Origin of the sequence: Johnsonella ignava ATCC 51276 (genome assembly GCF_000235445.1) — a bacterium.
In the GTDB taxonomy this organism is placed as follows: domain Bacteria; phylum Bacillota; class Clostridia; order Lachnospirales; family Lachnospiraceae; genus Johnsonella; species Johnsonella ignava.
Genome location: NZ_JH378829.1, coordinates 163,331 through 221,001, shown reverse-complemented (window position 1 = coordinate 221,001; position 57,671 = coordinate 163,331). Strand labels below are relative to the sequence as shown.

Genomic DNA, 57,671 nt, shown 5'->3' with positions numbered 1-57,671 from the left:
TGCTAACGCAGCTCATAGGTGCATTTTATCAGTGGTATGCTCTTAAATATGCTAAAAAACATGAACTTTATGATTATAGGAGTTTCAATGACAGCTTTTACAGATTTAATGATGTTTTTGGAAAAGAAGTTTCAGATATATTGCAGTTTATATTTTCAAACTTATACGAACTTGTATATATAGCTACCATATGTGTCGCACCTGCCGCAGCCTTTGCTACAGGAGTTGGTACTATGAAAAGTGCCTTTGGACTCAATTATTGGATTGGAACCGTATTTACAGGGCTGTTTATATTTACTGTAGCGGTTTATGGAACAAATGTAGTACGCAAGGTCGCATCTACATTGTCGGTTCTTATCGTTGCAGGGCTTATTATAGTATATATACCGAATATAATTGTACAGTGGAATGATATAATAAAAAATATTTCATCCGATGCCGCTTCTCCATCACCTGTGGGTATTTCAGTACTGAGCGGAGTTGTATATGCCGCATTCCAACTGGGTGCCATAGGACTGCTTGTACAACATGCAGGAGCATTTAAAGATGAAAATGATGCAAAGGTTTCAATGAAACAGGGTTTTGCTGTAAATACCGTAGTTTGTCTTATGGCAGTATTAGGTCTTATGGCGATTAGAAACGACCCGTCTTTTCCGAATGCGGATGTACCTCTTCTTATACTTGTAAACAGAGGAGTTGCGACAGCATTTTTAAGACCGGTTATATCTATCCTTATAGTTCTGGGTTCCATATCAACTGCTGTAAATATGATTGCCGGTATGTCAAACAGAGTATGTGTTTCTATTGATAAAAATTATAAGCCTGACGGTAAACCCGGTATTAAAATGATTGCAGTTACATTTGTATTTACGATTTTAGCTTTTGCAATAGCACAGTTTGGGCTTAATAAAATAGTTGCCGTAGGTTATAAATACCTTGGATATTTAACAATACCGGTCATAATGATACCATATGTACTGCATATGATATTAACCGGATTTGATAAACAATAAAAAGGAGGATTTTTATGAAACCATTAGAGGGGATAAGGGTCATAGAGCTTGCAACATTTATTGCGGCAGCTGCCGCAGGCAGGTTTATGGCAGATTTAGGAGCAGATGTTATCAAGATTGAAACAGCAAAGGGGGATCCGCTTAGGTATACAGCACCTTCTGAAGGAAGACCGCTTAATATGTATGAAAATACTACATGGGATCTTGAAAACGGAAACAAACGCTGCATATCAATCGACATAAGGAAACCCGGAGGCAGAGAAGCATTTTTTAAACTTCTTGATACGGCAGATGTCCTTATTACAAACTGGAGAGTTCAGGCACTTGAAAGGGCGGGACTTGACTATGAAACCTTAAAGAAGAAATATCCGAAGCTCGTGTATGCTATATGTACGGGTTACGGGCAGTATGGTCCTGATAAAGATCTTCCCGGTTTTGATTTTACAGCCTTTTTTGCAAGAGGAGGTTATCTTGATTCATTAAGGCAGAGGGGAAGTGTTCCTATGAATGTGGTTCCGGGCATAGGTGATCACAATGTAGGTATGAACCTTGCGGCTGGAATACTTGCGGCTTTATATCAGGCAAAAACAAAGGGAGTTGGTGAGAAAGTTGAAACATCTCTCTTTGAAAGTGCTATATATAATTTCGGTATGATGATACAGGCTGCAAACTATGACGGAATAGCAAAGAATTACCCTATAGATGTAAGAGAGAGTGCAAATCCGTTTAATGCAGCATGGAAGACGGCTGATGACAGATATATACAGACCTGTATGCCTGATTATAATACATATTACAAGAAGTTTATAACTGTAATAGGCAGAGAAGATATGGCAGAGGACGAGGATTACTTCCCGGTTCAGAATATGCAGAGCAATAAACTCGGACCGAAGCTTTATGATATAGTTATGGAAGCTATTGGAAAGAAAACGCTTGAAGAATGGAATAAGATATTCAGAGAAGCGGATATACCGTTTGCACCGGCTCAAAACTGGATGGAGATCATGCATGATCCTCAGGCTGAAGCAAATAACTGTTTTTATGACATGGATTACGGCAACGGCAGCGTAAAAAGACTTGTAAGACTTCCTGTTAAATTTGAAGAAATGGGAAATCCCGACTATAAAAAAGGACCTTTTATAGGTGAACAGGGAAAGGAAATTCTCAAGGAACTTGGATATGATGATACCGGTATAGATAAATTGCTTAATGAAGGCGATATATATATCTGGGAAAAGAAATAGTCTGCGATATGGTACTAAAATGGCGGATTAATCTTTATGGATGATTAAGCTTAAGGAAACGATGATTTGATCGTCGTTTCCTTGGATAGCCGAAAGTAATTGATATGATACTTAAGCTGATAACGGTTAATCCGATATAAATCAAGTAATAATATTTAAATTTTAAGGAGAATATGAGATGTTTAAAGTTAAATGTACATTTCCAGAGCAGCATGTAGAGAAGTTTGGCAAAAATAAACCTGAAGGCTTTGAGTTTGAATATGTTAAACTGCCATGCAGTGATGAGGAATTAATTGAAAAATTTAACGGAGCGGATATAATTTTTTGCGGACCGGTTGATTTTATAAGAAGGGATGTTATAAAAAGTCTTCCAAATCTTAAGCTGATACAGTCTTTAGGTGTGGGATATGACAAGATAGATCTTGAGGCGGCAAAGGAAAATTCAGTATATGTATGTAATAACAGGGCGGTAAATGCTGCTTCCGTTGCCGAGCATGCAGTGCTTCTTATGCTTGCCTGTCTTAAAAATCTCGCTTATGCCGATTCAGAGATAAAAAACGGAAAATTTAATGAAGTTTTTAAGGAGTTTCGTGTAAAAGGTCATACCGAACTTGGAGGAAAAACAGTAGGACTTGTAGGTGTCGGTGCAATAGGCAAGTCGGTGGTAAAATTCCTTAACGCTTTCGGCTGCAAGCTTATGTATACTGATGTAATACGTTGTGATAAAGAATTTGAAGAAAAATATAACCTTAAATATACAAATTATGATGAGCTTTACGAAAAATGTGATATTTTATCATATCATGTACCTGTACAGCCGGAAACAATAGGGTTGGTAAATAAAAATTCAATAGCTAAAATGAAAGATAATGTTATCATAATAAATGTTGCCAGGGGCGAGATAGTTAATAATGAGGACCTTGCAGAGGCTTTAAATTCAGGAAAGGTTATAGCAGGACTTGATGTTATAGCACCTGAACCGCCTGAAGCAGACCATCCTCTTTTCAGGCTTACTGAGGAAGGCAAAAAAAGACTTACCATGACACCCCATATGGCAGGAACCACAGATGATGCTTTTATGCGTATGTACAGCTGGTCATATGAAAATATGCGCAGGGTAAAAAACGGTGAAAAACCAAATAATATAGTAAACGGCTTATAATATATAAAAGGTCAGGAAAGAGGAATAAAATGGAAAATAGCAATAAATCTATTAAGGATATAATTATCGTAGGATTTGCACTTTTCGCTATTTTTTTCGGGGCGGGAAATCTTATATTTCCGCCACATATAGGGGTTATGGCAGGAAAAAGATGGTATGAGATAATGCTTGGCTTTATAATGAGCGATCCGCTGATTCCGGTGGTAGGTGTTATAGTAACTGCAAGTGTCGGAGGAAAAGCGGACGATCTGGGCAAGAGAGTAAGCCCGACTTTTTCAAAAATACTTGGGGCAGTTTCAATACTTATAATAGGACCCTTGTTTTCAGTCCCCAGAACTGCCGCTACAACTCATGAGGTAGCTGTAAGGCAGATACTTCCGAATGTTCCCATACAGGTAACTTCGATTGTAACTTCAGTTATATTTTTTGCTATAACACTTTTTCTGGTGCTTAATCCCGGAAAAGTTATAGATAAAATAGGAAAATATTTAACTCCCGGACTTCTTATAGTCTTGATTATTATAATAGTAACATCAATTATAAAACCTATGGGACAGATGCAGGATACACCTGTAAAACCGTTTTTCATGATTGGATTTACTGAAGGATACCAGACCATGGACGCTCTCGGCTCCGCACTTATGTCAGGTATTGTAATTACGGACTTGGTAAGGCGTGGATATACTGATAAAAAAGAGCAGTTTAGTGCCATGATAGGCGTAGGTATAGTAACCTTTATACTTTTAGCATTTGTATACGGAGGACTTACTTTTGTCGGAGCTACTGCAGGAGAATATTTTACAGAGGAGACTCCAAGGGTGGAACTTCTTGTAGGTATAGTTGATCGTATGTTTGGAAGTACAGGAAAGGTATGTGCAGGTCTTGTGGTTTCACTTGCATGCCTTACAACATCGGTCGGACTCACCGCTACCTGTGGCAATTTCTTTGAGAATATAACGGGCGGACAGTTAAAATATAAATATATAGTTATAGCTTCCGTAGTTGTAAGCTTTTTTATATCTTTAACACCAGTAGACAATATTATACAATATGCGGTTCCGGTACTTATGGCAATCTATCCGGTGGTTATAGCACTTGTCGTAATGACTGCTTTTGATAAATTTATAAAATATAATATGACCTATATAGGTGCCGTGATTGGTGCATTTATAGTAGGTCTTGCACAGAGTCTCAGTACATTCGTTAAATCATTTGAGTCGCTTAAAGAGATCATAAGCAAACTTCCTCTTGCGAACTTAGGCTTTGGATGGCTGAGCATTGCAGCAGCGTTTTCAATAGTATTTACAATTATTGCATTTATTACCGGTCAGGATGCGGGTAATAAGCAGAAAGTAAGCAATTCATAGTTTAGTTTCAGACATAGTCTTAATAACTAAAAATTAATAAATATTTCTAAGGAGGAATTTACTATGATTTCAAAAGAGATGGTGAGATTAGGAACTGCGAGGTCGGTTATAAGGGAAATTTTTGAGTTTGGAAAGGGCAGGGCAGCTGTTGTAGGAGAAGAAAATGTACTTGATTTCAGTCTTGGAAATCCAAGTGTACCTGCACCTGAAAAGGTACAGGAAACTATAAAAAATATGATCGACACACTGCCGCCAAAAGCTTATCACAGCTATACAAGCTCAGTGGGAGATAATAATACAAGAACTGCAATAGCTGAAAATTTAAACAGAAGATTCGGTACTAAATATACCATGAACAATGTATTTATGACTTGCGGTGCCGCAGCTTCACTCAATATAACCTTCCGTGCACTTATAGCATCACCGGAAGATGAGATTATGGTATGTGTTCCGTATTTCCCTGAATATAAGGTGTTTATAGAAGGACAGGGCGGAAAAGTTGTACTTGTACCACCTACAAAAGAGCTTCATATAGATGTAGCTGAACTTGAGAAGAAAGTTACTAAAAATACAAAGGCAATTGTAATCAATTCTCCGAATAATCCGTCAGGAGTTATTTATCCGGAATCAAACCTTAAGGAAGTATGCAGCGTATTAAAGAAAAAATCTGAAGAATACGGTTCACCGATTTATATAATAACAGATGAGCCTTACAGAGAGCTTGTTTATACAGATGTAAAACCTGCACATATACCCTTGCTGTATGATAACACTATAATAAATTATTCATGGTCAAAATCACTTTCACTTCCCGGTGAGAGGATCGGATACATACTTGTTCCAAGCAGTGTAGTAAATTATGATGAAGTATATGCAGCAGTAGGCGGTGCGGCAAGAACTCTCGGTTATGTATGTGCACCTTCAATGTTCCAGAGAGTAGTTGAAAAATGTATCGATGTTGAGATGGATATGTCGGTTTATAAGAAAAACAGAGAGATTCTCTATGAAAATCTTACAAAGCTGGGATATAATCTTGCAAAACCGGACGGCGCATTCTATATGTTTATAGAAACCCCTGAAAAAGACGGAGAAGCATTTTGTGAGAGAGCTAAAAAATATGACCTCTTGCTTGTTCCGGGTATAGGTTTCGGTACAAAAGAGTATGTACGCCTTGCGTATTGTGTTGATACCCAGAAGATTGAAAAATCAATAGAGGTATTTAAAAAACTGATTGAAGAAAAATAAAGTTTAATATAAATAAATCTGGTTAATTAAAAAATTATCGAATAATTTATTAAATACGGCAGCTATAATGTCGTCGGATTTATATAGCAGACAGTTCAAAATTTTGGAATAAACTTTAAAAAATATAAGCTTATCCCGGATATATATTTACATACATCCGGGATAAAAAAAGCTTTTAAGTTAAGTAATGACACAGATTATACAGGCTTATATATTATTTTAATGAATAAATATCTATGTAATTGGATTTTATTACTTTAATAATATTATTTTGATAATCCGTGTACATATAACCAAGTGATTAGTAAAGCGGAAAAGTTTTAATATAATATTGTATACAAGTATACATCAAGTATATATTATGGAATTATTATGGAACTTAGTAAAAAAAGAATTTTTGATCTATTAAAAGAACAGGTTAGGTTAAATCCCTGTGCCGGAGCTTTAGAAACTCAGGGCTTTGTATGCAGCTGGAAGGAACTTGATGATATATCCGATTTTCTTGCGGTGAGGATGCATAATGATTGTATTGTCAAAGGAATGCATGTAGGTATATGGTGTTGCAACAGCCCTAAATGGGTTTATACATTTCTTGCACTCATAAAACTGGGTGCAGTTCCGGTACTTATAAATACACATTATAAGCCGGATGAGCTAAGGGCTGTGCTTGACTATGCAGATGTAAGCGTGCTTTATTACGGCAGAGGATATAGAGAAGTTCTCTATGGCGATGTAGTGTCAAAAATTGAAAAATACCTCCCTAAGTTAAAAAGATATACAGATATGAATTATAATTCAAAAGGTAAATTTTTAAACTGTGAGGATTTTTCCAAGTCTGAAAAATCAGCTGCTGCTATGGAAATGCTTGAAAATATTAAAAAAGGCGTAAAATGCGATGATACGGCATGTATAATTTTTACATCAGGTACCACATCTGTCCCTAAAGGCGTGATGTTAAGTCATTATAATATTGTAAATAATTCTGCCGCTACGGTCAGACATATGGAGTGGTGCAGTAGCGATAAAATGTGTATTACCGTTCCGCTTTTTCATTGTTTTGGAGTAACATCGGGCATAGTTGCATGTATGATAAGTGGTGCCAGTGCATACTTGCTGCCTCATTTCAGTACTGAGGAGGTCTGGAAACTTGTAACTGAAGGCGGCTATACCATACTGAACGGTGTTCCAAGTATGTTTTTAGCGATGGTGCGAAAAGGAGAACACTATAAAGACAAAGCTGTGTCTTTAAAATCAGGCATAATAGCCGGTTCATCAATTATAAAAAGAGATTATTTTGAGATAATGAACAGATTTCCGGATATGAAGCTGCAGCCGTCGTATGGACAGACTGAAACATCTCCATGTGTAAGCATAGCAGATCCTGATGACTGCCTTTCTGATAAGGCAACAAGCTGTGGAAAAGTTATAGAAGATGTTGAGGTAAGAATAGCGGATACGCAGGTAATGTCATGTAACGGCAGGTTTAAAGAAGGAGAGATTCAGGTTAAGGGCTATAATGTAATGAAGGGCTATTATAAGCTTGAAAATGAAACTATGCACAGCTTTACCGAAGATGGATGGCTGAAAACAGGGGATATAGGATATTTTAATGAAGAGGGTAGACTATGTGTTACAGGCAGGATTAAGGATATTATAATTCGAGGCGGAGAAAATATATCTCCGGGTGAGATAGAGGAACTTGTAAGGAGATTTGACTGTATAAAAGAGGCAAAGGTCATAGGGATACCTGCCGGAGTAGTGCAGGAAGAACCTGTGATGTGCCTTGTTGTGGATAAAAAATCGGATTTAAGCGATGATACCATAAAACAGTATCTTTCAAGAAAGCTTGCTGATTATAAGGTTCCTTCACATATTATAAGATTTTTAAGATTTCCTGTAAAATCAAATGGAAAGCTTGATATTGTTAAATTAAAAAGTATGGTGCTAAATAAACTGGAATTGAATAATTTAAAGGAGGATGTAAATAATGTCTGAATGTTATTTCACACAAAAACATGATCTTATCAGAAAACTTACTAGAGATTTTGCACAGACTGAATTTACGAAAGAGTTTCTTGATGAAGTTGAAGAAAGCGGAAGTTTCTCACAGGAAATGCTTGATAAAATGGCTGCTGCGGGTTTTTTCGGAGTAAAGACTTCTAAAGATCTTGGAGGTCAGGGGGCTGATGCAAGGTCTTATGTAATTGTTATTGAGGAGATTGCAAGAGTTTCAGCAGTTGCAAGCATATATGTATCAAGTCCGAATTCGCTTTCAGGAGGACCTCTTATAATGGCAGGAAATCCTAAGCAGAAAGAAAAATATCTTACACCTGTTGTAAGAGGTGAAAAGAAAATGGTATTTGCACTTACTGAACCTGGAGCCGGTTCAGATGCCGGCGGTATGACATCTACTGCCAGAAAGGAAGGCGAATATTATATATTAAACGGGCGTAAATGTTTTATAACCATGGCACCGCTTTCAGACTATGCGGTAGTATTTGCAAAGACACAGCAAGGAATAGGAACTAAGGGAATAACTGCATTTGTGGTGGATTTGAAGCTGCCGGGTGTTTCATTCGGAAAAGCGGAAAATAAAATGGGAGTCATAGGTTGTGCTACAAGTGATATTATTTTTGAAAATGTAAGAGTTCATGAATCCGATAGACTTGGCATGGAGGGACAGGGCTTTAAAATAGCCATGGCTACACTTGATACGGGAAGGCTGGGTGTTGCCGCACAGTCGATAGGTGTGGCACAGGGATGTCTTGATGAGGCTGTAGAGTATCTGAAAGAAAGGAAACAGTTTGGCAAAAGGCTTGCCGATTTTCAGGCTTTAAGCTTTATGATTGCCGAGATGGCAACAAAGCTGGAGGCGGCAAAGCAGCTTACTTATAGAGCGGCATATATGATGGATACAAAACAGGATATCACGGTTGCGGCTTCAATGGCAAAATACTATGCTTCAGAGGTATGTAATGAGATAGCACAAAAGGCTTTACAGCTTCACGGAGGCTATGGCTTTATAAAAGATTATAAGATTGAAAGAATGTTCAGGGACTGCCGGGTATTTACAATTTATGAGGGTACGAGCCAGATACAGCTTATGGTGATCGGATCCAGACTTTTGAAAAAATAAGGGAGGAATTATTCTATGAAGATATGTGTATGTGCAAAGCAGGTACCGGACACAAATGAGGTAAAGATAGATCCTGTAAAGGGGACTCTTATACGAACCGGAGTACCGTCAATATTAAATCCTGATGATGCAAATGCGCTTGAAGCCGCACTTTGTCTAAAGGATAAATACCCTGATACAAAGGTATATGTAGTAAGCATGGGACCTGCACAGGCTGATTATATGCTTAGAGAATGTCTTGCAATGGGTGCTGATGAGGCGGTTTTATTGAGCGACAGAGCATTTGGAGGCGCAGATACTTGTGCAACTTCAGTTTCGATTGCTGCCGGTATTAAAAAAATAGGAGATTTTGATATAATATTCGGAGGTCGTCAGGCAATAGACGGAGATACTGCCCAGGTGGGACCTCAGGTTGCACACAGGCTTGGTATTCCGGTAATTACTTATGTTGAAGCAATAGAAGAAGTATCGGATAAAAAGATAAGGGTAAGGAGACAGCTTGAGGACGGATATGAGCTTATAGAAACAGCTCTGCCTTGCTTTCTTACCTGTGTAAAAGAACTTAATACTCCACGTTATATGAGCGTAGCAGGTATAATGGATGCCTATGAAAAAGAAATTACCGTATATGGCAGAGAGGATCTTGCACTTACTCCTGAAGAATGTGGTCTTAAGGCTTCTCCTACAAGAGTATTTAAGTCATTTACTCCGCCTCCAAAAGGTAAAGGAGAGATGCTTTCAGGTACAGTAAATGAGATGGCAGCCGAACTTACAGACAGGCTTAGAAAGGCACATCTTATTTAATTACTACTTAAATAAATCAGTATTAGTATATGATTATAAGCAGTTAATTTACAGTTTAAATTTATAAATGAAAAAGGAGGATCTGCTTATTTATTGTAAGCAGCATAAATATTATGGCAGAACTTAGAGATTTAAGTGCGTACCATGATGTGTGGGTTTTTGCCGAACAAAGAGAAAAAAAGCTTATGCCGGTAGGAATTGAGCTTTTAGGAGAGGGAAGAAAACTTGCCGATGCCGCAGGTTGCAGATTATGTGCAGTAATTTGCGGAAGTGATATTGACGATATTATAAATGAATTATTTGAATATGGTGCGGAGGTAGTATATTATGCACAGGATAAAAGGCTTGACCAGTATACTACGGACGGATATTCAAAGGTTATAGGCGATGCAATTGACAAGTATAAGCCTGAGATAGTTCTTTTAGGGGCAACACATATAGGCAGGGATTTAGGTCCGTGTCTTGCGGTAAACTGCAATACAGGTCTTACAGCCGATTGTACAAAGCTTGAGATTGATCCTGAAACAAAGCAGATTATGCAGACAAGACCTGCTTTTGGAGGGAACCTTATGGCTACAATCATATGCCCTGAACACAGACCACAGATGTCAACCGTACGCCCGGGAGTTATGGAAAAGCCGTCAAAACAGCCGGGACGAAAGGGCGATCTTATAAAGCTTGATATTAATCTTGCTGATTCTGATATAAGGACAAAAGTGCTTGAGGTTGTAAAAACTGCAAAAGAAGCGGTTTCACTGACAGATGCCGAAATTATAGTTTCAGGCGGCATGGGACTTGGCAATGCAGAGGGATTTAAACTGCTTAAGCAGCTTGCAGATAAACTTAATGCAACTGTAGCAGCTTCAAGGGCTGCAGTTGATGCAGGCTGGATAGACCATGCATATCAGGTTGGACAGACAGGAACCACCGTAAAGCCTAAAATTTATTTTGCATGCGGTATCTCAGGTGCGATACAGCATATAGCGGGAATGCAGAATTCCGGGCTTATAATTGCCATAAATACGAATGAAGATGCACCTATATTTGATATAGCGGATATAGGCATAACAGGCGATTTATATAAGGTAATTCCGGCTATTATTGAAGAACTTGGATAGTTTATTTCACAAAACGGGCAGTTTGTACGTTAAAGTATAAATACTTATACCTTTATAAATATGATGTAGGTGTTAAAAGATAATAAATTCTCTTGCAAGCAAGCTTGCATCGAATTTTTATACTTTTGATACTTGTATCAATATATAAAATGATATTAAAATGCTGCAGAGCGTAGCTATTATATAATAAATGAAGATACATTATATAAAAAATACCTGTATTATTTATAATTTAATAATAGAGAAAGCACTGCTTTATCTGTGAAGTACAGAGCATATTAATATAGAGTTGGGGATTATTTAGGGAAAAAAGATATGTTGGAATGTTATAAAAATCAATAAAGTATACCCGTAAACCGGACATGTGCATATAAGTACATGTCCGGTTTATGTTTCGGTTATATTTTTTATAAAATTTATATCAAAAAATGTATTTAAGCCAGGACTTTAGTTATACTTTTTATTATACTATTGAAATTTAAACATATATAATGTAAAATTTATATTAAACAAATTTTTGACAGGGAGGTTTCTATGAATATTGACAGAAATACAGCGGTTGATTTACTTAATAAATATGTTGTTACTGAACATATAAAAACACATTCTTTTGCGGTTGAGGCTGTTATGAGGGCACTTGCAAAGCGGCTTTCTCCTCAGGATGTGGATTTATGGGGTATTACCGGGCTTTTGCATGACCTTGATAATGATCTGGTGGATTGGAAAAGTGATATGAGTCTTCACGGAAAAAGGACTGTTAAAATACTCAAAGAATTGGAATTCGGAAATGAAGCTATGTATAATGCCATACTTGCACATAACCCGGCAACAGGCAAAAAAGTGGAAAATGTATTTGAAAATGCACTTTATTCAGGAGATCCTATAACAGGTTTTATAAATGCAATAACTCTTGTATATCCTGATAAAAAAATTGCAAGTGTGAAAGTAAAATCAATTGTTAAAAGAATGAAAGAAACAAGATTTGCTGCAGGTGCCAACCGTGAGGCAATGTGGGCAATAGAAAATACCGGAATTAAATTTGAAGAATTTGCACAGCTTTCTCTTGATGCAATGAAGGAAATTTCCGATGTGTTGGGTTTGTAGAAGGGCATATCAATAATTGCTGAGATTAAAAAACAATTTATATATTTTATGAATTGTTTTTTAGGCGAATGTTTTATGGAGGTGTACAAAAATGGCAGGAAAAACCAGGCTTGAGATAAAGGATATTTATAATATAAGATACGATCCTGCAAGTTTTTCTGAATATGACAGACAAACATCACCTATGCCTGAATGGTATGAAAAGGTAATTTATAAAACCATAGAAGAATTAACTGTATTTGATATATGGAGAATGTTTATGCAGGAGCGTTTTGTTGATACGGCAGTAAAAAGGGCTATAGTTTATTTAAAGGAAGATCCGTTTTGTAGTGAAATTATTGATGGGGATATAATGAAGCTTGTATCAGAGGTTGATATAGAACTTGTAAAGGATTTTAAGGAGGAACTTCTTGGGATAATAGCGAATGCCAGAAAGCTTAAGGATGAATATGACTGGATGACAGAAGACGATGAAATACGATATACTGCGGCAATTGACAAGTTTGAAAAAAAACTTTTGGATTTAAATAACTAAACTAAAACAATATAAATACGGCGAGTTAATATTTCAGAAAGGGATCTTGTGTGATTTTATATCAGTGCAGCTCTCTTTTGATAATAATTCTGAGTGCTTTAGATAAATCTTACAGATATTGTGATATATATAGAGAAAATATTTGAGCCTTATGGAGGTGTACAAAAATGGCAGGAAAAGCTAGGCTTGAGATAAAGGATATTTATAATATAATATATGATCCTGCAAGTGTTTCTGAATATGACAGACAAAGATCACCTATGCCTGAATGGTATGAAAAGCTAATCTATAAAACCATAGAAGAATTAACCGTATTTGATGTATGGAGGATGTTTATACAGGAGCTTTTTGTTGATACGGCAGTAAAAAGGGCGATAGTTTATTTAAAGGAAGATCCGTTTTGTACTGAAATTAATGACGGGGATATAATGAGGTACTTATCAAAGGTTGATATAGAACTTGTAAAGGATTTTAAAAAAGAGCTTCTTGAGATAATAGCGAATGCCAGAAAACTTAAGGGTGAATACGATTGGATATCAGAAGCCGATGAAATACAATATATTGCGGCAATTGACAGCCTTGAAAAAAAACTGTTGGATTTAGACAACAAAAGTAAAACAATATAAATACGGCGAGTTAATATTTCAGAAAGGGATCTTGTGTGATTTTATATCAGTGCAGCTCTCTTTTGATAATAATTCTGAGTGCTTTAGATAAATCTTACAGATATCGTGATATAATAGAGGAAATATTTGGACCTTATGGAGGTGTACAAAAATGGCTGGAAAAGCTAGGCTTGAGATAAAGGATATTTACAATATAACGTATGACCCCGAAAGTATTCCTGAGGAGCATAGATGGGCACCAATTCCTCAGTGGTATGAAAAGGTAATTTATAAAACCATAGAAGAATTAACCGTATTTGATATATGGAGAATGTTTATGCAGGAGCTTTTTGTTGATACGGCAGTAAAAAGGGCTATAGTTTATTTAAAGGAAGATCCGTTTTGTAGTGAAATTATTGATGGGGATATAATGAAGTTTGTATCAGAGGTCAATATAGAATTTGTAAAGGATTTTAAGGAGGAACTTCTTGGGATAATAGCGAATGCCAGAAAGCTTAAGGATGAATATGACTGTATGACAGAAGACGATAAAATACGATATACTGCGGTAATTGACAGCTTTGAAAAAAAACTGTTGGATTTAGACAACTAAAGTAAAACAATATAAATACGGCGAGTTAATATTTCAGAAAGGGATCTTGTATGATTTTATATCAGTGCAGGCTCCCTTTTAATATCATAAAGATATAATCAACACCGAAAAGAATTATTTATTTACATATTAATACTGTGAAAATCCTGTCAGTCTTATCATATAATCCGCTGGTCCCATCATAAAATATTTGACAAATATGCCTGTGAATGGTATCATAGCAAGGTATGCCGCATGGCGGGGCATTAAAGTTTTATAGGCACTGTGTATGGATTTGCTTATAAACGCCGAAGCCGGCGAGTAATTTAGAATAAGGAGGAGCCTTATATGTATGCAGTTATTGCTACAGGCGGTAAGCAGTACCGTGTAGAAGAAGGAGATGTAATCAAGGTTGAAAAGCTCGGACTTGAGGCAGGAGATTCATATACTTTTGATAAAGTACTTGCAATAAATGATGACGGGCTTAAAGTCGGAGCACCATTTGTTAAGGGTGCGAGTGTATCAGCTACCGTTGTTTGTGAAGGAAAAGCTAAAAAGATCATTGTATATAAATATAAGAGAAAAACCGGTTATCACAAGAAAAACGGTCATAGGCAGCAGTTTACACAGCTTAAGATTGACAGTATAAAATCCGCAGTTTAATATCTGTAAGAGTGCTTTGCGGTATTTAATATATGTTAATAAAATTTATACTTACAAAAACGGTATTTTAAAGTACCAGTATGATAAAAATAAAGGTATTTAAAAACAAATGCGGTAAGTACATAGGATTTCATTCATCGGGACATGCACTTTATGCCGATTACGGAAATGATATAGTATGTGCCTCGGTTTCGGTGCTTATGATTAATCTTATAAATTCGATAGAAGTGCTTACTGAGGACAGGTTTAAACTTGAGATACATGAAGAAGGCGGAGATTTAAAACTTATGCTTAATAACGGATGCAGCGGAAAAAGTTTGCTTTTGCTTGACTCATGTATGCTCGGAATCCGGTCCGTAGCAGACGAATATGGGGATAAGTACATTAAGATAATTACTAAGGAGGTGGAATAATATGTTAAAGATGAACCTTCAGTTTTTTGCACATAAAAAAGGAGTAGGTTCCACTAAAAACGGACGAGACTCAAAGTCAAAAAGACTTGGTGCGAAAAGGGCTGACGGCCAGTTTGTTTTAGCCGGCAACATTCTTTACAGACAGAGGGGAACCAAGATACATCCGGGTAACAATGTAGGAAGGGGCGGTGATGACACCCTTTTTGCTACAGTTGACGGAGTGGTTCGCTTTGAGAGAAAAGGAAGGGATAGGAAGCAGGTTTCCGTATATCCGAGAGCAATTAACGAATAGTTTATAAATAGTTTATATTAACGGATAAAAGCTTCATACTTTTTGTATGAAGCTTTTATTTAATAAGCAGAGGTATATTTTATGTTTTCAGACAGTGCAAAGATTTTTATAAAATCAGGAAATGGCGGAGACGGTCATGTAAGCTTCAGGCGGGAACTTTATGTTGCGGCAGGAGGACCTGACGGCGGAGACGGCGGCAGGGGAGGCAGTATAATATTTGAAGTTGATAAAGGTTTAAATACGCTTGCTGAATTCAGGCATGTGAGAAAATATGCCGCAAAAAACGGTGAACCCGGAGGTAAGAGAAAATGCCATGGTAAGGATGCGCCTGATCTTATTATAAAGGTTCCTGAGGGTACTGTTATAAAGGATTTTGACTCAGGTAAAGTCATATCGGATATGTCGGGTGAAAACCGCAGAGAGGTGATATTAAGAGGCGGTAGAGGAGGACTTGGAAATATGAATTTTGCTACCGCTACTATGCAGGTACCTAAATTTGCAAAGCCCGGGCAGCCGGGAAAGGAGCTTTATGTAAAGCTGGAGCTTAAGGTCATTGCTGATGTAGGGCTTGTAGGTTTTCCAAATGCGGGAAAGTCAACGCTTCTTTCAAGGGTAAGCAATGCAAAGCCTAAGATAGCGGATTATCATTTTACAACATTAAATCCATATCTTGGAGTTGTAGATGTTGCAGACGGCAAGGGTTTTGTAATGGCGGATATACCCGGGCTTATAGAGGGAGCTTCAAAAGGAGCGGGACTTGGGCATGATTTTTTAAGGCATATAGAAAGGACCAAGATTTTGGTGCATGTGGTTGATGCGGCATCAATAGAGGGTAGAGATCCTGTTGAGGCTATAAAAATTATGCAGAAGGAACTTTCGGATTATAGCCATGAGCTTACTAAAAAACCTTGTATAATAGCTGCAAATAAGATAGATTTAAATTATGGCGATGACAGTGTTATAAAAAAACTGAGAGCCGAGTTTTCTCCTGATATTAAGGTATATGCTATATCAGGTGCGACAGGTGAGGGTATAAAGGAGCTTTTATACGGTATTATGGAGATTTTAGGCACATTAGACCGGGAAACCAAGGTTTTTGAAAGGGAGTTTGAAATTGATTACAGCACAGACAGTCAGCTTCCTTATAGTGTTGAAGTTGTTGACGGAGTTTATGTAATTGACGGTCCAAGCATAGAAAAGATATTCGGTTACACAAATCTTGATTCTGAAAAAGGATTTGACTTTTTTCAGAAATATTTGAAAAAATCAGGTATACTTGAGAAACTTGAAGCTCTCGGTATAAAGGATGGCGATACTGTACGCATGTGCGGGCATGAATTTGATTACTACAAATAATCTGTAAATGATTTTTTTTAAATATTGATATAAAATGATGTAGGTGTCAAAGGATAATAAATTCTCTTGCAAGCAGGCTTGCATTGAATTTTTATACTTTTGACACTTGTATCATTAAATTAATTTATTATATTATATAATCAGGCAATTATTATTAAAATGAGGTAAAGTATATGAACAGCAGGCAGAGGGCGTACCTTAAAGGACTTGCAATGGTTTATGAAGCCATATTTAATATAGGAAAACAGGGGATTACTGATGAAGTGATAGAGGCTGTAAAAGAGGCTCTTGAAGCAAAGGAGCTTATAAAACTTTCAGTGCTGAAAAACTGCACACAGGATCTTAAGTCTATTGCGGATGAGATAGCTTCATGTACAAGAAGTGATGTAGTACAGGTTATAGGCAGGAAGATAATTTTATATAAGCAGGCTGATGAACCTAAAAACAGGAAGATTATTCTTCCCGATTAGTATTTTATACGGTTACGGTTTATGGAAATTGGAATTTTTGGAGGTACCTTCGATCCTGTGCATAAAGGTCATGTAGCCGCCGCCTATGCGGCGTATAGGCAGTTTAAGCTTAATGAGGTCTGGTTTATGCCTGCTTTCGTGCCACCGCATAAAAGTACAAAAATTATCACCGGAGTTAATTTCAGATTTGAAATGCTTAAGATTGCACTGTGTAATATACCTTATTTTAAATGTTCAGATTTTGAGCTTAAAAGGCAGGGTAAGTCCTATACCTGTGAAACTGTTCTTGAATTAAAGAAAAATTATAAGAATGATATATTTTCACTTATAATAGGTACCGATTCACTGTTTGAGATAGAAACATGGAAAAATCCGGATATAATAATGAAAAACAGCAGACTTCTTGTGGCTGCAAGGGATTATGTTCACAGTCATGCGGATATGTGCAGGCAGGCGGAATTCCTTGAGGCTAAATACGGTGCAGATATAAGTCTGATAAAATGCCGTCCGTTTGAAATATCGTCAACCTTTATAAGGCAGCTTATAAAAGGCGGTAATGATCCTGAAGAATATCTTGATGCCGGAGTGCTTGCTTATATAAAAGCACATAATCTTTATCAGGATAGATAATTATAAATCAATTATAAATCATTTTACAAATATTTATAAAAGTATTGATTTGTTTTAATTTTTAACCTAAAATGATGTAGATGTCAAAAGTATTTGGCACTTATTAAATTTTTATACTTTTGACACTTGTATTATAAAATTAAATAGAGAACGGCTTGAAAGAGGTGTATATCTATGGACAGTCAGGATTTTAAAAGAGAAGATTTAATAGAGATAAGGAAAAAGCTGAAAAAAGCATTGCCTGGAAAAAGATATGAACACAGTATCGGTGTTGAGTATACAAGTGCCTGCCTTGCAATGGCACACGGGACCGATATACTGAAGGCTGAAATTGCAGGTCTTGTGCATGATTGTGCAAAACATTTTACGGATAAAGAGCTTATAAGGCTATGTGGTGATGCAGGGATAAAACTTACAGATTCACAGCTTGCCGCACCGCAGGTGCTGCATGCGGTATACGCACCCGTACTTGCCCGAAAGGAGTACTTTATAGATGACGGCGAGATATTATCGGCAATAAGGTGGCATACTACCGGAAAGGCGGATATGAACCTGCTTGATATGATTGTATATACGGCTGATTATATAGAACCGTCAAGAAAAAAGCTTGAAGGAATTGATGAATTAAGGGAACTGGCTTTTACAAATATAAAACTGTGTGTATACAGGATTACTGAAAATACAATAAAATATCTGAATGAAAAGGGTATTGAAATTGATGAGACTACATTGCAATGCTATGATTGGATTAAGAAGGAGGTTTAGTTGGAGAGCAGGGATTTGTTGAAAATAGCTTATAAGGCGATAGAAGATAAAAAGGGAGAGAATATAAAAATGATAGATATTTCTCAGATTTCTTCAATTGCCGACTATTTTATAATAACTGAGGGCGGTAATATAAATCAGATACAGGCGATTGCCGATGAAGTGGAGGAGCAGCTTGAGAAAGCAGGGGCATCTCCAAAACATATAGAGGGTTATAGAAATGCTTCATGGATATTGCTTGATTATACGGATATAGTTGTGCATATATTTGCAAAGGAAGACAGGAAATTTTATGATCTTGAGAGGATATGGGCAGACGGTATATTTCTTGAAAAAATTTGACGATTATAACATTTTTATTAATATAATTTACGATTTTTCCAAAGACTTTATTTTTCAAATTTCTTGTGATATACTGTGCCTGTAAACAAAAAAAACATTTGGAGGGTTAAAGTTATGAGAAAGAAACTCTGTTTATTATTAATGGCAGCTGCTATGACATGCAGTCTCAGTCTGACAGCATTTGCAGGTTACTGGAGACAGGATGCAAATGGCTGGTGGTATGTAAATGATGATGGAAGATATCCATATAATCAATGGCAGTATATTGATGGCAAGTGGTATTACTTTGAGCGTGAGGGCTATATGCTTGCAAACGCATGGAAGCAGAAATACTATCTCGGACCGGACGGTGCTATGCTTACAAACACTACCACTCCTGATGGCTACAGGGTTGGTGCAGATGGTGCAAGACTCACTACTATAATAAATTACCATTAATCTAAAGACTTTATAGGGGGTGCCGCTTAATCATTGAAAAAGGATGATTGAGCGGCACTTTCCGCTTTTCAGGTGAAAAACAGGTGAAAAATCGGAAGTAAATCCATATTTATTGATTATCTTTAGATTTTTTCATTTACACGCAAAAATGAGCCGTTGCTTTATAGATTGTTATCTATTTTGCAGCAGCTCTCTTTTATATTTAAAATATGTTTATAGATGTTTTTTAGATATATGTATTGTAATTTATCTAAAACCTATAGGGATTGAAATTTATATAAATTATATAAACCTTACGGAATAAAAGTTATGAATGTTTTTCTTCACAGTATAAACATCTGTAAATTTCTTTTTCAGGATCTGAAAGATAGAATATATGTGGGAGTTCCTGTTCAATAGATGTAATACATCTGGGATTTTTACAATGTATTATATTTTTAATCTCCTGAGGGAGCTTTAGACTTAATTTTTTTACAATTTTAGAGTCCTTTATAATATTTATTGTAATATTATGATCTATATATCCAAGAACCTTGAGATCTATAATATCAAGTACATCACCTTCAATTTTTATAATATCTTTTTTACCCATCTTTTTGCTTTTGGCATTTTTAATTATTGCAACCTGACAGTCAAGCTTATCAAGGCTCAGGTGGTAATATATATTAAAACTTTTCCCTGCCTGTATATGATCAAGAACTATACCTTCATTTAACGCACCTATATTAATCATCTATTTTCACCTCCAGTAATGTCATTATAAGAGCCATGCGTATATACATACCGAGTTTAACCTGCTTAAAGTATGCAGCCCTATGATCTGTATCAATCTCAATGCTTATTTCATTTACTCTGGGCAAAGGGTGAAGTATGTACATATCATCTCCAGCAAGTTTCATCTTTGATGAATCAAGTATATATGTGTCTTTAAGCCTTATATAATCTTCTTCGTTAAAAAATCTTTCTCTTTGGACCCTTGTCATATAGAGGATGTCAAGTTTTGAAATCACCGAATCAAGATTTGTAGATTCTATGAATTCTATATTACGGGCTTTAAGTACGCCGTCTCTTATATAATCCGGTATTTTAAGTTCAGGCGGTGATATAAGTATAAATTTTATATTTGTATATCTTGAAAGTGCATTTATCAGTGAATGAACGGTGCGTCCGAATTTGAGATCACCGCATATACCTACGGTCATATTTGAGAGTCGTCCTTTTAATGTATTTATAGTTAAAAGGTCTGTAAGTGTCTGAGTCGGGTGCTGGTGGCCGCCATCGCCGGCATTTATTACAGGAATTGATGAGAAGCGGCTTGCCACAAGGGGAGCACCTTCTTTTGGGTGGCGCATTGCAGCTATATCTGCGTAGCATGATACAACTCTTATAGTATCTGCCACACTTTCTCCTTTTGAGGCTGATGAGGAGTCGGCGGATGAGAAGCCTATTACGCTGCCTCCAAGGTTAAGCATTGCAGTTTCAAATGAGAGTCTTGTGCGTGTGCTAGGCTCATAAAAAAGCACTGCAAGTTTTTTGTTTACACAGCATTTTGAATATTTTTGCGGATTATCCGCTATATTCATTGCAAGCTTTATAAGTGCATCGGTTTCTTCCACAGAAAAATCAAGCGGATTTAATAAATGTCTCATATAATGGTTACCTCATTTTCTTAGAGTCTGTAATGCATATATTAATTTAAAAAATATAATATCATATACAGGCTTAGATTGTTTCTGAAATATTATACTGCACTTATAAAATCATTGCTATAAAATATTTATTTTATATAGGATAAAAAACAAAGCATAGAAATTGTGTTTCTATACTTTGTTTTATAAAAAAATCCGGATACAGCACCTTATAAAAGGTTATGTATCCGGACTTGCATAAGCAGTGCGGGGAAAGGGACTTGAACCCTCACGATCTAATGATCACTAGATCCTTAGTCTAGCCTGTCTGCCAGTTCCAGCATCCCCGCAAATCTTAGCACGGACGATAGTATAGCACAGTAAAGGTCTGTATGCAAGTACTTTCTGAAAAATTTTTAAATATACTTTCTAAATTTTTTTAAATGTAAATGGATAATTACAACTAAGATAAGCCGTTCGTCATTTTTAGGATAATATATCAAAGAATTTATTAAAGTATAACAAAAAATATATTTATAAAATGCTTTGCCTCTATCATTGTGTGTTTGTTATGAAACATTTAAATATAAATTTAACACTTGACAAAAGTGCAATTTAGTTGTAGTATCCCATAAGCATAGGGCTTTGGTTATATTTTAATAATAGGCTTTATATTGTATGCCCTGATTATCAATTAAATTTTAAGGAGGTTTTTATGAATTGGTTAAATACTATGCAGACAATGTGTATGATGATGTTCATGATGAGTATGGCTATGATGTGCCGTACCGCTTTTTGTGCAACTAAATATACATTATTGTAATCTGTGTGGTGTTTATGCCTGACATAATTATCTGATTTTGATTTAGCTGATAAACAAGATAAATAAATCTAAGATAAATAAATCAAGTTGAGGCGGACCATATAGGTCCGCCTTTTTTAGGTGAATTATTTATTTGCAAAATAAAATTTTATTAAACATTTTACTAAACTTAAAAGATAATAATAAAATTAAGAGGATTAGGTATATGGAAAAAACCATTACGAAAAATGAAAATTCTGATGAGGTACGGTACTCGGATATAACTGAAAGCCGGTATGAAACAGGCTATCCTGATAAGGATTCAAATTATCCTATAATCCGGATTAAAAGTCTGAGCAAGGTGTTTAAAACGAAGTCGGGGACTGTAAATGCTCTTGATGATATAAATCTTGATATTTACAAAGGTGAAATATTCGGTATTATAGGACTTTCAGGTGCAGGGAAATCCACACTTGTAAGGTGTATAAATTATCTTGAAGTTCCTACCTCGGGTGATGTAATATTTGAGGGACGCAGCATGTCTGCCGCAAATGAATATCAAAGAAGGCAGGCAAGGCGTGCCATGGGTATGATATTTCAGAATTTTAACCTGCTTTCACAAAGGAATGTGATTAAAAATATATGTTTTCCGCTTGAGATAGCAGGGGTTGACCGGGATATAGCTGCTAAAAAAGCACTCAGACTCCTTGAACTTGTAGGACTCTCTGATAAAGCGTCCGCATATCCCTCACAGCTTTCAGGAGGACAAAAACAAAGAGTGGCGATAGCCAGAGCCATAGCAACTGAACCTAAGCTGCTTTTATGTGATGAGGCGACAAGTGCACTTGACCCGAATACTACTAAGCAGATACTGGAGCTTTTAAAGGATATAAATAAAAAGCTGGGTATTACGGTAATTGTGATTACACATGAGATGAAGGTTATAGAATCAATCTGTGATAGAGTTGCAATCATAGCGGACAGTAAAATTGCCGAGTCGGGCAATGTTGCCGATATATTTTCAGATCCGAAGTCAAGGATAGGGAAAAAACTTATACTTGAAGATGCCGTAGTAAATTGTGATATTGTAAGCGGGAAAAAAATAAGGATAATATTTGACGGCAGAAGTTCATTTGAGCCGGTTATAAGCAATCTTATACTTACTACAAAGGCACCGGTCAATATACTTTATGCATCAACGAGGGATATAAAAGGAAAGGCATACGGGCAGATGGTTTTCCAGATTCCGGGTGATGATGCGGAATATAAAAGAGTTGCTGCCCATCTTGACAGCATGGGTATAAATTATGAGGAGGTAACGGATTATGATATGGGACAAGACGACGATTGATATGATTTTAAAAGGCATTCAGGAGACGTTTTTTATGGTTTTCATATCTTCTCTTGCAGCCTATATTATAGGAATACCTCTGGGAATAGCACTTGTAGTAACAGATAAAGACGGTATAAAACCTTTTCCGGCATTAAATACATTTCTTGGAATTGTAATAAATCTTATACGTTCAGTCCCGTTTTTAATACTGCTTGTTATGGTAACTCCGATTACTAAGGCTATTGTAAAAACTACCATAGGTGTAAAAGGTGTTATTCCGCCCTTAGTTATGTGTGCTGCACCATATATAGCGAGGATGGTTGAATCTTCTATAAAGGAGGTTGACTATGGAGTTGTAGAAGCGGCAAAATCAATGGGAGCCTCTACCATGCAGATTATAACCAAGGTTCTTATACCTGAAGCAAAGCCTTCACTGCTTGTAGGTGCTTCTATATCTATAACCACAATACTGGGTTATTCAGCCATGGCAGGTTTTGTAGGTGGCGGCGGACTCGGTACTATTGCCATAAACTACGGGTATTACAGGTATGAGACGGAGATAATGTTTGTAACGGTTGTACTTCTGGTGGTAATGGTACAGCTTATACAGGAAATCGGTATGAGATTTTCAAGATTCACAGATAAAAGGATAAGATAGTTTCCTATATTTGTTTTTTAAAAACAGATATAGTTTCACTATAAATAAAATAAAGCAGTTTATAAATATAAAATAAATTTAATTTAAACATGCTTTTAAGAAAAAAGGAGATAATATTATGAAGAAAAGAATTCTTTTGGCAGCGGCATTTTTAGCAGCTGCAGCACTTGCAGGTTGTGCGAGCGGAACAAATAATGAAACAACGAAAGCATCAGCTTCTGCGGATGCATCACAGTCTGATAAAGCAGATGAAAAAAAGGCTTCAAATGAGGAATCTGATAAGAAAAAGGATTCAAATACTAAACTTGAAGTAATAAAGGTAGGTGCAAGTCCGACACCGCATGCGAAGATACTTAAAGAGGCGGAAAAGCTTCTTGAGGAAAAGGGATATAAGCTTGAGATTACTGAGTTTTCCGATTATGTTCAGCCAAATAAAGCGGTTGATTCGGAACAGCTTGATGCCAACTATTTTCAGCATAAACCGTATCTTGATCAGTTCAATGAAAAGAACGGCACAGATGTAGTTTCAATAGGGGCGGTTCATTATGAACCTTTTGGAATTTATGCAGGAAAGACATCTTCTCTTTCAGAGCTTAAGTCAGGTGCCAAAGTTGCCGTTCCAAATGACGTTACAAATGAGGCAAGAGCACTGCTTCTTTTACAGGATGAGGGACTTATAAAGCTTAAGGACGGTGCAGATATAAATGCAACTAAAAATGATATAGTAGAAAACTCAAAAAATCTTGAGATCGTTGAGGTTGATGCCGCACAGACCGCAAGGACACTGTCGGATGTCGATATAGCGGTCATAAATGGAAATTTTGCACTTGATGCCGGTCTTAAGGTATCTGATGCCCTTGCGGTTGAAAAGGCGGATTCGACTGCCGCACAGACTTATGCAAATATAGTTGCAGTTAAAAGAGGGCATGAAAAGGATGAAAAGATACAGGCACTTTTAGAGGTGCTTCAGAGTGATGAGATAGCAGATTATATTACAAAAGAATTTAACGGAGCTGTGCTTCCTATTAATTAATACCTTAGATACAGGCTGTGTTTTGACTTGATTGCAGACACAGCCTGTATTTTTGCTATGTGCAGGGTGTTTTTTTTTAATAAAATATGATATTATAATACATGGAAGTCGGATATTGTAAACTTTAAATTAATCCGGCTGTTTAATGTATTATATTAAATATAATTACTGAGATATATTTTATTTTTTACATATATATTTTACAGCTGTTTGTGAATAAATTTAATAAATAAAATAAAACTCGGTTCAAAGTAATTTAAGTAAGGATAATTTAAAATGAAAGTAGTTATACTTGCCGGCGGATTCGGAACAAGGATAAGTGAAGACAGTCATTTAAAGCCGAAGCCAATGATAGAGATAGGTGAGCGTCCTATATTATGGCATATAATGAAATATTATTCGGAATTCGGATTCCATGAATTTATAATATGCCTTGGATATAAACAGTATGTTGTAAAGGAATTTTTTGCAGATTATTTTTTACATACATCAAATATAACATTTGATCTTGCCAATAATAAAATGGAAGTTCATAACAATTATTCAGAGCCATGGAAGGTTACATTGATTGATACTGGACTAAATACTATGACAGGCGGAAGGATAAAAAGGATAAAGCCTTATGTGTATAATGAACCGTTTATGCTTACATATGGAGACGGGCTTGCAGATGTCGATTTGCATGCACTTGAAAAATTCCATAAAAGCCATGGCAAAACGGCAAGCATAACCACTGTAAACATAGCACAGATGAAGGGTATTATGGAGGTGGATAATGATAATATCGTGAAAACCTTCAGAGAAAAGGAGGAGGGCGACGGAGACCTTATAAACGGGGGGTTTATGGTATTAAATCCGAAGGTTTTTGATTATATAGATTCTGATGATACTATATTTGAACAGGGCCCGCTTCAGAACCTTGTAGCAGATAAAGAACTTATGTCCTTTTATCATCCGGGATTCTGGCAGTGTATGGATACGCAGCGTGAAAGGATCAAGCTGGAAACTTTGTGGAATACAGGCAAGGCTCCATGGAAAAAATGGAAGGATTAAATGATTGTAGTTAATAATTATACAGCCGGATATTTATATGTTTAATTGATAAAACAAGGAAAGGCAGATTTATGAAATGTCCATTTTGCAATAATACCGACACTAAGGTTGTAGATACCAGACCGCTTGAAGGCAGTCTTACAATAAGGCGCAGGCGCAGGTGTGAAAAGTGCGGCAAACGTTTTACAACTTATGAAAAGCTTGAAACTATACCGCTTATGGTAGAAAAAAAAGACAGCACAAGGCAGCCGTATGACCGTTCCAAGCTTGAATCAGGCATTATAAGAAGCTGCCATAAAAGAAAGATATCTGCTGATGTTATAAATAAACTTGTTGACAGTATTGAAAATGCAATATTCAACATGGGAGAAACAGAGATAAAAAGCACAGTTATAGGCGAGCTTGTCATGTCAAAGCTTAAGGAAATCGATGAGGTTGCATATGTAAGATTTGCATCGGTTTACAGGGAGTTTAAGGACGTTGAAACATTTATTGAAGAAATAAGAAAGTTAAGGGATAAAAATCAGGCAGTTGAAGGTTTATAAAAAATGATTAATAAAATAAAATCGGACTTAAAATATTTATGAATAAATTTTACCCGTATGATTATATAGATTCGGTATATGAATTTGACTTTAAAAAACTTCATGAAGATGGTGTAAATGCAGTTATATTTGATATAGACAATACTTTGGTTAAACATGGGGCACCGGCTGATAAAAAGGCGATTGATTTTTTTAACAACTTAAAAGAGATAGGCTTAAAAACCTGTTTGCTTTCAAATAATAAGCCTGTAAGGGTGGAACCTTTTGCCCAAAAAACAGGTTCATATTATATAGCCGATGCAAAAAAACCTTCAAAAAAAAATTATTATAAGGCGATGGAGCTTATGTCAAGCGGTACTGAAGATACCGTGTTTTTTGGTGATCAGATATTCACAGATATATATGGCGCAAATAAATGTGGTATACATACTTATCTTGTAAAGCCTATACATCCTAAAGAGGAGATACAGATTATATTAAAAAGAAGACTTGAAGCTGTGGTTCTGTTTTTTTACAAAAGATATAAGCTGAGAATAAATAAGGTATAGATGTATTATAAAGAAAATAAGAAAGATTATACTCAAAGGGTTTTCGGAATCATAGGAAATCCGATAGGACACAGCCTGTCGCCTGTTATGCACAATATAATTTCAAGAGAGAGCGGTGTGCATGCACTATATGTCCCTTTTTGTGTAAAGTCATCTCTTGAAGCTGCAATTAATGGTGCATATTCACTTGGGATAATAGGACTTAATATAACGCTGCCCTATAAAAAAGAGGTTTTAAAATATATACATGATATAGATTCCGGGGCATATGCACTAGGTGCCGTAAATACGCTTGTATATGGAGAAAAAGGCTATAAAGGATATAATACTGATTTTTACGGTTTAAAGAAATCTGTAATTGATCATGGTATAGATATTGAAGATCAACATGTAATTATACTCGGAACCGGCGGTGCTGCAAGGGCAGCGGCACATGTAGCCATAAGCCTAAAAGCGGAAAGTATAACAATATCAGGCAGAAATGCCGGACATGCAGTGCTGCTAAAAGAAGAACTTAAAAATTATATAAAAAATACCGGTACCTATGTAAAAACGTATATAAACTCATGCAGTATGGAGCTTATGCAGAAAGAAACCCGGGCCTATGATGATAAAGACAGTAATGGATATATAGTATTTCAGACAACTCCTGTCGGCATGTATCCTGATATAAATGGCTGTATTATGGAGGATAAAGGATTTTATAAAAAATGTAAGGCAGGGATTGAACTTGTCTATAATCCTTTAAAGACAAGATTTATAATAAGTATGGAAGAGGCAGGTAAAACCGCTGTAAATGGACTTGATATGCTTATAAACCAGGGAATACTTTCATGGGAGCTGTGGAATGACGGTATGACTGTAAATTCGTATATAAGAAAAAAAATTAAATTAGAGTTGGAAAAATTATTAAATAATTAAAGGTGGATTATTTTATGAAAGCGCTTATAGTAAATGGGGCAAATATAAATTTTATAGGGCTTAGAGATAAGAGTCAGTACGGGAGCCTAAGCTATAAAGATATACGAAACAATATATATGAATTTTGCATTGAACATTCCATAGAGGTAGAGTTGTTTCAAAGTAATTGTGAAGGAAAGATAATAGATAAGCTTCAGTCGACTTATATTGATCATGTTGATGCCGTTATAATAAATCCCGGGGCTTTTACGCATTACAGTTATGCGATAAGGGATGCACTTGAGATGCTTGAATGTAAAAAGATAGAAGTACATATCTCAAATCTGTTTAAACGTGAAAAATTCAGACACAGGTCGGTTACAGCTGATGCATGTGATGCTTTTATATCGGGATTTGGTAGTGAAGGATATATAATGGCGTTAAAATATCTGGTTGATTAATGTTTTAAAAGCCGGCTTTTTATAGACGAAATTTATAAGCTTTACTTTACAAAATTAATATGTTAAACTTTAGCTAATCAGATGATTTTAAAATCCAATTAAGGAGTAGGCATATGAATGACAGGATAAAAACCGAAGCTGTTGACTGCCTTTTTAAGGCAGTGCTTACGCTGGAAAATATTGAAGAGTGTTATGCATTTTTCGGAGACGTATGTACGGTTAATGAAATAATATCCATTGCACAAAGATATGAGGTTGCAAGAATGTTAAAAGATGGAAAAACCTATATAGAGATATCCGAAACCACAAAGGCATCAACAGCTACTATAAGCAGGGTAAACCGTGCATTAAGATATGGCAATGACGGCTATGAACTTGCTTTTAAAAGACAGAAGAATACTGAATAATGCTTATAAAGACGAGATTTATTTATGATATTTCAAAACTGCCATGTATTTGCAATAAATGCGGATGTATGGCAGTTGGCTGTATAGGGCTTTGAATAAATATTTTAATTTGGTTAAGAGCGGCTTCTCCGGATTAAAAACCGGTGTACGTCAAATATAAATCTTATTTTTTAGTATGTTCTTCATCATCTGACAGGTATTCTGAAATTCTTTCAACGATACGTTTTTTAAGATATATATCAAATAAAAGTTCGGAAGTAAATGAAAAAAGTACAAGTTGTTCATGACTTTTACAGGTTGCACCTTTAAAAGTATTTTGTGCTTTGTCAAATTTGGCGATAAGATCCTTTTTAATATCTGTAAGATTGTCGATATTAAGCTCCATTATTTGTCGATAGATTTCATTAAGGCTGATATCGGGGTTATTTTTTGCAAAAAAGTAATCCTGTATTATAGGCTTTAATATATTTTCAATATCTGCAAATGAGAGCAGGCTTTTATAATAATATATAAAAATCAGCAGCAAAAGATGTTGTCTTGAATATTTTTTTTTTGCAGGCGGAGGAAGCAGTCTGTTTTTTGTATAGTTATTTATCATAGTTTTTGTCAGAATTTTATCTTCTGAATTCCGTTTATTCGCCTTAAGATGTTCGTCCATAAAAGTAGTTACCTGATCCATGTAAAGCTCTATGTTCGGTATATCAGAGGGCGAAATATACGTCATGTTGTCAAGCTTATTTAATATTTCTTCAAGAATATCCTTATTGCTTTTCATTGCTTCCTCTTTTCTAAAATACATCAAGTTTATGACTGCAATATATCAAGTCTATGACTGATGACTTTATTATAGAATATTTAAGTTTATATATCAAGGCATTATGTGCTTCGCAATTATCGTGTTATACCTTGTTTTGATTAATTAAAGCCTGAAATATAAAATAGAAAGGAAATCCGGGTATGGATATAAAAAATAAAATATTATATGATAAATTAAATGAAAGACAGAGACAAGCCGTCTTTTGTACTGAGGGTCCTCTGCTTATACTTGCAGGTGCAGGCAGCGGCAAAACAAATGTACTTATACATAGGATTGCCTATCTTATTCAGGAAAAGAATATAGAGCCGTATAATATAATGGCGGTTACATTTACAAACAAGGCTGCCGATGAGATGAAAGAAAGACTTAAAGGGCTTGTAGGGCACGAGGCACAGCAGATATGGGCTGCAACCTTCCATTCAAGCTGTGTAAGGATACTAAGGCGTTATATAGACAGGCTCGGTTTTAATACTAATTTCAGTATCTATGATGCCGATGACCAGAAAACTCTTATGAAAAGGATATTTAAGGAAATGCCCGCAAATACTGCCGATTTAAAGGAGAGGAATGTATTAAGGGCGATTTCCGCATATAAAGACGAGCTCATAAGTCCTTCCGATGCTTTAAAATATGCCTGTGGTTTTGCTGAGAAAAATAATGCCCTTTTATATGAAAAATATCAGAGTGAATTAAGAAAAAATAATGCACTTGATTTTGATGACCTTATAAATAAATGTGTTGAACTGTTTGAAAAAAATGAAGATGTGCTTGAATTTTATCAAAAAAGATTAAAATATATAATGGTTGACGAGTATCAGGATACAAATACCTCACAGTTCAGGCTTATCGAGCTTCTGGCATCTTCACATAAAAACCTGTGTGTGGTAGGTGATGACGATCAGTCTATATATAGGTTCAGAGGAGCAAATATTGAAAATATATTAAGCTTTGAAAAGATTTTTAAGGATACAAAGGTGGTCAGACTTGAGCAGAATTATCGTTCAACAGCTGCTATACTTGATGTCGCAAATAATGTTATTTCAAACAATGTAAAAAGAAAGGAAAAAAAGCTCTGGACTGATAAAAAAGGCGGTGCAAAAGTAAAGCTTAAGGAATTTGAAAATGGCGATCAGGAGGCATCAGGTATTTTAAAAGAGATAGCTTCAAAGGCTAAAAAAAGCAGTTTAAATGACTTTGCTCTGCTATACAGAACAAATGCACAGTCAAGGCTTTTTGAGGAAAAATGTGTAAACTACGGGATTCCTTACAGGCTTGTCGGCGGAGTGAACTTCTATCAGAGAAAAGAAATAAAAGATATACTTGCATATCTTAAGGTTATCTCAAATTCAAAAGATGATATCGCTGTTTTAAGGGTAATTAACACACCTAAAAGGGGTATAGGTGAAACCAGTCTGGGTAAAATAAGCTCATTTGCCTCGGAATTTAATATAAATTTTTATGAGGCATGCTTAAATTCATGGCAAATACCCTCTATAGGAAAAACGGCTTATAAGATAAAAAGCTTTACCGATTTTATAGAAAAAGCGAGAAAGGAACTTGCAAAAATTGATATTTCAGATATTTCAGATAATATAGTCTATAAAAACGGTGATATGGATAATTTTTATAATGAAGCCTATAAAGATACAGATATACCTGATTTATTACAATCAGGTGATGATAAGAGGGTTTCGGATATTATAAATTATATACTTGATGAGGGAGGATATAGGGATTATTTAATGCTTGAGGGAGATACACAGGCACAATCAAGACTTGAAAATATAAAAGAACTTATAAGTAAAGCACAGATGTATAAGGCTTCTTTGCTTGACATATTTCTTGAAGAAACTTCGCTTATAGCAGATGTTGATACAACCGATAAAAGTGCCCAGATGCTTACTCTTATGACACTGCATGGTGCAAAAGGTCTTGAGTTTGAGTATGTATATATGTGCGGAATGGAGGAGGAGCTGCTGCCATGTACTATGAGCATTGCTTCAGGAGATGAAGCTGATATTGAGGAGGAACGCAGACTCTGTTATGTAGGTATGACAAGGGCGAAAAAACAGCTTGTGCTTTCATATGCTAAAAAAAGGTTGATAAACGGAGGTTTTGATTATAAAGAGGTTTCAAGATTTATAAGAGAGATTCCGCCGCAGCTTCTTGATACAGATATAAAAAATGAATTACTTCATCAGGGTATAAATAGAAAAAAATCAGTATATATTGCAGGGTATAATACAAATCCTTACAAGCAGTTTAACAAATCGCTTCCATTTGGAAAGGAATTCATAGTTAAAAAATCAGAAAAACCTGATTATAAAGCCGGAGATATGGTAAGGCATATAAAATTCGGTGAGGGTGAAGTTTTAAGTATAACTGAAGGAAAAAAAGATTATGAGATAGAGGTGAATTTTAAAAAATCAGGAATTAAAAAAATGATGGCAGGATTTGCCAAGCTTGAAAAAATGTGATACTATATATCCAGCTGTTATGTCTGCATAAAAAGCAGATGCAGGTACAAGGCTGTGCATAAGCTTCATCTATCGGGCAGGAGCTTATATATAAACTATTGATTTGAGAAAGGAAATACAAATATGGGAAAATTTGACAATGTGGGAAAAGATGCCCTTGTAAAGCTTGAGGAACTTGTAAACGCTTCAAAGATTTCCGGTCTTATTAATAAAAGACAGGAGGGTGAAAAGAGGAGACATACACTTATGTGGGTACTTGCAATTATAGGTGCAATAGCAGCTGTAGCAGGTATAGCATATGCGGTATATAAATTCTTTACACCGGATTATCTTGAAGATTTTGAAGATGATTTTGAAGATGATTTTGATGACGAATACTTTGATGATAATGATGTGGAAAATTAAACTGAAAGCATAAAAATAAATAATTAAACACAGATGCTCTTTTATTAAGTGCAGTTTGCAGCTCTGCCTATACCGTGTGAACCTATACGGTATAGGCATTTGTAATATGTAGATTTATAACGGAAGGTTTTTGGATTATATGAAAAAAGGTGAAAAGGCGACAGGAGTGCTGGGCGAGGGCATTTATCCCGACAGTGCCGATATAGAGAGACAGGACGGGAGGGTGCGTATAAAACATGTTATACCGTATCAGACCGTTGAATATGTAATCAGCAAGAAGACGGGAAACTATGCAAAAGGGCGTGTATTAAATGTGGTTAAAAAATCACCTCTTGAAACCGTACCTTCTGAATATATATGTCCACATTCACAAAACTGTGGAGGATGTTTGTATCAGACGGTTGCATATGAAAGTCAGATTGATATTAAAGACAGACAGCTTAGAAAGCTTATACAAAATTATGCAGGTTCTGATTTTATATGGGAGGGAATTGAAAAAAGCCCTCTTTCAAAAGGATATCGAAATAAGATGGAATTTTCTTTCGGGGATGAGTATAAGGGCGGAAGTCTTGCACTGGGCATGCATAAGCGTGCAAGTCATTATGATATAGTAAATTGTGATTACTGTAATATAGTACACAGCGATTTTAATAAGATATTGAGTTTTACAAGGGACTTTTTTAAATCGGAAAATACGCCTTATTTTCATAAAAATACAAGAAACGGATTTTTAAGGCATCTTATACTTAGAAGATCTGAAACCTATAAAAGTCTGCTGATTGCACTTGTTACTACGGATTCATTTGGATATATACAGGATCCTAATGTATCCAAGGCTATGCCTGAGGCTTGTGAAGAAGTAAAACTTCTTGTAGAAAGGTGGAGGGAGGGTATACTTTCCCTTGAAAAAAAAGGAGCATTTTCCGGAAAGATAGCAGGCATTATACATGTTTTAAATAATTCGTATGCCGATGCGGTTATAGATCAGGGAAGCCATTTGCTGTACGGAGATGATTATATAACTGAAAGGCTTATGGGACTTGAATTTAAGATAAGCCTTTTTTCATTTTTTCAGACAAATTCAGGGGCGGCACAGATACTTTATTCAGTGGCAGGACGTTACATGGGTGATACTTCAGGAAAGTCCGTATTTGATTTATACAGCGGAACCGGTACCATAGCGCAGCTTCTTGCTTCATATGCACAGAAGGTATACGGTGTTGAGATCGTAGGAGAGGCAGTGGTTGCAGCCAGAGAAAATGCTGCAAGGAATAAAATAACAAATTGTGAATTTATAGAGGGAGATGTACTTAAAATCATAGACAGTCTTTTAATTAAACCTGATATAATAGTGCTTGATCCGCCAAGAGACGGGATACATACTAAGGCTCTGCCGAAGATAACAGGATACGGTGCACAAAAGATTATATATATAGCATGCAAGCCTTCATCATTTGTACGTGATCTTCCGGTATTTGAGGAGGCAGGTTACAGGCTTGAGCGGGCGGCGGGAGTTGATATGTTTCCCTATACTCCGGGGGTTGAACTTGTGGCATTATTGATAATGAAAGAATGATTAGATCATAATTTAATTAAATATAATTAATATTTAGGCAATATATGAAAATTTAGAAAATCTTTTGATTTATATCTGTATTAAATTTATAATTTTATAATATACTTATAAGCGCCTAGGAAAGGGGATGGATATGAGTACAGGAAGGATACTTTTAGTTGAAGATGACAAAGATATAATAGAGGGAATTGACATGATATTGCAATCACAAGGTTATGAAGTTTATAAGGCCCGGGACGGTATTGAAGGGCTTGAGATGATAGACAGGCATGAGGTGGATTTGGCAGTGGTTGATGTTATGATGCCCAGGATGGACGGCATTGCAATGACTGCAAAACTGAGAAAAAAGACGGATATACCGGTTATATTCTTATCTGCAAAGTCTGAGGAGATAGATAAGATAATAGGACTTAATATAGGTGCCGATGACTATGTTACAAAGCCGTTTACGCCTATGGAACTGCTTGCACGCATAAATTCACAGCTTCGCCGCTATAAAAGGTTTATAGAGAGACTTGCACAAAATAATCAAAACAGTAAAATTCATACCATAGGAGGACTTGAAATTGATGAAAATACCGTGCAGGTCAGTGTTGACGGAAAGGCGGTAAAGCTTACTCCTATGGAATACAGGATATTGCTGCTTTTAGCTAAAAATCCGGGCAGGGTTTATTCTGCCGAAGAAATTTATGAAAATGTATGGCATGAGAGGGCTGTAACTACTGATACCGTAATGGTTCATATAAGAAATATACGGGAAAAGATAGAGCTGAATCCTAAAGAGCCTAAATATTTAAAGGTGGTGTGGGGAATTGGATATAAAGTTGAAAAACAGTAAATATGTAGAAAAAATAGTTTTTGCAGCATTTATATTATTTTGTGCAGTTCATACAGTATATAGATATTATGGCATAGGTATAATAAATTATACATCGGATACCGCTTTCAGTCAGAATTACAACTCAAGTACACTGGTAACTTCTACAGTGATATTCTTGATTATATTTGCATTATGCGGAATTATACTGCCTATATTAAAAAAATTTGATTTCGGAAAGAATAGAAAATTTAATGCACCGTTTGAACTTGTATGCATTACAGGTATAATTTGTTTAATCATACTTACAAATGCGGTGCCGGATATTGTCGAAAACACCGCTTCAGGTATTTTTGCCGAGGATTTGTCAATACTTTACAACCTTGATGTGAGAGTGTCGGCAGTTGCGGTATTTATGCTTAATGTAGCGGCATGGTGTGCCGGATTTTTTGCCACGTACTGGGGCTTTGCCTGTCTAAGACAGGTGTTTGATCTGGGGCTTTTAAATTATATAAAAGAAAGGACCCTTATCGGAAGTTCTTTTAAAACGGCATTTAATGCATTTACCTCCAACTGTGATAGGCTTGAGGAATTTTTACTTGGTACAGATTTTACTTCAAGACCTTTTAGAAAGGTAATACAGGCTGTTTCTTTAAATCTTGCGGCAGTAGTATGTACAGGTATTGGAACATTAATCCTTACATGGTTTATGAATGGAGGATTTACTTTTTATACTGTAATGTATATTTTATTTTGTATTATTTATTCCGCAGTTATATTTACATGGGCATTAAAATTTTATACTGCTGTAAGCAATGATTATAAAAAGCTTATCCATACTATGGACGGGGTTATTTCAGGTGAATATATTCAAACAAATGATGACCACGGTATTTTTAAAGTGGCTAATGAAAAGCTTATGCATATAGGGGAAGGCTTTAATGCAGCTGTAAAAAAGGAGGTTGAAAGTCAGAGGACAAAAGCTGAACTTATAACAAATGTGTCGCATGACTTAAAGACGCCGCTTACTGCTATTATAACCTACATCAGTCTGCTTGAAGATGCTTCTATCAGTGAAGATGAAAGAAAAAAGCATATAGCGGTGCTTAAGAGAAAATCAAACCGCCTTAAAATACTTATAGAGGATTTGTTTGAAGTCAGTAAAGCAAGTACAGGAGATATAACACTTGATATAAAAGAGGTTGATATAGTGAGCATATTAAAAGAGTTGAGACTTGAGCATGAGGACAGGATTAAAAAAAGCGGTATAGATTTTAAATGGGAATTTCCTGAGGATAGAGTAGTGCTTAAGCTTGACGGACAGAGAACCTACCGTGTTTTTGAAAATCTTATTGTTAATATAATAAAGTACGGTATGAGAAAAACCAGAGCATATATAGAGGTTATAAAAGATAATAAATCTGTAAAGGTCTGTTTTATAAATGTTTCAAAACAGGAGCTTAATCAAGCTGCGGATATGCTTACGGAAAGATTTGTAAGAGGAGATGAATCAAGAAATACCGAGGGTTCAGGGCTTGGACTTGCAATTGCAAAATCACTTACTGAAATTCAAAATGGAAAATTTAAAATTATTATAAACAAGGATTTGTTTACAGTTGAATTAAACTTTCCGATTCCGGAGACCGGCGGCATTTTAGCAGTATAATATTTAAGAAATGAATACATTAAAAAAACTCTTGACAAACGCAAAATAATTGTATACAATTAAAACATATTTGATTTTATAAAATCAAATTATAGGCGTATGCCTAATGCTAATATTAAAACAATTATTATTAAATAAACAGGAGGAATATATAATGTCAGCATTACAGGTAACAGTTGAAAATTTTGAGCAGGAGGTTCTTAAATCAGAGGTTCCGGTAATAGTGGATTTTTGGGCTTCATGGTGCGGTCCGTGTCAGGCACTGCTTCCGGTTATTGAAGAACTTGCAGGTGAAGCGGACGGTTTTAAAGTGGTTAAGGTCAATATAGATGATTCAGCCGAGCTTGCAAAGAAATATAGAGTTATGTCGGTACCTACATTGATTGTATTTAAAAACGGTGAGGCTGTTAAAAGATCTGTAGGTGTGATCCCTAAAGATGAGATTATAGAACTTATAAATGCATAATAGCCGTTATTGTAAAGTATAATATATTATTGTATTGTAATATATAGTATATTTTTATTTGTACCGCTGCTGTCTTATAAATTTAAGTATGGCAGCGGTATTTTGGCATTGTAAGAGTGGTTACGTTATTTTAAAAATTAAAAAAAATTAGATATTTTGTAAGAAATATCATCTTGCCGAAATGTCTGACTTCGTATAGAATGTTGAGGTAAAAGAGAGGCGTGGATAACATGGAAGATTACAAGAGAAATACGGTGTTTTTTGATACTGTAACAGAAAATAAGAAAGATGTCGGGGATGTTTTGGCAGAGGTTTATATGGCTCTTTCAGAGAAGGGATATAAGCCGATAAATCAGATTGTCGGTTATATTATGTCAGGAGATCCTACATATATTACAAGCTATAAAGGTGCAAGGAGTCTTGTAGTAAAGGTTGAAAGGGACGAGATTTTAGAAGAACTTTTAAAGAGCTATATAAAAAATAAGTTTAGGAAATGATAGCTGCCGGTATGCAGCCGGCAGCCGTTTAACCGTTTGTTTGCCGTTTAATTATTTGAATTTTAATATGCCTTGTAAAACCATGTGAAACAGCCGTCAGGGCTTTGGTCATTACAATAAAATGTAAGATAAAGCGGATAGTTGACCTGAAAGGGGTCAGCTTATTTTTTAATTTAAATTTATTAATAAAAATTTTATGTGTTTTTATGCTTATATTGCCGATGAGGAGGAAATATATGCGTCTTATGGCTCTTGATTACGGTTTTGCCACGGTAGGCGTTGCGGTCAGTGATGAACTTGGTATCGCAGCTATGCCGCTTGAGACAATAGTTAGAAAAAATAAAAATAAATTGCGCAAAACCCTTGCACGTATAGAAAATATTATACATGAAAGAGAAACGGAGCTTATAGTATTAGGTAAGCCTCTTAATATGGACGGCAGCGAAGGTGATATGGTTAAAAGTTGTAGCGAATTTAAAGAAATGCTTGAAAAAAGATGCCGTCTGCCTGTGGTTTGGCAGGATGAGAGGCTTTCAAGCCATGAAGCACGGGAGATACTTGTAGCAGGCGGTATTAAAGAAAGACACGAAATCAAAAAGAATATTGACAGCATTGCGGCGGCTATTATACTAAAAGAATATATGGCAATTTCAGGAAAGTAAATGTGCTGCTGTAAAATAAAAAAGGGAGGGAATATGACAGAAAAAGACCGTAGGGGTGGAAGTAACGGAGAGAAAAAGGAACATATGAGTTTTGTTGACAGGATACAGAATTTTGCAAAGAAAGATAAGGACAGTGTAAAAAGCGGCAGAGGCAAGATTACCATGGTTGATGAGGAAGGTGGCAGGATTGAGCTGTATGTGGTTGAAGAAACGAAGCTAAACGGCATGTATTATCTGCTTGTTACTGAAGCGCCTGAAGACGAGGACGGTGAATGTTATATTATGAGGGATTGCTCAAATGACGGTGATGAGGAAGCAAGCTATATGATGGTGGATAATGAAACTGAAGCGGAACATGTATTTACGGTTTTTGAAAAGCTTATGGAAAATCAGGATATAGATCTTGAAAGGTAGTCTTATTTTTATAAATATTAAAAATGAAATGGAGGAATTTAATTGAACGAGAAAGAAACAAAAAATCCGTTAGAAGCAATAAAACGTCTTAAAGCATTGCAGATAAATATGAATAAAGAATTAAAGTCGGAAAATTTATCAGATAATTATACAGAAGATGCTGATACATTATCGGAACAAAATGATATACAGGAATCGGAAAAATCTGATACAGATACTGCATCTAAGGCAAAAAAGGTAAGGAGCAAAAAGACTCCAAGTCTTATGGAGATAGCTTATGAGGCGGAACAGGAAAAAGGACTTAAGGATTCAGGTGATAGTGAGCTTGAAAAAATTCTTGAAAAAACACCGCAGGATGAACTTATAGATAATTTTTTTGACAGTATAAATCCTGCAAAGAAAAAAACAACCAAAAAAAATACTTCATCAGCTTCCTCAAGTAAAACTGCCGCAAAAAAGGCATCGGTAATCAGCATGGCTGAGAAAGAGGAGCATGAAGACATACTTCTTAAAACTTTAAGGAGTATAGACGGTCCTTCAGCTCCTGCCTCAAAAAGTACACTTTCAAGCATACTTTCCGGTGAAACCGTGATAGAGCCTAAAAAAACAAGAGGCAGAAAGCCTAAGGCACCTAAAAAAGTGAAGATAATACCGCTTGGAGGACTTGAACAGATAGGCATGAATATAACCGCATTTGAATATGAGGACAGTATAATAGTTGTCGACTGCGGATTGGCATTTCCAAGTGATGATATGCTGGGCATAGATCTGGTAATTCCTGATGTAAGCTACCTTAAAGAAAATTATTTAAAGGTTAAAGGTTTTTGTATAACACATGGCCATGAGGATCATATAGGTTCACTCCCGTATATATTAAAGCAGCTAAATGTTCCGGTTTACGGTACCAGACTTACACTGGCACTTATAAATAAAAAGCTGGTTGAACACGGCATAGACAGGACTTCAACGCTTGTGGAGGTAAAATACGGTCAGACTGTTGAGCTTGGGGATTTTAAGGTTGAATTTATAAAGACAAATCATTCTATAGCGGATTCCGCTGCACTTGCAATATTTTCACCGGCAGGTATTATATTTCATACAGGCGATTTTAAGATTGACTATACTCCGGTATTTGGTGAATCCAATGATCTTCAGAGGATGGCTGAGATAGGCAAACAGGGCTGTCTTGCAATGCTGTGTGAGTCAACAAATGCTATAAAACCCGGTTTTACAATGTCTGAAAGAACTGTAGGTAAGACATTTGATCTTCTTTTTGCAGAACATCGTAATAAAAGAATACTTGTTGCGACCTTTGCATCAAATGTTGACAGAGTACAGCAGATAATAAACACTGCCTATAAACATGACAGAAAAGTTGTTGTAGAAGGCAGGAGTATGGTGAATGTAATAGGCGTGGCAGGAGAGCTCAATTATATAAGTATACCTGAGGGTACACTTATAGACATAGATCACCTTAAGGATTATCCGCCTGAAAAAACGGTTATAATAACTACCGGAAGTCAGGGCGAAAGTATGGCTGCTCTTTCACGTATGTCATCATCACTTCATAAAAAGGTAACTATAACATCCGAAGATGTTGTGATTATGAGCTCATCCCCTATACCCGGCAATGAAAAGGCTGTAAATAAGGTTATAAATGAACTTTCAATAAAGGGGGCTGAGGTTATATTCCAGGATACGCATGTTTCAGGGCATGCATGTCAGGAGGAAATAAAACTTATGTATTCGCTTTTAAGACCTAAATATTCACTGCCTATACATGGTGAGTACAGACATAGGCTTGCGCAAAGAGGCATAGCTGAAGCTATGGGTATGGCAAGGGAAAATGTGCTTATAATGTCATCAGGTGATGTGGTTGAAGTCAGTGAAAAGTCATGTGAGGTAGTAAATCATGTTGAAGCGGGAGGTATATTTGTAGACGGTCTTGGAATAGGAGATGTAGGAAATATAGTATTAAGAGACAGACAAAACCTTGCTCAAAACGGTATAATAATAGTTGCGATGTCGCTTGAGAGAGGTACTAACAGACTGCTTTCAGGACCTGATATAATATCAAGAGGGTTTGTGTATATACGGGAATCAGGCGATCTTATAAGCGAGGCGGAAGAAGTTGTCAGAAATGCCGTCAGAGACTGCCTTTCAGCTGAGGTAAATGACTGGATTAAGATTAAATCAATAACCAGGGATGCACTCAGTGATTTTCTTTGGAAAAAAATAAAGAGAAATCCTATGATACTGCCTATAATTATGGATGTACATGACAGATAATTAATAAAATTATTTCCATTGTATTATCTGCCATAATGAAAGGAACTTATATGGTATGAGCAGAAATAGTAAAGGTATAGACAATGTTACAAAAAATGTAATAAAGGTATCAATGAGGCTTATAATATATGCCCTTATGATACTGGTTATGATTAAAGGCGCTACAATGGCGTATTCATTTGGACATGGGATATTTTATGCTGCATCGGTTGAGCCTCCGCCCGGCAGGGATATTGAAGTCAGCATACCTGAAAATATTAGTACTGCCTCAGCCGCAGACATGCTTAAACAAAAGGGATTAATAGTAAGTAAATTTTCCTTTGAGGTTCAGGCAAAATTTTTTGAGTACAAAATAAAGCCGGGTAATTATATACTTAATACATCACAGACATCAAGACAGATCCTTGATATACTTAATGTAGGACCTGAGGAGAAAAAGGAGACTGCCCCTGGGCCTGAGGGGCAACAGGCAAACGGCTCAACTGAAACAAAAGTTGAGCAGCTGCCGACTCCTGAAGCGGCTGAAACACTTACACCTTCTCCAGAAGGGCAGGATGTGCCGGAAGGTGCGGCACATGCGGAAACCTCTGCAAAAAAGACAAAATCAGGCACCAAGGCTGCACAGAAAAAGAAAGAAAGTCAGACAGGAAAGACTTCACAGAAAGCAGAAAGTACTTCAAAGGCTTCGCAAAAATCAGAAGGTACTTCAAAGGCTTCACAAAAGTCGGAGGGGGCATCAAACAGCAAAACCAAAAGCACTGAGGCTGCCAAAACCTCGGCTGCTCAAAAGGCTTCTGAAAAAAAATCCGTTAAAAAGTCTAATAAAAAATCAAATACGACTACTTCAAAAAAGGCGGGAAACTAAACTGATATGGATTATGATAAATACTATAACAGGCGTCTTGGCGATTATATAGACCTGCTTTCCGATAAAAATTCGGAATTTTGTGAAAGTATAAGAAGATATGCACTTGACAGTAATGTGCCGGTGGTTAAAAGATGTACCGAACTTTTTTTAAAAAATATTCTGTACATTAAAAGACCGCTTAAGATTCTTGAGATAGGGACCGCCATAGGCTATTCAGCAGTTATGATGGCAGAAACGCTTGAGAGTATGGGTATTATTAAAAAGTGTGATGACTCTGTATGCGATTTAATGCGGGATATACCTAAAAAGGATATTTTTATGACAAAAGATTTAGAGGATGATTTTTTAAGTGTATCCAAGAGAGCCATAACTACCATTGAGAAATATGAAAAACGCATACCATATGCAGAGAAAAATATTAAAGAGTCGGGCTTTGCCGGCAGTATCAATTTTATTTGTGCTGATGCAGGCAAGGCTCTTTTGCAGTTAAAGGAGCATGGAGTAAAGTATGATTTCATATTTATGGACGGTGCAAAGGCACAGTATATAAACTGGCTGGAGCAGTCAATAGATTTATTAAATACAGGCGGCATAATATTTGCAGATAATGTACTCTGGGAAGGTATCATAATTGAGTCAAGATTTGCCGTTAAAAGACGGGACAGGTGTATACACTCAAGGCTTAGGCAGTATCTTTATGCAATAACACATGACAAGAGGCTTAAAAGCAGTATAATACCTGTCGGAGACGGGGTGGCACTCAGCGTTTATAATGGTGCTGATGTTTAAAGACATAAAATTAATATTTATAAAATACAACATAATGATGTAGGTGTCAAAAGTGTTTGACACTTGTATCACATAATATATTTATTCAGAAAGTAGTGGAATTGGTATAAATTTGGAATTTAGTAATAGAAAAAAAAGAGCGCCTGAACTGCTTGTTCCGGCAGGAAGTCTTGATGTGCTTAAGACTGCGGTAAATTACGGGGCTGATGCCGTATATATAGGCGGGGAGGCTTTCGGACTCAGAGCCAAGGCAAAAAATTTCAGTTTTGAAGATATGGCTGAGGGCATATCATATGCACATGAGAGAGGGAAACGGGTATTTGTTACGGCAAATATACTTGCACATAATGATGACCTTGAAGAAGCGGGGCGCTATTTCAGACGGCTTGGACAGATATCTCCCGACGCACTTATAATATCGGATCCGGGTATGTTTATGACTGCACGCAAGGAGCTTAAAGATATTGAAATTCACGTAAGTACACAGGCAAATAACACAAATTATGCCACCTATAATTTTTGGTGGCAGCTGGGTGCAAAACGTGTAGTTTGCGCAAGGGAACTTTCGCTTGACGAAATAATGTATATAAGAAATAATATACCTCAGGAGATGGAAATAGAGGCTTTTATACATGGTGCCATGTGTATGGCATATTCAGGAAGATGTCTTTTAAGTAATTATTTTACTGGAAGGGATGCAAACAGAGGAGAATGTACTCATCCTTGCAGGTGGAAATATTCAGTGGTTGAGGAAACAAGACCGGGGGAGGTGCTGCCTGTATATGAAAATGAGAGAGGAACCTATATATTTAACTCAAAGGATCTATGTATGATAGAGCATATCCCTCAGCTTATAGCTGCCGGCATTGACAGTTTTAAAATAGAAGGCAGGATGAAAACCGCACTTTATGTGGCAACTGTGGCAAGAACTTACAGAAACGCAATAGATGACTGCTTAAAAGATGAGAAAATTTACAAAAAAAATCTGGAACATTATAAATCGGAAATCGGTAAATGCACTTACAGAGAATTTACAACAGGATTTTTTTTCGGAAAGTCGGATAAGGATACACAGATTTATGACAGCAATACTTATGTACAGAATTATATATATATAGGTACTGTTGATAACATAGATAAAGACGGAAAATTATATTTTGAACAAAAAAACCGTTTTTTCAGGGGTGATATTCTTGAGATAATGAAAACGGATGGAAGAAATGAAAGTGCTGCCGTAATTTCAATAAGTGATACTGAGGGAAATTTTCAGGAATCGGCACCGCATCCTAAACAGAGGCTTATAGTGGAGCTTGAAAGCTGTGATATCTCTCCGGGTGATGTAATCAGGATGAAAGCTAAATAAATATATCGCTACATTGCTTTTTATTTGGCTGACAGCGAATAATTTTTAGATTATACTTAATTCTGAAAGGTATTTATATGTTTAGTTTTTTTGCCGCAGGTGCGGTGTTTTGTCTGCTTTACTGGATACTTATAAATATATATACCGGTTTTAACGTATCAGGCGGTTTTATATGGATAATTTTTACAATATTTTTTGCCATGCTTGCATTTATGATGAGAGAGTATAAACTCCATCCTAAAAAAATTCCTCTTGTAATTATAGTGGTACTTAACACGCTTACATTTACCGGGATTTTTATTTTTATGATACTTGAGCTTCTTATAGCCTCAGCCGCATTTATAAAGCCTGAACCGGGTCTTGATTATATAATTGTACTTGGTGCGAGGGTAAAACCTGATCAGAGTCTTTCAAAGTCGCTTAAATACAGAGTTGACAGGGCTGTGGCATATCTTGATGAATATCCTTCGACATATGTGGTTCTGTCAGGAGGGAAGGGCTTGGATGAGCCTGTAAGTGAGGCACAGGCTATGGCAGTATATATGGTGAATAAAGATATAAGTCCTCAAAATCTATATCTTGAGATAGAGTCTAAAAATACAAGAGAGAACATTATTTACAGCGAGGCACTTATAAAAAGAGTGATTAAAAAAAATAAGCAGGAAAATTTCGCCTATCTTGATAATACCCGGGAAGAAGTGCTTTTTGCGGAAGATAAGCCTAAGAGAATAGGTGTGGTTACAAACAGCTACCATATGCTTAGGGCACTGGCACTTGCCAATACGGGAGATATGGGTAAGGTTTATGCAATATCTGCCGGAGCGGATCCGGTGCTTTATCTGCATTTTTCATTAAGAGAATGTGCGGCATTATTAAAAGATAAATTTATGGGACATTTTTAGCGTAAAAAATAAATATAATAAATATAAAAAATAAATATAAGATATTATAAAAAATTCAGAGGTAATATAAAATATGAAATCAGATAAAATACGAATCGGTGATATTGAGAGCCTTAAAAAGCTTGAAACATATAATTTTATAAGCAGTGAATTTATAGAGGAACTTGCTTCGGAGGCAGTGCTTATGGAACATAAAAAAACAAAGGCAAGACTTTTTTTACTGCTAAATGATGATGATAATAAAGTATTTGCGGTAGGTTTTAGGACACCCGCACCTGATTCTACAGGGACTGCACATATTATTGAACATTCGGTGCTGTGCGGTTCAAGAAAATTTCCATGCAAGGATCCTTTTGTAGAGCTTGTAAAGGGATCATTAAATACATTTTTAAATGCACTTACCTATCCCGATAAAACTGTATATCCGGTAGCAAGCTGCAATGACAAAGATTTTAAAAATCTTATGGATGTATATCTTGATGCTGTATTTTATCCAAATATCTATAAAGAAGAGAAGATATTTAAACAGGAGGGATGGCATTATGAGCTTGAGACAAAGGAAGGTCCGCTTACTATAAACGGAGTTGTTTATAATGAGATGAAAGGAGTATTTTCATCTGCCGATGAAACTCTTGATCGTGCCGTAAGCAAGACACTTTTTGAAGGACACTCCTACGGTGAGGAATCAGGAGGAGATCCTGACAGGATTCCGGAACTTACATATAAGGCTTTTCTTGAATTTCATTCATTATACTATCATCCATCAAACTCATTTATCTACCTGTACGGAGATATGAATATGGAAGAGAGGCTTACATGGCTTGATAGGGAATATCTCTCAAAATTTGATTATAAAGAAGTTGATTCAGCTATAAAACCTGTTAAAAAATGGGATAATAATACACTTATTTCAAAGGAATATAATTATTCCATACTTGAAAGCCAGAGTATGGAAAATGCGACATATCTTTCACTGCATACTGTTGTAGGGGGAGAGCTTGAGCCTGAAAAGTACATGGCTTTTAAGATACTTGAATATGTACTTTTAAACGTACCCGGAGCAGTTTTAAGAGAGGCACTTATTGATGCGGGTATAGGAGAGGATATCTATGGCGGCTATAATTACGGCATAAGTGAGCCTTATTTTTCAGTAATTGCAAAAAATTCGGATGCCTCACGGAAAGAGGAATTTCTTGCAGTTATAAAAGGTGTACTTAGAAAGCTGGCAGATGAAGGACTTGATAAAGAGGTCTTAAGGGCGGCAGTCAATATATACGAATTTAAGGCACGTGAAGCGGATTTCGGCAGTTATCCGAAGGGGCTTATATACGGTCTTTCATCATTTGATTCATGGCTTTACGGCGGTTCACCTCTTATACATTTAAAGTATTCAAAAGTATTTGAGAAGCTTAAAAGCGGTATTGACAGCGGATATTTTGAACAACTTATAAAAGACTGTCTCCTTGATAATGCTTATGAGGCATTTATAATGCTTTCACCTAAAAAAGAACTTACAAAGCAAAAAGAAGAAGAACTTGCAAAAAAACTTAAGCAGCTTAAGGCAGGTCTCTCAGAAAGGGAGATTGAAAATATTATAGAAGAAACGAAAGAACTTAAGCGCTATCAAAGCGAGCCGTCAAAACCTGAGGATCTTCTTAAAATTCCGATGCTTACCAGAAGTGATATTAAAAAAGAGGCTGACAGACCTGTATGGGCTGTAAAAGAAATTAAGCTTAAAGCTGCAGGCAGTGATGCAGCTGCAGAAAATAAATATAATATAATCCACAGCGATATATTTACTTCAGGTATAGCTTATATTAAATTTATGTTCAGTGCAGATGATATGAATGAAAAAGAACTTTTATATCTTTCACTTTTAAAAGAGGTGCTTGGCTATATAGATACTGAAAGTTATACTTATTCATCACTTTCAACTGAGATTAACTTAAACAGCGGCGGAATATGGTTCTCACTTGATCCGTACAGTATAGAATCGGAGGATTTAAATAAAAATGATGATATAAGAATTATATTTTCAGTAAATTCCAAAATACTTTATGATAAATATGCATGGCTTGGAAGTATAGTTCCTGAAATCCTTTTAAATTCAAAGCTTAATGATAAAAAAAGGCTTAAGGATATAGTGCTTGAGGTCAAGGCGAGAGTTAAGGAAAGACTGCTTGGTGCAGGTCATATAACCGCACTTACAAGAGCCGGTTCACATATATCGAAGCTTTCATATTTTAATGATATAATAAAGGGGATAAGGTACTATGCTTTCCTTGATAGCCTTTCATCCGACTTTGAAGCACAATCGGATGAGCTGGTAAATATGCTTAAAGGTCTTTCATCCAGGATATTTAATACAGATAATTTAAGTTTCCATATAACCTGTGATGATGACAAACATTTTATAAAAACACTTGAAGCTGTAAATAAATTGCTGCCGGGAGCTCTGGTAAAAAATGACGGCAAGTTAAGTGCCGGTAAATCTGAAAATAAAAGCAGCCTTAAATTTACCAAGGATTTCGAGAGAGAGGCGTTTACTTCAGCCTCAATGGTAAATTATGTTGCAAGAGTGGGAAGCTTTAAGGCTCACGGATTTGACTATACAGGAGTGCTGAGAGTGCTTAAGGTGCTGTTAAGCTATGATTATCTTTGGAATAATGTGCGTGTAAAGGGCGGTGCATACGGCTGTTTTGCTATGTTTTTAAGAAACGGAAGCTCAGGTTTTTCTTCATACAGAGATCCTAATATACAAAAGACTGATGATATTTATAAGAAAACCGTAGACTTTGTCAAAAACTTTGATGCTGATGAAAGAGAGATGACCAAGGCGGTAATAGGTGCCATAAGTGATCTTGATGCCGTGCTTACACCTTATTTAAAAGGTCTTAAGGGGCTTAATTCTTATCTGAGCGGTATAGACTTTGAGCTTTTACAAAAGGAGAGAGAGCAGGTGCTGAGTACAAAAAGTGCTGATATAAGAGCACTTGCAGGTATTATTGAAGCTGTTTTGTCAGACAATGTAATATGTGCGGTGGGTAATGAAGGGCTTATAAAGAAAGAAGCTGCTATATTTGACAGTATTAAGGAGCTATATTAACAAGTGGAAGAAAAAAAATCAGGTTTTGCGGTTCTCATAGGCAGACCGAATACAGGTAAGTCAACTCTTATGAACCGGCTTATAGGTCAAAAAATTGCTATAATGTCGGACAAACCGCAGACTACAAGAAAAAGGATACGGACAGTATATACTGATGAAAGAGGACAGGTTGTTTTTTTAGATACTCCGGGTATACATAAGCCTAAAAATAAGCTTGGAACATATATGGTTGAGTCTGCATTAAGAACTGTAAATGATGCAGATATCATAATATGGATTGTTGAGGCTTCCGAATATATAGGAGAGAGGGATATACAGATATCACAGCTTTTAAAAGCTGCTAAAAAACCTGTGATACTTGCCGTAAACAAAATAGACCTGCTTAATAAAAACTCGGGGAATAAAAATAATTCTGCTGAAACGGCAGGCGAAAAGCTTATAAGGATAATCGACAAGTATAATGGATTGTTTGAATTTGCCGAGATTGTACCGTTGTCCGCATTAAAATCCGATAATGTGGAAAAGCTTATGGAACTGATATTTAAATATCTGCCTGTCGGACCTATGTATTATGATGAAGATACCGTAACCGACCAGAGTGTAAGACAGATAGCGGCTGAGATAATAAGGGAAAAGGTGCTTAAGGTGCTTTCAGATGAAGTGCCTCACGGTACTGCGGTTGATATAATCCTTATGAAGGACAGAAAAAGTAAAGATTTGATTGACATAGATGCCGAGATAGTGTGTGAGAAAGAATCTCATAAGCTTATAATCATAGGAAAAGGCGGCAGGATTATAAAAAAAATAGGTATGCTTGCAAGGGCGGATATAGAAGATATGTGTGAAAAACAGGTTAATTTAAAACTCAGAGTTAAGGTACGCAAAAACTGGAGAGATTCCGATATACAGCTTAAAAGCTTCGGATATGATGTTTTTGAATAGGAGATTTTGTAAAATTGAAAGCGGCTGTGGAGCTTACGGGTATAATAATAAAGTCAATTCCGACAGGTGAATATGACAGGAGGATAACCCTTATAACTAAAGAAAGGGGAAAGGTGTCAGGGTTTGTAAGAGGTGCAAGGCGGCAGGGCAGCACTCTTTTGGGAAATACAATACCGTTTGTTTACGGAAATTTTAAATTCTATGAGACAAAAGATGCTTTAAATCTTTATTCTGCCGATATACACAGATATTTTGAAGAGATACGTTCTGATATACGCAGAACCTGTTACGGAAGCTATTTTCTTGAGCTTGCCGATTACTACGGCAGAGAGTATATACATGAGCGGGAAACTCTCAAACTCCTTTATATGTCTCTGATTGCACTTACAAAGGAATCAATACCGCATAAGCTTACAAGGCGTATATTTGAACTGAGAATAATGGTTATAAACGGTGAGTATGATTCAATGCCTGGCGGGCTGAAATGTGGCGGAGCAAAATATGCGTGGCAGTTTATAATTAATACGGACATATCAAAACTATATACTTTTAATTTAAGTGATGAGGCATTTGAACAGATAGAAGAATGTATTGATAATATGATACAAAGGTTTATAGACAGACCGATGAATTCACTTGAGGTGCTTAAGACGGTTTGCAGCTGATATTTCAGTATGCCGGGAGGGAAATTTGCAGCAGGCACTTAAGTGCAGTAACTGTGTGCAGGTTATATCTGACTACTCTCAGGCTTAATAGGGTTTAGAGTATTTTGATATTTACATTATTCTTGAAATGAGCACTTAAAGGTTGTATAATTTATACCCAGTGTTTAAAATGTATTTAACAAGATACTGCTTGACAGAATCTTTGTAAAATTAAGTAAAATTAAAGAATGGAAGAATACAGATGATGTATATGAAAGGGAAAAAAAGATTTTATGGAGTGATTTTGACGTTTTTCGTATTTTCGGTATTTTTAGTGCTTTCCGGCTGCGGTAAAAAACAGACCGGCGAGTTTAAACCGAATGAAAATTCTATTTACATAAAAAGGGACGGTACTTTAGAGTCTGCTATTATAAGCGGTTCTCAGCAGACATATTATAATGTCGATGCCCTTAAAGCATTTGTTCAAAAAGAGATAGATGAGTATAATGTAAAAAAAGGTGCACAGGCGGTAAGTATAGTTTCTGCTGAGATTAACAATAATATAATCAAGCTTATACTTTCATATTCGGATGCGAATTCAATGATTGAATTTGCACAGACTACACAAGATGATACATTAAATATAACTTCAGCCAGCATAATGAGTATGAAGGATGCGCAGGCGGCAGGTCTTACACAGGGTCTTTCACCGGATGCGGCAAAAAAGAAATCCGCATATATTGCAGTTATTGACGGTACGGGATATGTGTATACAGAGGGCAAGATCCTTTTTGCGGAGGGTAGTGCAGTTACAAAAACAAGCGATTTTACGGTTAATCTTGGCGGGGGCAGGTCATATATAGTATTTGAGTAGAATGGGGTCCGAATTTAATAAATGCCTTATTCAGGGAGCGGACCATATATAGTGTTTAAGCGGCATAAATGCCTGAGAAAAATTGATTTTCCCGATGAAGGTCATATATTATTTAGGCAACCGGAGTATATGCAGTAATAAGAGCGGTCTTTACAGGCAGCCTGTAATCATAAAAACTGTAGATTTTGGAGGAAAATATAATGGGAAATAATATCGGTAATGATAAAGATGATTTGAAAAACAGCAATGCAGATGCCACCGAAAATAAAACAGTAAATTATAGCATGGAGAGGATAAGTGCACTTGCAAAGTCGAGGGGCTTTGTATATCCGGGTTCTGAGATTTACGGAGGATTGGCAAATACATGGGATTACGGCAACCTTGGTGTTGAACTTAAAAATAATATAAAAAAGGCGTGGTGGCAGAAATTTATACAGGAATCTCCTTATAATGTGGGTGTTGACTGTGCTATACTTATGAATCCGCAGACATGGGTTGCTTCAGGTCATATAGGAAGCTTCTCGGATCCTCTTATGGATTGTCGTGCATGTCATGAACGTTTCAGAGCGGATAAGCTTATAGAAGACTATATGCAGGAGAATGGTATAAGTCATGAAGGAAGTATTGATGCATGGTCAAATGAGCAGATGAAGGCGTATGTAGATGAAAATGCCATAGCCTGTCCTGTATGCAAAAAAAAGGACTGGACCGATATAAGACAGTTTAATCTTATGTTTAAAACATTTCAGGGGGTTACCGAGGATGCAAAAAATACGGTATATCTGCGTCCTGAAACGGCACAGGGAATTTTTGTAAATTTTAAAAATGTACAAAGAACTTCAAGGAAAAAATTGCCTTTCGGTATAGGGCAGATTGGAAAATCATTTAGAAATGAGATAACTCCGGGTAATTTTACATTTAGGACAAGAGAATTTGAACAGATGGAGCTTGAGTTTTTCTGTAAACCGGGTACAGATATTGAATGGTTTTCTTACTGGAGGCAGTATTGTGTAGACTGGTTAAAAACTCTTGGAATAAAAGAAGATAAGATGAGGTGCAGGGATCATGAACAAGATGAACTGTGCTTTTACAGTAAAGCCACCACGGATATAGAATTTCTTTTTCCGTTCGGTTGGGGCGAACTGTGGGGTGTAGCGGACAGGACCGATTATGATCTTTCGCAGCATCAGAATTTGTCAGGTGAGGATCTTACTTATTTTGATGACGAAACCCAGCAAAGATATATCCCCTATGTTATAGAACCCTCACTTGGTGCTGACAGAGTAACGCTTGCATTCCTTTGTGCGGCGTATGACGAAGAAAAGCTTGAGGACGGAGAGATAAGGACGGTGCTGCATTTTCATCCGGTTATAGCACCTGTAAAGATAGGTATATTGCCGCTTTCAAAGAAGCTTAATGATGGAGCTTATAAAATATATGAAGAGATGAGCCGGTTTTACAACTGTGAATTTGATGACAGAGGCAATATAGGAAAAAGATACAGGAGACAGGATGAGATAGGAACGCCGTTTTGCATAACCTATGATTTTGATTCTGAAACTGACAACTGTGTAACAGTAAGAGAAAGGGACAGCATGGAGCAGGTAAGAATTGCCATATCGGAACTGAAATCATATTTTGAGGAAAAATTTATATTTTAAAATAATATGCCGCAAAAGCACTTCGACTGAATTGTTTTTGCGGCATTAGGCATTATTACAGGCTTAAATTAATATACTTATAAATATTTACAATCTTTATAGCCGTATTGTTTAGTGATAAAATTCTTATCTGTATTTCTGAAATTCTATTTTCTGTATTTTTACAGGATTTTCAACCGGTGCATCATTTTTATCGGTTTCCTGAGCTGCAATTTTTTCAACTACATCCATTCCCTCATAAACTTGACCCAGTACCGTATATCTTCCGTCAAGTTCAGGAAGTCCGCCTACCTCTTTATATTTTTCCTCAACATTTGCAGGAAGTGATGTATTAGGAAAGACAGATTCATTTACATTTTTTTTCTGAACTATATAGAACTGATTTCCATTTGTATGCGGACCGTTGTTTCCGAGGCATAGTGCTCCGTTAAAGTTATAAAGTCCCTTATGCACTTCATCTTCAAAAAAACCGTTATATATTGATTTTGATTCATCACCTGAACCGTCAAGAGCACCGCCCTGTATTACAAAATCTTTTATTACTCTTGCAAATGGTGTACCGTTATAAAATCCCTGTTTGGAAAGCTCAATCCAGTTTTTGACAGCCACAGGTGCCTGTTCAGGGAAAAGTCTCATCTTTATAACACCTGCATCAGTGGTCATAATACATACCTGCTCGCCTCTTTTAGGTTTTTCAAGCTGTATGAGCTTTACATCGCTTACATCTATGCCTTTGTCGCTCCATATTATCTTATAAATTTTCCATTTTATACCATTTGCATCACCAAGTCTTGCCATATGCATAAGTACGGTGTGTTCGATAGTTTTAGCCCCCTCTTTTACACGGAATGTCAACTTAAATATTCCACGCAGGTCATTATATTCATCCGTACCGCTTACCTGGTTAAGGATATCCATCTTTGTATGTACGTAGGTGAGTTCCTTTTTTTCATAAGGTCTGAAAAACTCCCTAATGGTTTCTTTTTCATCTTCGTTGATGTCAGGAACTATATAGTCTTCTATACCCTCCTGCTTTTGTAGTGCAGATAAAAAGTTTTGAAATCTTTCTTTAAGCTCACTTTCGTCCCAGTGCCTTGACAAAAACTGAGATTTTTGGACTTCTTCTTCATATTTTTTAACATCTGCATTTGCATTAAATCCTAAAGTGGAAAAGCCCAGGGATAATGCTGACAAAAAACATAAAAATAAATAAGGTTTTTTCATGAAAGTACCCTCCTTTAATATAGAAAACATAAGATTATAGTATAAAGTATGTGCATTATAAGGTATAATAACTACATTGAACACCATACTTTTATAATATATGATAACAGAAATTATTTCATACATCAAGTGTTTTTAATATACTCAAAAACAACCTGTAATATTTATAGCGTAATATGTAATATTTTCTTAATAATTTTATTTAGATTTTCTCTGTTAAAACGGCATTAACTATGATAGAATAAAGCAGGCTTTATTTAATCAGGCATAGCTGTGTACGGTATATACGGTATTGCTATATCATAATAAGAAATAATTAAGGGTAGAAGTATAATGAATGTAACAGCATTAACAAAAGAGAATTTTTTTAAGAGCAGTATTACTGCCGATGGCATTATAGCGGGAATATCTTTGGAAAATTTAAATCCACGGAAATTGTTAATAAAGGCAGCTGCAGTTATGGCGGCATTATCGGTATTTGCAGGAAGCGGTTTTAGAGTATATGCACAGGAGGAGATCAAGGTTCCTGTATTTGACGGGGATTTATCAAATAATAACTTTGATAATAATGCAGGTCCGGGAGTATCTTCAAACCAGGGTAATGTTAAAGGTCCGGGTATACCTTCCGATATAAGCACGGGATCCGGGACTGCAGAACCTAACGGCGGCAGAGTAAGACCTAATGTAAATGTAAAGCAGGATGCGACTTATAGAATATATGTAAGCAAAAAAGGTTTAAAACTTACACTTTATGAAAACAACACTGCTATAAATCAGTGGGATTGCAGTGTAGGTGCTAATTCGGCACAGGGTGATAAGGAAACTGAAGGAGATAAAAGGACTCCTGAAGGCAAATTTTATATATGTACTAAAAATGAAAAAAGTGTATGTTATCTTTCGCTCGGGCTGTCATATCCTTCAATAGACGATGCACAGCGTGGTTATGAGCAGGGGCTTATAACGCAGGAGCAGAAAGATGAGATAATAGAGGCGGTAAATAATAAACGTCAGCCGAATTGGTATACGCCGCTTGGGGGAGAGATTATGATACATGGAGGCTATGTAAAGGGGCAGATGACAAGGGGCTGTGTAGCAGTTGCAAACGAAGTTATGGATATACTCTGGGAATATGCACAGCTCGGTATGGAGGTTGAGATAGGTCAGTAGATTGACTGAAGATATAAGTTTTAAAATAAGCTCAATTGTAGAAAGTAAATTTTCTCCGGATATTTTTTAAAAACGCCGGATCAGGCTTTTTTGAAAGTTACAGGTAGAGCTTAATTCTACAAATAGCCTTTTTTTAAAAATAATACCACTGAAGTATAAAAAAGTCTTGACCAAAATGCAAGGCTGTTGTATACTTTAGTGGTTGTTTTATTGGGCTATCGCCAAACGGTAAGGCAGTGGACTCTGACTCCACCATCTCAAGGTTCGAATCCTTGTAGCCCAGTCCCAAATCATAGAACGTATATCCTTGTTTATATTGATACAGGGTGTACGTTTTTTTTAGCTATAAAGCTTTTTACGGTTTTATATATTTTATATGTATTGCCTTTACGGCATGTGTTTGTTGTATTATGCTATATACCGGTTTTAATATTTTAAACAACTTTTCAAATATAAAATAATCCTAAGGAGTATCATTATATAACTAAGGCCGGATCGCAGTTATAGATTTGAAAATAAATATATTAAGGAGAGGTGGATTTAATGTATAGTTTTAAAAGTCGTGTGCGTTATTCAGAGGTTGACAGCTTTGGCAGACTGTCAACATTTGCAGCAATTAATTACCTTCAGGACTGTTCTACCTTTCAGTCCGAGGATATAGGACTCGGTATAAAAAAACTTAAGGAAAGAAGAAGGGCATGGTGGCTTTCATCATGGTACATTGAATTTGACGGTCCTTTGCTTCTTGGTGAAAATATAAAGATAAATACATGGGCATACGGCTTTTCGGGTTTTTACGGTTACAGAAATTTTACAATAGATGATGAGACTGGAAAACATGTTGTAAAGGCGGATTCAACCTGGTTCTTTTTTGATCTTGATAAACACAGACCTGTAAAACCGGAAAAAGAAGATATTGAAGCATATATTAATAAAAACGAGACAAAGCTTTCAATGAATACTCCTGACAGGAAGATAGAAAAACAGGGTAAGGTATACAAGCTTTCAGATATTGTAATAACCCGGCATTTTCTTGATACAAATGAACATGTAAATAATGCATATTATGCGGCTATTGCCAAGGAAAGCGTTGAGGAGGTTCATGCACCAACTGTAAAAATGGATAAATGCATAAAGAGTATACAGATACATTATAAAAAGGCGGCAGTGCTGGGTTCAAGGGTGGTTCGTATAGTGTATGAAAAAGATGACGGCTATATAGTCGAGCTTGCCGGTACTGAATTTGATACAGTTTATGCAGATATAAAGATAATATATACAGAAGATATAAGATAAAGAGGATGAAAAGTAATGGAATTAGGAAAGATGCAAAAGCTTAAAGTTCTTAGAAAAAAAGATTTTGGAGTTTACCTTGGAGATATAGACGGTGGTGATGATGAACACCAGTCTGTGCTGCTTCCTGCTAAGCAGGTTAAAGAGGATACACAGATTGGTGATATACTGGAGGTTTTTATATACAAGGACAGCTCTGACAGACTTATTGCTACAACCGTCAAACCGCTTATTGAAGTAGGAAAATTGGAAGTGCTGAAAATAAAGCAGTTTTCAAAGATAGGTGCGTTTATAGATATAGGGCTTGAAAGGGATGTGCTGCTTCCTTTTAAAGAGATGGAAGGAGAACCTAGGGAGGGTGATAAAGTGCTTGTGGCACTGTATGTAGATAAATCACAGAGACTGGCAGCGACGATGAGGGTTTACAAATACCTTTCAAGCACTCATGATTATAAAAAAGATGATAATGTAAGCGGAATAGTATATAGAGTCAGGGATATAGGAGTTATGGTTGCCGTTGGCGGAAAATATTTCGGAATGATACCCGCCTCCATGGTATATGATACATATAGACCCGGAGATTTGGTAGAGGCAAGGGTTGTAAAGGTAAGAGATGACGGCAAGCTGGATTTAAGCACAAGGCAAAAGGCGTATATTCAGATAGAGGCTGATGCCGCTGTGATTGAAGAAAAGCTTAATGCTGCCGGAGGACGGCTTAATATAGGCGACAAGAGTGAAATTGTACTTATAAAAGGCTGTTTCGGTATGAGTAAAAATGCCTTTAAAAGGGCAGCCGGATATCTTTTTAAAAATGGAAAGATAGATATAGGTGAAGATTATATACAGCTTAAAACACAGTGATGCGGGTTTTTAATATAAGATTTTTAATGATTTCAGGGGGAATGTATGGCAGGAAATACAGAGCTGCTTAAAGGCAGCCGTGATAAGAAGTTTTCAGATATAGTTAAGAATGTAAGATCTTATCTTATAATAATGCTTGGTACTATAAGCTGTGCAGTGGCTTATAATTGTTTTTATGACCCGCACTCATTGGTTGTAGGAGGCTTTACGGGTCTGGGAATGATTTTTGAAAAGAAATTCGGCATAAGGGTTGAGATAACCAATATTGTACTTAATGTGCCTCTGTTTCTGCTTTCATTAAAATATATAGGCTGGGAATTTGTAGGCAAGACGCTGTTTGGAGTTTTATCTCTTTCAGGGGCACTTGCACTTGTACCTAAAATTGCACTTGCACCTTCAGGTGATATACTGCTTGCGGCACTGTTCGGAGGTATATTTGACGGTATAGGAATCGGGCTTGTACTTTACGCAGGAGGTACTACCGGCGGTACGGATATGCTTGCGGCATTTATACACAGGTTTTTAAAGAGCAGAAGCATAGTTGAGATAATGCAGGTTGCAAACTGGCTTATCATATTGTTGGGATTTTCGGTATTCGGGCTAAGAAGCGGTATGTATGCACTTATTGCCTTATTTGCAATAACTAAAATGTCGGATATGATAGTTGAAGGTATTAACTTTGCAAGACAGGTGTATGTCATATCTGATAAATCTCAGGAAATTGCAGATAGTATACTTGAGGATATGAATAGAGGTGTAACGGGTATAAATGCAAGAGGAATGTATTCAAGACAGGATAAGCAGGTGCTTTATTGTGTAGTACCTACAAAAGAGATTGTAAAGCTTAAGGAACTTGTTAAATCAATAGATCCTAAAGCTTTTGTAATAGTTTCTGAGGTCAGAGAGGTGCTTGGAGAAGGTTTTATAGAGGATCCGGCATAAAGGCTAAAGCCTGAAAAATAAAATCTACATCCTTGAACGGGATTTTAAGCCAATGATATAAATAGGGATAAAATTTTAGATATATCAGTGTTTAAGTATATTTAGTAATAGTAAAATACAGAAAAGATTTTTATGCAAAAGATACAAGTTATCTATTGCAATTTTAGTAATTTTACTTTATCATATCTATATAAATGGTAAAAATTCACAAAAGGAGATAAAGGTATGATCTCAAATCAAATTTTACAGAGTACCGTGGATGGGCTTAAAGCTATTGCCAGAACTGA

At 36.2% G+C, this 57,671-nt stretch carries 59 protein-coding genes and 2 tRNA genes (2 of these 61 running past the window's edge); 56 read left to right on the top strand and 5 right to left on the bottom strand.

Annotation, left to right across the window (positions count from 1 at the left end):
* From HMPREF9333_RS01100 to HMPREF9333_RS13455, 22 genes are all read left to right on the top strand, one after another.
* Nucleotides 1–1,013: the 3' portion of a YkvI family membrane protein gene (locus HMPREF9333_RS01100; protein WP_005539175.1), read on the top strand. It extends 142 nt beyond the left edge of the window; only the last 1,013 of its 1,155 coding nucleotides appear in the window; the start codon falls outside the window, past its left edge; the stop codon is at nt 1,011–1,013.
* A 14-nt stretch (nt 1,014–1,027) separates the two neighbouring features.
* Nucleotides 1,028–2,257, top strand: a complete 1,230-nt coding sequence (locus HMPREF9333_RS01095; RefSeq protein WP_005539174.1) for a CaiB/BaiF CoA transferase family protein — start codon at nt 1,028–1,030, stop codon at nt 2,255–2,257.
* Between the two features lie 178 nt (nt 2,258–2,435).
* Nucleotides 2,436–3,419: a 2-hydroxyacid dehydrogenase gene (locus tag HMPREF9333_RS01090; RefSeq protein WP_005539173.1), complete on the top strand. Its 984-nt coding sequence runs from the start codon at nt 2,436–2,438 to the stop codon at nt 3,417–3,419.
* A 29-nt stretch (nt 3,420–3,448) separates the two neighbouring features.
* Entirely contained in the window at nt 3,449–4,786 is a 1,338-nt protein-coding gene (brnQ, locus tag HMPREF9333_RS01085) for a branched-chain amino acid transport system II carrier protein (protein WP_005539172.1), read from the top strand.
* Nucleotides 4,787–4,849: 63 nt separating this feature from the next.
* Nucleotides 4,850–6,031, top strand: a complete 1,182-nt coding sequence (locus HMPREF9333_RS01080; RefSeq protein WP_005539171.1) for a pyridoxal phosphate-dependent aminotransferase — start codon at nt 4,850–4,852, stop codon at nt 6,029–6,031.
* Nucleotides 6,032–6,403: 372 nt separating this feature from the next.
* Nucleotides 6,404–8,026 carry a class I adenylate-forming enzyme family protein gene (locus HMPREF9333_RS01075; RefSeq protein ID WP_005539170.1) on the top strand — a complete coding sequence of 541 codons (1,623 nt, stop codon included), beginning with the start codon at nt 6,404–6,406 and terminating at the stop codon, nt 8,024–8,026.
* Nucleotides 8,019–9,167 (top strand): acyl-CoA dehydrogenase family protein, encoded by a 1,149-nt coding sequence (locus HMPREF9333_RS01070; protein WP_005539169.1) that lies wholly within the window; start codon nt 8,019–8,021, stop codon nt 9,165–9,167. The genes HMPREF9333_RS01075 and HMPREF9333_RS01070 overlap by 8 nt, the downstream gene beginning before the upstream one ends.
* Nucleotides 9,168–9,182: 15 nt before the next feature.
* Nucleotides 9,183–9,971 (top strand): electron transfer flavoprotein subunit beta, encoded by a 789-nt coding sequence (gene etfB / locus HMPREF9333_RS01065; protein WP_005539168.1) that lies wholly within the window; start codon nt 9,183–9,185, stop codon nt 9,969–9,971.
* Between the two features lie 113 nt (nt 9,972–10,084).
* A complete protein-coding gene (locus tag HMPREF9333_RS01060) occupies nt 10,085–11,089 on the top strand; it encodes an electron transfer flavoprotein subunit alpha/FixB family protein (RefSeq protein ID WP_005539166.1) in 1,005 nt (334 codons plus the stop codon).
* A 534-nt stretch (nt 11,090–11,623) separates the two neighbouring features.
* The gene (locus tag HMPREF9333_RS01055) at nt 11,624–12,193 is read left to right on the top strand and encodes an HD domain-containing protein (protein ID WP_005539163.1); all 570 of its coding nucleotides are present in this window, start codon (nt 11,624–11,626) and stop codon (nt 12,191–12,193) included.
* A 91-nt stretch (nt 12,194–12,284) separates the two neighbouring features.
* On the top strand, nt 12,285–12,728 hold the full coding sequence (locus tag HMPREF9333_RS01050; RefSeq protein WP_005539161.1) for a contact-dependent growth inhibition system immunity protein: 444 nt from the start codon (nt 12,285–12,287) through the stop codon (nt 12,726–12,728).
* 167 nt (nt 12,729–12,895) lie between these two features.
* Entirely contained in the window at nt 12,896–13,354 is a 459-nt protein-coding gene (locus HMPREF9333_RS01045) for a contact-dependent growth inhibition system immunity protein (protein ID WP_005539160.1), read from the top strand.
* A 151-nt stretch (nt 13,355–13,505) separates the two neighbouring features.
* The gene (locus tag HMPREF9333_RS01040) at nt 13,506–13,946 is read left to right on the top strand and encodes a contact-dependent growth inhibition system immunity protein (protein ID WP_005539158.1); all 441 of its coding nucleotides are present in this window, start codon (nt 13,506–13,508) and stop codon (nt 13,944–13,946) included.
* Between the two features lie 327 nt (nt 13,947–14,273).
* Nucleotides 14,274–14,588 carry a 50S ribosomal protein L21 gene (rplU, locus tag HMPREF9333_RS01035; protein WP_005539156.1) on the top strand — a complete coding sequence of 105 codons (315 nt, stop codon included), beginning with the start codon at nt 14,274–14,276 and terminating at the stop codon, nt 14,586–14,588.
* An 80-nt stretch (nt 14,589–14,668) separates the two neighbouring features.
* A complete protein-coding gene (locus HMPREF9333_RS01030) occupies nt 14,669–15,001 on the top strand; it encodes a ribosomal-processing cysteine protease Prp (protein WP_005539154.1) in 333 nt (110 codons plus the stop codon).
* A gap of 1 nt (nt 15,002) precedes the next feature.
* Nucleotides 15,003–15,293: a 50S ribosomal protein L27 gene (gene rpmA / locus HMPREF9333_RS01025; protein ID WP_005539153.1), complete on the top strand. Its 291-nt coding sequence runs from the start codon at nt 15,003–15,005 to the stop codon at nt 15,291–15,293.
* 81 nt (nt 15,294–15,374) lie between these two features.
* Nucleotides 15,375–16,649 (top strand): GTPase ObgE, encoded by a 1,275-nt coding sequence (obgE, locus tag HMPREF9333_RS01020; protein ID WP_005539151.1) that lies wholly within the window; start codon nt 15,375–15,377, stop codon nt 16,647–16,649.
* Between the two features lie 173 nt (nt 16,650–16,822).
* Nucleotides 16,823–17,119: a ribosome assembly RNA-binding protein YhbY gene (yhbY, locus tag HMPREF9333_RS01015; protein ID WP_005539147.1), complete on the top strand. Its 297-nt coding sequence runs from the start codon at nt 16,823–16,825 to the stop codon at nt 17,117–17,119.
* Between the two features lie 21 nt (nt 17,120–17,140).
* The gene (nadD, locus tag HMPREF9333_RS01010; protein WP_005539145.1) at nt 17,141–17,749 is read left to right on the top strand and encodes a nicotinate-nucleotide adenylyltransferase; all 609 of its coding nucleotides are present in this window, start codon (nt 17,141–17,143) and stop codon (nt 17,747–17,749) included.
* A 174-nt stretch (nt 17,750–17,923) separates the two neighbouring features.
* Nucleotides 17,924–18,514, top strand: coding sequence for a bis(5'-nucleosyl)-tetraphosphatase (symmetrical) YqeK (yqeK, locus tag HMPREF9333_RS01005; protein ID WP_005539144.1), 591 nt, complete (start codon nt 17,924–17,926; stop codon nt 18,512–18,514).
* A complete protein-coding gene (rsfS, locus tag HMPREF9333_RS01000) occupies nt 18,515–18,856 on the top strand; it encodes a ribosome silencing factor (RefSeq protein WP_005539142.1) in 342 nt (113 codons plus the stop codon).
* Between the two features lie 114 nt (nt 18,857–18,970).
* Complete coding sequence (locus HMPREF9333_RS13455; RefSeq protein ID WP_005539141.1) at nt 18,971–19,294, top strand: hypothetical protein; 324 nt, start codon at nt 18,971–18,973, stop codon at nt 19,292–19,294.
* Between the two features lie 307 nt (nt 19,295–19,601).
* Here HMPREF9333_RS13455 and HMPREF9333_RS00990 read toward each other — a convergent pair whose 3' ends face one another.
* From HMPREF9333_RS00990 to HMPREF9333_RS00980, 3 genes are all read right to left on the bottom strand, one after another.
* On the bottom strand, nt 19,602–20,027 hold the full coding sequence (locus HMPREF9333_RS00990; protein WP_005539139.1) for an aspartate carbamoyltransferase regulatory subunit: 426 nt from the start codon (nt 20,025–20,027) through the stop codon (nt 19,602–19,604).
* Nucleotides 20,020–20,943, bottom strand: coding sequence for an aspartate carbamoyltransferase (pyrB, locus tag HMPREF9333_RS00985; protein ID WP_005539137.1), 924 nt, complete (start codon nt 20,941–20,943; stop codon nt 20,020–20,022). The genes HMPREF9333_RS00990 and pyrB overlap by 8 nt, the downstream gene beginning before the upstream one ends.
* A gap of 245 nt (nt 20,944–21,188) precedes the next feature.
* Nucleotides 21,189–21,272, bottom strand: a tRNA-Leu gene (locus HMPREF9333_RS00980).
* Nucleotides 21,273–21,950: 678 nt separating this feature from the next.
* Between HMPREF9333_RS00980 and HMPREF9333_RS00975 the strand changes: the two genes are divergently transcribed.
* The 9 genes from HMPREF9333_RS00975 to HMPREF9333_RS00935 all read left to right on the top strand — a co-directional run bounded on the left by HMPREF9333_RS00975 (nt 21,951) and on the right by HMPREF9333_RS00935 (nt 28,662).
* Entirely contained in the window at nt 21,951–23,075 is a 1,125-nt protein-coding gene (locus HMPREF9333_RS00975; RefSeq protein ID WP_005539135.1) for a methionine ABC transporter ATP-binding protein, read from the top strand.
* A complete protein-coding gene (locus HMPREF9333_RS00970; RefSeq protein WP_005539133.1) occupies nt 23,050–23,715 on the top strand; it encodes a methionine ABC transporter permease in 666 nt (221 codons plus the stop codon). The genes HMPREF9333_RS00975 and HMPREF9333_RS00970 overlap by 26 nt, the downstream gene beginning before the upstream one ends.
* A gap of 118 nt (nt 23,716–23,833) precedes the next feature.
* The gene (locus tag HMPREF9333_RS00965; protein WP_005539130.1) at nt 23,834–24,748 is read left to right on the top strand and encodes a MetQ/NlpA family ABC transporter substrate-binding protein; all 915 of its coding nucleotides are present in this window, start codon (nt 23,834–23,836) and stop codon (nt 24,746–24,748) included.
* 276 nt (nt 24,749–25,024) lie between these two features.
* Complete coding sequence (gene rfbF / locus HMPREF9333_RS00960) at nt 25,025–25,801, top strand: glucose-1-phosphate cytidylyltransferase (protein WP_005539128.1); 777 nt, start codon at nt 25,025–25,027, stop codon at nt 25,799–25,801.
* 71 nt (nt 25,802–25,872) lie between these two features.
* Nucleotides 25,873–26,346 (top strand): transcriptional regulator NrdR, encoded by a 474-nt coding sequence (gene nrdR / locus HMPREF9333_RS00955; RefSeq protein ID WP_005539127.1) that lies wholly within the window; start codon nt 25,873–25,875, stop codon nt 26,344–26,346.
* A gap of 38 nt (nt 26,347–26,384) precedes the next feature.
* The gene (locus tag HMPREF9333_RS00950; protein ID WP_005539126.1) at nt 26,385–26,894 is read left to right on the top strand and encodes a YqeG family HAD IIIA-type phosphatase; all 510 of its coding nucleotides are present in this window, start codon (nt 26,385–26,387) and stop codon (nt 26,892–26,894) included.
* The gene (locus tag HMPREF9333_RS00945; protein WP_005539125.1) at nt 26,895–27,815 is read left to right on the top strand and encodes a shikimate dehydrogenase family protein; all 921 of its coding nucleotides are present in this window, start codon (nt 26,895–26,897) and stop codon (nt 27,813–27,815) included.
* Between the two features lie 14 nt (nt 27,816–27,829).
* Nucleotides 27,830–28,255: a type II 3-dehydroquinate dehydratase gene (aroQ, locus tag HMPREF9333_RS00940; protein WP_005539124.1), complete on the top strand. Its 426-nt coding sequence runs from the start codon at nt 27,830–27,832 to the stop codon at nt 28,253–28,255.
* Nucleotides 28,256–28,368: 113 nt separating this feature from the next.
* Entirely contained in the window at nt 28,369–28,662 is a 294-nt protein-coding gene (locus tag HMPREF9333_RS00935) for a YerC/YecD family TrpR-related protein (protein ID WP_005539123.1), read from the top strand.
* A gap of 163 nt (nt 28,663–28,825) precedes the next feature.
* Here HMPREF9333_RS00935 and HMPREF9333_RS00930 read toward each other — a convergent pair whose 3' ends face one another.
* Nucleotides 28,826–29,437 carry a DUF1836 domain-containing protein gene (locus tag HMPREF9333_RS00930; protein ID WP_005539122.1) on the bottom strand — a complete coding sequence of 204 codons (612 nt, stop codon included), beginning with the start codon at nt 29,435–29,437 and terminating at the stop codon, nt 28,826–28,828.
* Nucleotides 29,438–29,619: 182 nt separating this feature from the next.
* Between HMPREF9333_RS00930 and HMPREF9333_RS00925 the strand changes: the two genes are divergently transcribed.
* The 19 genes from HMPREF9333_RS00925 (at nt 29,620) to HMPREF9333_RS00835 (ending at nt 51,897) form a co-directional block, all read left to right on the top strand.
* A complete protein-coding gene (locus tag HMPREF9333_RS00925; protein WP_005539121.1) occupies nt 29,620–31,956 on the top strand; it encodes an ATP-dependent helicase in 2,337 nt (778 codons plus the stop codon).
* Between the two features lie 123 nt (nt 31,957–32,079).
* Nucleotides 32,080–32,361: a hypothetical protein gene (locus tag HMPREF9333_RS00920; RefSeq protein WP_005539120.1), complete on the top strand. Its 282-nt coding sequence runs from the start codon at nt 32,080–32,082 to the stop codon at nt 32,359–32,361.
* 139 nt (nt 32,362–32,500) lie between these two features.
* Nucleotides 32,501–33,937 (top strand): 23S rRNA (uracil(1939)-C(5))-methyltransferase RlmD, encoded by a 1,437-nt coding sequence (gene rlmD / locus HMPREF9333_RS00915; protein ID WP_005539119.1) that lies wholly within the window; start codon nt 32,501–32,503, stop codon nt 33,935–33,937.
* A 133-nt stretch (nt 33,938–34,070) separates the two neighbouring features.
* Complete coding sequence (locus HMPREF9333_RS00910; RefSeq protein WP_005539118.1) at nt 34,071–34,775, top strand: response regulator transcription factor; 705 nt, start codon at nt 34,071–34,073, stop codon at nt 34,773–34,775.
* The gene (locus tag HMPREF9333_RS00905) at nt 34,750–36,420 is read left to right on the top strand and encodes a sensor histidine kinase (protein WP_005539117.1); all 1,671 of its coding nucleotides are present in this window, start codon (nt 34,750–34,752) and stop codon (nt 36,418–36,420) included. Before HMPREF9333_RS00910 ends, HMPREF9333_RS00905 begins: the two co-directional genes overlap by 26 nt.
* Nucleotides 36,421–36,574: 154 nt before the next feature.
* Nucleotides 36,575–36,886: a thioredoxin gene (trxA, locus tag HMPREF9333_RS00900; protein ID WP_005539116.1), complete on the top strand. Its 312-nt coding sequence runs from the start codon at nt 36,575–36,577 to the stop codon at nt 36,884–36,886.
* 230 nt (nt 36,887–37,116) lie between these two features.
* On the top strand, nt 37,117–37,383 hold the full coding sequence (locus HMPREF9333_RS00895; RefSeq protein WP_005539115.1) for an IreB family regulatory phosphoprotein: 267 nt from the start codon (nt 37,117–37,119) through the stop codon (nt 37,381–37,383).
* A gap of 236 nt (nt 37,384–37,619) precedes the next feature.
* On the top strand, nt 37,620–38,045 hold the full coding sequence (gene ruvX / locus HMPREF9333_RS00890) for a Holliday junction resolvase RuvX (RefSeq protein WP_005539114.1): 426 nt from the start codon (nt 37,620–37,622) through the stop codon (nt 38,043–38,045).
* A gap of 33 nt (nt 38,046–38,078) precedes the next feature.
* Nucleotides 38,079–38,459 (top strand): DUF1292 domain-containing protein, encoded by a 381-nt coding sequence (locus HMPREF9333_RS00885; protein WP_005539113.1) that lies wholly within the window; start codon nt 38,079–38,081, stop codon nt 38,457–38,459.
* A gap of 108 nt (nt 38,460–38,567) precedes the next feature.
* Complete coding sequence (locus tag HMPREF9333_RS00880) at nt 38,568–40,748, top strand: ribonuclease J (protein ID WP_005539112.1); 2,181 nt, start codon at nt 38,568–38,570, stop codon at nt 40,746–40,748.
* 55 nt (nt 40,749–40,803) lie between these two features.
* The gene (locus HMPREF9333_RS12070) at nt 40,804–41,613 is read left to right on the top strand and encodes an endolytic transglycosylase MltG (protein ID WP_005539110.1); all 810 of its coding nucleotides are present in this window, start codon (nt 40,804–40,806) and stop codon (nt 41,611–41,613) included.
* 6 nt (nt 41,614–41,619) lie between these two features.
* On the top strand, nt 41,620–42,405 hold the full coding sequence (locus HMPREF9333_RS00870; RefSeq protein ID WP_005539109.1) for an O-methyltransferase: 786 nt from the start codon (nt 41,620–41,622) through the stop codon (nt 42,403–42,405).
* A 112-nt stretch (nt 42,406–42,517) separates the two neighbouring features.
* Nucleotides 42,518–43,768: a peptidase U32 family protein gene (locus tag HMPREF9333_RS00865; protein WP_005539107.1), complete on the top strand. Its 1,251-nt coding sequence runs from the start codon at nt 42,518–42,520 to the stop codon at nt 43,766–43,768.
* 77 nt (nt 43,769–43,845) lie between these two features.
* Nucleotides 43,846–44,670 (top strand): YdcF family protein, encoded by an 825-nt coding sequence (locus HMPREF9333_RS00860; RefSeq protein ID WP_005539106.1) that lies wholly within the window; start codon nt 43,846–43,848, stop codon nt 44,668–44,670.
* A 73-nt stretch (nt 44,671–44,743) separates the two neighbouring features.
* Nucleotides 44,744–47,776: an insulinase family protein gene (locus HMPREF9333_RS00855; protein ID WP_005539104.1), complete on the top strand. Its 3,033-nt coding sequence runs from the start codon at nt 44,744–44,746 to the stop codon at nt 47,774–47,776.
* 3 nt (nt 47,777–47,779) lie between these two features.
* Nucleotides 47,780–48,718 carry a GTPase Era gene (era, locus tag HMPREF9333_RS00850; protein WP_005539103.1) on the top strand — a complete coding sequence of 313 codons (939 nt, stop codon included), beginning with the start codon at nt 47,780–47,782 and terminating at the stop codon, nt 48,716–48,718.
* A gap of 14 nt (nt 48,719–48,732) precedes the next feature.
* Entirely contained in the window at nt 48,733–49,383 is a 651-nt protein-coding gene (gene recO, locus HMPREF9333_RS00845; RefSeq protein WP_005539102.1) for a DNA repair protein RecO, read from the top strand.
* A 241-nt stretch (nt 49,384–49,624) separates the two neighbouring features.
* Nucleotides 49,625–50,236, top strand: a complete 612-nt coding sequence (locus HMPREF9333_RS00840; protein ID WP_005539100.1) for a hypothetical protein — start codon at nt 49,625–49,627, stop codon at nt 50,234–50,236.
* A 284-nt stretch (nt 50,237–50,520) separates the two neighbouring features.
* Nucleotides 50,521–51,897, top strand: coding sequence for a glycine--tRNA ligase (locus tag HMPREF9333_RS00835; protein WP_040882069.1), 1,377 nt, complete (start codon nt 50,521–50,523; stop codon nt 51,895–51,897).
* Between the two features lie 126 nt (nt 51,898–52,023).
* Here HMPREF9333_RS00835 and HMPREF9333_RS00830 read toward each other — a convergent pair whose 3' ends face one another.
* A complete protein-coding gene (locus HMPREF9333_RS00830; protein WP_005539097.1) occupies nt 52,024–53,121 on the bottom strand; it encodes a peptidylprolyl isomerase in 1,098 nt (365 codons plus the stop codon).
* A gap of 333 nt (nt 53,122–53,454) precedes the next feature.
* Between HMPREF9333_RS00830 and HMPREF9333_RS12065 the strand changes: the two genes are divergently transcribed.
* From HMPREF9333_RS12065 to HMPREF9333_RS00800, 6 genes are all read left to right on the top strand, one after another.
* Nucleotides 53,455–54,288, top strand: a complete 834-nt coding sequence (locus HMPREF9333_RS12065) for a L,D-transpeptidase family protein (protein ID WP_005539095.1) — start codon at nt 53,455–53,457, stop codon at nt 54,286–54,288.
* 211 nt (nt 54,289–54,499) lie between these two features.
* Nucleotides 54,500–54,571 (top strand) — tRNA-Gln (locus tag HMPREF9333_RS00820).
* Between the two features lie 260 nt (nt 54,572–54,831).
* Nucleotides 54,832–55,584 carry an acyl-[acyl-carrier-protein] thioesterase gene (locus HMPREF9333_RS00815; RefSeq protein ID WP_005539094.1) on the top strand — a complete coding sequence of 251 codons (753 nt, stop codon included), beginning with the start codon at nt 54,832–54,834 and terminating at the stop codon, nt 55,582–55,584.
* Nucleotides 55,585–55,599: 15 nt separating this feature from the next.
* Nucleotides 55,600–56,442, top strand: coding sequence for a CvfB family protein (locus HMPREF9333_RS00810; RefSeq protein ID WP_005539092.1), 843 nt, complete (start codon nt 55,600–55,602; stop codon nt 56,440–56,442).
* A 45-nt stretch (nt 56,443–56,487) separates the two neighbouring features.
* Entirely contained in the window at nt 56,488–57,384 is an 897-nt protein-coding gene (locus tag HMPREF9333_RS00805; protein ID WP_005539091.1) for a YitT family protein, read from the top strand.
* 225 nt (nt 57,385–57,609) lie between these two features.
* Nucleotides 57,610–57,671 carry the beginning of a PucR family transcriptional regulator gene (locus HMPREF9333_RS00800; RefSeq protein ID WP_005539090.1) on the top strand. The gene runs 1,027 nt beyond the window's last position, so the window shows 62 of its 1,089 coding nt (coding positions 1–62); its start codon is at nt 57,610–57,612; its stop codon lies beyond the right edge, outside the window.

Coding starts and splice junctions, on each gene's coding strand:
- HMPREF9333_RS01095 (WP_005539174.1), top strand. CDS start 1,028: ATGAAACCATTAGAGGGGATAAGGGTCATAGAGCTTGCAACATTTATT.
- HMPREF9333_RS01090 (WP_005539173.1), top strand. CDS start 2,436: ATGTTTAAAGTTAAATGTACATTTCCAGAGCAGCATGTAGAGAAGTTT.
- brnQ (WP_005539172.1), top strand. CDS start 3,449: ATGGAAAATAGCAATAAATCTATTAAGGATATAATTATCGTAGGATTT.
- HMPREF9333_RS01080 (WP_005539171.1), top strand. CDS start 4,850: ATGATTTCAAAAGAGATGGTGAGATTAGGAACTGCGAGGTCGGTTATA.
- HMPREF9333_RS01075 (WP_005539170.1), top strand. CDS start 6,404: ATGGAACTTAGTAAAAAAAGAATTTTTGATCTATTAAAAGAACAGGTT.
- HMPREF9333_RS01070 (WP_005539169.1), top strand. CDS start 8,019: ATGTCTGAATGTTATTTCACACAAAAACATGATCTTATCAGAAAACTT.
- etfB (WP_005539168.1), top strand. CDS start 9,183: ATGAAGATATGTGTATGTGCAAAGCAGGTACCGGACACAAATGAGGTA.
- HMPREF9333_RS01060 (WP_005539166.1), top strand. CDS start 10,085: ATGGCAGAACTTAGAGATTTAAGTGCGTACCATGATGTGTGGGTTTTT.
- HMPREF9333_RS01055 (WP_005539163.1), top strand. CDS start 11,624: ATGAATATTGACAGAAATACAGCGGTTGATTTACTTAATAAATATGTT.
- HMPREF9333_RS01050 (WP_005539161.1), top strand. CDS start 12,285: ATGGCAGGAAAAACCAGGCTTGAGATAAAGGATATTTATAATATAAGA.
- HMPREF9333_RS01045 (WP_005539160.1), top strand. CDS start 12,896: ATGGCAGGAAAAGCTAGGCTTGAGATAAAGGATATTTATAATATAATA.
- HMPREF9333_RS01040 (WP_005539158.1), top strand. CDS start 13,506: ATGGCTGGAAAAGCTAGGCTTGAGATAAAGGATATTTACAATATAACG.
- rplU (WP_005539156.1), top strand. CDS start 14,274: ATGTATGCAGTTATTGCTACAGGCGGTAAGCAGTACCGTGTAGAAGAA.
- HMPREF9333_RS01030 (WP_005539154.1), top strand. CDS start 14,669: ATGATAAAAATAAAGGTATTTAAAAACAAATGCGGTAAGTACATAGGA.
- rpmA (WP_005539153.1), top strand. CDS start 15,003: ATGTTAAAGATGAACCTTCAGTTTTTTGCACATAAAAAAGGAGTAGGT.
- obgE (WP_005539151.1), top strand. CDS start 15,375: ATGTTTTCAGACAGTGCAAAGATTTTTATAAAATCAGGAAATGGCGGA.
- yhbY (WP_005539147.1), top strand. CDS start 16,823: ATGAACAGCAGGCAGAGGGCGTACCTTAAAGGACTTGCAATGGTTTAT.
- nadD (WP_005539145.1), top strand. CDS start 17,141: ATGGAAATTGGAATTTTTGGAGGTACCTTCGATCCTGTGCATAAAGGT.
- yqeK (WP_005539144.1), top strand. CDS start 17,924: ATGGACAGTCAGGATTTTAAAAGAGAAGATTTAATAGAGATAAGGAAA.
- HMPREF9333_RS13455 (WP_005539141.1), top strand. CDS start 18,971: ATGAGAAAGAAACTCTGTTTATTATTAATGGCAGCTGCTATGACATGC.
- HMPREF9333_RS00990 (WP_005539139.1), bottom strand. CDS start 20,027: ATGATTAATATAGGTGCGTTAAATGAAGGTATAGTTCTTGATCATATA.
- pyrB (WP_005539137.1), bottom strand. CDS start 20,943: ATGAGACATTTATTAAATCCGCTTGATTTTTCTGTGGAAGAAACCGAT.
- HMPREF9333_RS00975 (WP_005539135.1), top strand. CDS start 21,951: ATGGAAAAAACCATTACGAAAAATGAAAATTCTGATGAGGTACGGTAC.
- HMPREF9333_RS00970 (WP_005539133.1), top strand. CDS start 23,050: ATGATATGGGACAAGACGACGATTGATATGATTTTAAAAGGCATTCAG.
- HMPREF9333_RS00965 (WP_005539130.1), top strand. CDS start 23,834: ATGAAGAAAAGAATTCTTTTGGCAGCGGCATTTTTAGCAGCTGCAGCA.
- rfbF (WP_005539128.1), top strand. CDS start 25,025: ATGAAAGTAGTTATACTTGCCGGCGGATTCGGAACAAGGATAAGTGAA.
- nrdR (WP_005539127.1), top strand. CDS start 25,873: ATGAAATGTCCATTTTGCAATAATACCGACACTAAGGTTGTAGATACC.
- HMPREF9333_RS00950 (WP_005539126.1), top strand. CDS start 26,385: ATGAATAAATTTTACCCGTATGATTATATAGATTCGGTATATGAATTT.
- HMPREF9333_RS00945 (WP_005539125.1), top strand. CDS start 26,895: ATGTATTATAAAGAAAATAAGAAAGATTATACTCAAAGGGTTTTCGGA.
- aroQ (WP_005539124.1), top strand. CDS start 27,830: ATGAAAGCGCTTATAGTAAATGGGGCAAATATAAATTTTATAGGGCTT.
- HMPREF9333_RS00935 (WP_005539123.1), top strand. CDS start 28,369: ATGAATGACAGGATAAAAACCGAAGCTGTTGACTGCCTTTTTAAGGCA.
- HMPREF9333_RS00930 (WP_005539122.1), bottom strand. CDS start 29,437: ATGAAAAGCAATAAGGATATTCTTGAAGAAATATTAAATAAGCTTGAC.
- HMPREF9333_RS00925 (WP_005539121.1), top strand. CDS start 29,620: ATGGATATAAAAAATAAAATATTATATGATAAATTAAATGAAAGACAG.
- HMPREF9333_RS00920 (WP_005539120.1), top strand. CDS start 32,080: ATGGGAAAATTTGACAATGTGGGAAAAGATGCCCTTGTAAAGCTTGAG.
- rlmD (WP_005539119.1), top strand. CDS start 32,501: ATGAAAAAAGGTGAAAAGGCGACAGGAGTGCTGGGCGAGGGCATTTAT.
- HMPREF9333_RS00910 (WP_005539118.1), top strand. CDS start 34,071: ATGAGTACAGGAAGGATACTTTTAGTTGAAGATGACAAAGATATAATA.
- trxA (WP_005539116.1), top strand. CDS start 36,575: ATGTCAGCATTACAGGTAACAGTTGAAAATTTTGAGCAGGAGGTTCTT.
- HMPREF9333_RS00895 (WP_005539115.1), top strand. CDS start 37,117: ATGGAAGATTACAAGAGAAATACGGTGTTTTTTGATACTGTAACAGAA.
- ruvX (WP_005539114.1), top strand. CDS start 37,620: ATGCGTCTTATGGCTCTTGATTACGGTTTTGCCACGGTAGGCGTTGCG.
- HMPREF9333_RS00885 (WP_005539113.1), top strand. CDS start 38,079: ATGACAGAAAAAGACCGTAGGGGTGGAAGTAACGGAGAGAAAAAGGAA.
- HMPREF9333_RS00880 (WP_005539112.1), top strand. CDS start 38,568: ATGAATAAAGAATTAAAGTCGGAAAATTTATCAGATAATTATACAGAA.
- HMPREF9333_RS12070 (WP_005539110.1), top strand. CDS start 40,804: ATGAGCAGAAATAGTAAAGGTATAGACAATGTTACAAAAAATGTAATA.
- HMPREF9333_RS00870 (WP_005539109.1), top strand. CDS start 41,620: ATGGATTATGATAAATACTATAACAGGCGTCTTGGCGATTATATAGAC.
- HMPREF9333_RS00860 (WP_005539106.1), top strand. CDS start 43,846: ATGTTTAGTTTTTTTGCCGCAGGTGCGGTGTTTTGTCTGCTTTACTGG.
- HMPREF9333_RS00855 (WP_005539104.1), top strand. CDS start 44,744: ATGAAATCAGATAAAATACGAATCGGTGATATTGAGAGCCTTAAAAAG.
- HMPREF9333_RS00840 (WP_005539100.1), top strand. CDS start 49,625: ATGATGTATATGAAAGGGAAAAAAAGATTTTATGGAGTGATTTTGACG.
- HMPREF9333_RS00835 (WP_040882069.1), top strand. CDS start 50,521: ATGGAGAGGATAAGTGCACTTGCAAAGTCGAGGGGCTTTGTATATCCG.
- HMPREF9333_RS00830 (WP_005539097.1), bottom strand. CDS start 53,121: ATGAAAAAACCTTATTTATTTTTATGTTTTTTGTCAGCATTATCCCTG.
- HMPREF9333_RS12065 (WP_005539095.1), top strand. CDS start 53,455: ATGAATGTAACAGCATTAACAAAAGAGAATTTTTTTAAGAGCAGTATT.
- HMPREF9333_RS00815 (WP_005539094.1), top strand. CDS start 54,832: ATGTATAGTTTTAAAAGTCGTGTGCGTTATTCAGAGGTTGACAGCTTT.
- HMPREF9333_RS00810 (WP_005539092.1), top strand. CDS start 55,600: ATGGAATTAGGAAAGATGCAAAAGCTTAAAGTTCTTAGAAAAAAAGAT.
- HMPREF9333_RS00805 (WP_005539091.1), top strand. CDS start 56,488: ATGGCAGGAAATACAGAGCTGCTTAAAGGCAGCCGTGATAAGAAGTTT.